Source organism: Nocardiopsis baichengensis YIM 90130 (assembly GCF_000341205.1).
GTDB lineage: Bacteria > Actinomycetota > Actinomycetes > Streptosporangiales > Streptosporangiaceae > Nocardiopsis_A > Nocardiopsis_A halophila.
Genome location: NZ_ANAS01000004.1, coordinates 1 through 56,418 on the forward strand (window position 1 = coordinate 1; position 56,418 = coordinate 56,418).

Annotated in this window: 47 protein-coding genes (1 of these 47 only partly in view); 27 read left to right on the forward strand and 20 right to left on the reverse strand. The window is 74.7% G+C overall.

Annotated elements, in window-relative coordinates:
- The 3 genes from C892_RS28330 to C892_RS0101170 form a co-directional block, all read left to right on the forward strand.
- Window positions 1–1,185: helix-turn-helix domain-containing protein (locus tag C892_RS28330; protein WP_017555674.1), on the forward strand; the 1,185-nt coding region annotated here is incomplete at its 5' end.
- 283 nt (window positions 1,186–1,468) lie between these two features.
- A complete protein-coding gene (locus C892_RS0101165; protein WP_017555675.1) occupies window positions 1,469–2,791 on the forward strand; it encodes an aminotransferase-like domain-containing protein in 1,323 nt (440 codons plus the stop codon).
- Between the two features lie 38 nt (window positions 2,792–2,829).
- Window positions 2,830–3,780, forward strand: coding sequence for a D-alanine--D-alanine ligase family protein (locus tag C892_RS0101170; protein ID WP_026124064.1), 951 nt, complete (start codon window positions 2,830–2,832; stop codon window positions 3,778–3,780).
- Between the two features lie 64 nt (window positions 3,781–3,844).
- Here the strand turns inward: C892_RS0101170 and C892_RS0101175 are convergent, their stop codons facing one another.
- Together C892_RS0101175 and C892_RS0101180 are read right to left on the reverse strand one after the other, a co-directional pair.
- On the reverse strand, window positions 3,845–4,801 hold the full coding sequence (locus C892_RS0101175; protein WP_017555677.1) for an FAD binding domain-containing protein: 957 nt from the start codon (window positions 4,799–4,801) through the stop codon (window positions 3,845–3,847).
- Entirely contained in the window at window positions 4,798–7,395 is a 2,598-nt protein-coding gene (locus tag C892_RS0101180; protein ID WP_017555678.1) for a molybdopterin-dependent oxidoreductase, read from the reverse strand. The genes C892_RS0101175 and C892_RS0101180 overlap by 4 nt, the downstream gene beginning before the upstream one ends.
- Window positions 7,396–7,483: 88 nt before the next feature.
- On the opposite strand from C892_RS0101180, the gene C892_RS0101185 reads away from it, so the two are divergent.
- The 3 genes from C892_RS0101185 (at window position 7,484) to C892_RS0101195 (ending at window position 10,408) form a co-directional block, all read left to right on the forward strand.
- A complete protein-coding gene (locus C892_RS0101185) occupies window positions 7,484–8,101 on the forward strand; it encodes a TetR/AcrR family transcriptional regulator (RefSeq protein WP_017555679.1) in 618 nt (205 codons plus the stop codon).
- A gap of 149 nt (window positions 8,102–8,250) precedes the next feature.
- Window positions 8,251–8,808 carry a helix-turn-helix domain-containing protein gene (locus C892_RS0101190; protein ID WP_017555680.1) on the forward strand — a complete coding sequence of 186 codons (558 nt, stop codon included), beginning with the start codon at window positions 8,251–8,253 and terminating at the stop codon, window positions 8,806–8,808.
- 49 nt (window positions 8,809–8,857) lie between these two features.
- A complete protein-coding gene (locus C892_RS0101195; protein ID WP_017555681.1) occupies window positions 8,858–10,408 on the forward strand; it encodes a serine hydrolase domain-containing protein in 1,551 nt (516 codons plus the stop codon).
- 11 nt (window positions 10,409–10,419) lie between these two features.
- On the opposite strand, the gene C892_RS0101200 is transcribed toward C892_RS0101195, so the two are convergent.
- Entirely contained in the window at window positions 10,420–13,716 is a 3,297-nt protein-coding gene (locus tag C892_RS0101200) for an NACHT domain-containing protein (protein ID WP_017555682.1), read from the reverse strand.
- A 461-nt stretch (window positions 13,717–14,177) separates the two neighbouring features.
- On the opposite strand from C892_RS0101200, the gene C892_RS0101205 reads away from it, so the two are divergent.
- A complete protein-coding gene (locus C892_RS0101205; protein ID WP_017555683.1) occupies window positions 14,178–15,524 on the forward strand; it encodes an HNH endonuclease signature motif containing protein in 1,347 nt (448 codons plus the stop codon).
- 1 nt (window position 15,525) lies between these two features.
- On the opposite strand, the gene C892_RS0101210 is transcribed toward C892_RS0101205, so the two are convergent.
- The 3 genes from C892_RS0101210 to C892_RS0101220 are packed head-to-tail and all read right to left on the reverse strand — an operon-like array spanning window position 15,526 to window position 16,978.
- Entirely contained in the window at window positions 15,526–15,843 is a 318-nt protein-coding gene (locus C892_RS0101210; protein ID WP_017555684.1) for a DMT family transporter, read from the reverse strand.
- The gene (locus C892_RS0101215; RefSeq protein ID WP_017555685.1) at window positions 15,831–16,241 is read right to left on the reverse strand and encodes a DMT family transporter; all 411 of its coding nucleotides are present in this window, start codon (window positions 16,239–16,241) and stop codon (window positions 15,831–15,833) included. The genes C892_RS0101210 and C892_RS0101215 overlap by 13 nt, the downstream gene beginning before the upstream one ends.
- Window positions 16,238–16,978 carry an SDR family NAD(P)-dependent oxidoreductase gene (locus C892_RS0101220; protein WP_017555686.1) on the reverse strand — a complete coding sequence of 247 codons (741 nt, stop codon included), beginning with the start codon at window positions 16,976–16,978 and terminating at the stop codon, window positions 16,238–16,240. Before C892_RS0101220 ends, C892_RS0101215 begins: the two co-directional genes overlap by 4 nt.
- Window positions 16,979–17,059: 81 nt before the next feature.
- Here C892_RS0101220 and C892_RS0101225 point away from each other — a divergent pair, with 81 nt between their 5' ends.
- The 3 genes from C892_RS0101225 to C892_RS0101235 all read left to right on the forward strand — a co-directional run bounded on the left by C892_RS0101225 (window position 17,060) and on the right by C892_RS0101235 (window position 20,192).
- The gene (locus C892_RS0101225) at window positions 17,060–17,659 is read left to right on the forward strand and encodes a TetR/AcrR family transcriptional regulator (protein WP_017555687.1); all 600 of its coding nucleotides are present in this window, start codon (window positions 17,060–17,062) and stop codon (window positions 17,657–17,659) included.
- Window positions 17,660–18,085: 426 nt separating this feature from the next.
- Complete coding sequence (locus tag C892_RS0101230) at window positions 18,086–18,721, forward strand: hypothetical protein (protein WP_017537469.1); 636 nt, start codon at window positions 18,086–18,088, stop codon at window positions 18,719–18,721.
- A gap of 154 nt (window positions 18,722–18,875) precedes the next feature.
- Complete coding sequence (locus tag C892_RS0101235; RefSeq protein ID WP_017555688.1) at window positions 18,876–20,192, forward strand: phosphoribosyltransferase family protein; 1,317 nt, start codon at window positions 18,876–18,878, stop codon at window positions 20,190–20,192.
- Here C892_RS0101235 and C892_RS0101240 read toward each other — a convergent pair.
- The 3 genes from C892_RS0101240 to C892_RS0101250 form a co-directional block, all read right to left on the reverse strand.
- Complete coding sequence (locus C892_RS0101240; protein ID WP_017555689.1) at window positions 20,152–21,681, reverse strand: FAD-dependent monooxygenase; 1,530 nt, start codon at window positions 21,679–21,681, stop codon at window positions 20,152–20,154. The genes C892_RS0101235 and C892_RS0101240 overlap by 41 nt on opposite strands.
- 31 nt (window positions 21,682–21,712) lie before the next feature.
- On the reverse strand, window positions 21,713–22,303 hold the full coding sequence (locus tag C892_RS0101245; RefSeq protein ID WP_017555690.1) for a PadR family transcriptional regulator: 591 nt from the start codon (window positions 22,301–22,303) through the stop codon (window positions 21,713–21,715).
- A 134-nt stretch (window positions 22,304–22,437) separates the two neighbouring features.
- Window positions 22,438–23,202: an SDR family NAD(P)-dependent oxidoreductase gene (locus C892_RS0101250; protein WP_017555691.1), complete on the reverse strand. Its 765-nt coding sequence runs from the start codon at window positions 23,200–23,202 to the stop codon at window positions 22,438–22,440.
- A 118-nt stretch (window positions 23,203–23,320) separates the two neighbouring features.
- Between C892_RS0101250 and C892_RS0101255 the strand changes: the two genes are divergently transcribed.
- Window positions 23,321–24,310, forward strand: coding sequence for an ABC transporter substrate-binding protein (locus C892_RS0101255; protein WP_026124065.1), 990 nt, complete (start codon window positions 23,321–23,323; stop codon window positions 24,308–24,310).
- A 64-nt stretch (window positions 24,311–24,374) separates the two neighbouring features.
- Window positions 24,375–25,301, forward strand: a complete 927-nt coding sequence (locus tag C892_RS0101260; RefSeq protein ID WP_017555693.1) for an RpnC/YadD family protein — start codon at window positions 24,375–24,377, stop codon at window positions 25,299–25,301.
- A gap of 93 nt (window positions 25,302–25,394) precedes the next feature.
- On the opposite strand, the gene C892_RS0101265 is transcribed toward C892_RS0101260, so the two are convergent.
- Window positions 25,395–25,799, reverse strand: a complete 405-nt coding sequence (locus C892_RS0101265) for a winged helix-turn-helix transcriptional regulator (protein ID WP_017555694.1) — start codon at window positions 25,797–25,799, stop codon at window positions 25,395–25,397.
- A gap of 98 nt (window positions 25,800–25,897) precedes the next feature.
- On the opposite strand from C892_RS0101265, the gene C892_RS0101270 reads away from it, so the two are divergent.
- The 4 genes from C892_RS0101270 to C892_RS0101285 all read left to right on the forward strand — a co-directional run bounded on the left by C892_RS0101270 (window position 25,898) and on the right by C892_RS0101285 (window position 29,164).
- A complete protein-coding gene (locus tag C892_RS0101270; protein WP_239647220.1) occupies window positions 25,898–26,590 on the forward strand; it encodes an NAD(P)-dependent oxidoreductase in 693 nt (230 codons plus the stop codon).
- A gap of 62 nt (window positions 26,591–26,652) precedes the next feature.
- Window positions 26,653–27,573 (forward strand): ornithine cyclodeaminase family protein, encoded by a 921-nt coding sequence (locus C892_RS0101275; RefSeq protein ID WP_026124066.1) that lies wholly within the window; start codon window positions 26,653–26,655, stop codon window positions 27,571–27,573.
- Entirely contained in the window at window positions 27,570–28,505 is a 936-nt protein-coding gene (locus C892_RS0101280) for a helix-turn-helix domain-containing protein (protein ID WP_017555697.1), read from the forward strand. The genes C892_RS0101275 and C892_RS0101280 overlap by 4 nt, the downstream gene beginning before the upstream one ends.
- Before the next feature lie 38 nt (window positions 28,506–28,543).
- Complete coding sequence (locus C892_RS0101285; protein WP_017555698.1) at window positions 28,544–29,164, forward strand: dioxygenase family protein; 621 nt, start codon at window positions 28,544–28,546, stop codon at window positions 29,162–29,164.
- 34 nt (window positions 29,165–29,198) lie between these two features.
- On the opposite strand, the gene C892_RS0101290 is transcribed toward C892_RS0101285, so the two are convergent.
- Window positions 29,199–30,398 carry an AGE family epimerase/isomerase gene (locus tag C892_RS0101290; RefSeq protein WP_017555699.1) on the reverse strand — a complete coding sequence of 400 codons (1,200 nt, stop codon included), beginning with the start codon at window positions 30,396–30,398 and terminating at the stop codon, window positions 29,199–29,201.
- A gap of 179 nt (window positions 30,399–30,577) precedes the next feature.
- Between C892_RS0101290 and C892_RS0101295 the strand changes: the two genes are divergently transcribed.
- The gene (locus C892_RS0101295) at window positions 30,578–33,643 is read left to right on the forward strand and encodes an alpha-mannosidase (protein WP_017555700.1); all 3,066 of its coding nucleotides are present in this window, start codon (window positions 30,578–30,580) and stop codon (window positions 33,641–33,643) included.
- 268 nt (window positions 33,644–33,911) lie between these two features.
- A complete protein-coding gene (locus tag C892_RS0101300; protein WP_026124067.1) occupies window positions 33,912–34,385 on the forward strand; it encodes a nuclear transport factor 2 family protein in 474 nt (157 codons plus the stop codon).
- 78 nt (window positions 34,386–34,463) lie between these two features.
- Here the strand turns inward: C892_RS0101300 and C892_RS0101305 are convergent, their stop codons facing one another.
- From C892_RS0101305 to C892_RS0101325, 5 genes are all read right to left on the reverse strand, one after another.
- Window positions 34,464–35,912: an NCS2 family permease gene (locus C892_RS0101305; protein WP_017555702.1), complete on the reverse strand. Its 1,449-nt coding sequence runs from the start codon at window positions 35,910–35,912 to the stop codon at window positions 34,464–34,466.
- Between the two features lie 210 nt (window positions 35,913–36,122).
- A complete protein-coding gene (gene pucD / locus C892_RS0101310; protein WP_017555703.1) occupies window positions 36,123–38,519 on the reverse strand; it encodes a xanthine dehydrogenase subunit D in 2,397 nt (798 codons plus the stop codon).
- Window positions 38,519–39,877 carry an 8-oxoguanine deaminase gene (locus tag C892_RS0101315; protein ID WP_017537491.1) on the reverse strand — a complete coding sequence of 453 codons (1,359 nt, stop codon included), beginning with the start codon at window positions 39,875–39,877 and terminating at the stop codon, window positions 38,519–38,521. Before C892_RS0101315 ends, pucD begins: the two co-directional genes overlap by 1 nt.
- Window positions 39,874–40,392 (reverse strand): (2Fe-2S)-binding protein, encoded by a 519-nt coding sequence (locus C892_RS0101320; protein ID WP_017555704.1) that lies wholly within the window; start codon window positions 40,390–40,392, stop codon window positions 39,874–39,876. The genes C892_RS0101315 and C892_RS0101320 overlap by 4 nt, the downstream gene beginning before the upstream one ends.
- Complete coding sequence (locus tag C892_RS0101325) at window positions 40,383–41,270, reverse strand: FAD binding domain-containing protein (RefSeq protein ID WP_017555705.1); 888 nt, start codon at window positions 41,268–41,270, stop codon at window positions 40,383–40,385. Before C892_RS0101325 ends, C892_RS0101320 begins: the two co-directional genes overlap by 10 nt.
- A gap of 223 nt (window positions 41,271–41,493) precedes the next feature.
- Here C892_RS0101325 and C892_RS0101330 point away from each other — a divergent pair, with 223 nt between their 5' ends.
- The 3 genes from C892_RS0101330 to C892_RS0101340 all read left to right on the forward strand — a co-directional run bounded on the left by C892_RS0101330 (window position 41,494) and on the right by C892_RS0101340 (window position 44,270).
- On the forward strand, window positions 41,494–43,053 hold the full coding sequence (locus tag C892_RS0101330) for a PucR family transcriptional regulator (RefSeq protein ID WP_017555706.1): 1,560 nt from the start codon (window positions 41,494–41,496) through the stop codon (window positions 43,051–43,053).
- A gap of 399 nt (window positions 43,054–43,452) precedes the next feature.
- Window positions 43,453–43,860 carry a four-helix bundle copper-binding protein gene (locus tag C892_RS0101335; protein WP_017555708.1) on the forward strand — a complete coding sequence of 136 codons (408 nt, stop codon included), beginning with the start codon at window positions 43,453–43,455 and terminating at the stop codon, window positions 43,858–43,860.
- A gap of 38 nt (window positions 43,861–43,898) precedes the next feature.
- Window positions 43,899–44,270, forward strand: a complete 372-nt coding sequence (locus C892_RS0101340; RefSeq protein WP_017555709.1) for a ChaB family protein — start codon at window positions 43,899–43,901, stop codon at window positions 44,268–44,270.
- A 91-nt stretch (window positions 44,271–44,361) separates the two neighbouring features.
- On the opposite strand, the gene C892_RS0101345 is transcribed toward C892_RS0101340, so the two are convergent.
- Complete coding sequence (locus C892_RS0101345; RefSeq protein WP_017537497.1) at window positions 44,362–44,784, reverse strand: CBS domain-containing protein; 423 nt, start codon at window positions 44,782–44,784, stop codon at window positions 44,362–44,364.
- A gap of 261 nt (window positions 44,785–45,045) precedes the next feature.
- Here C892_RS0101345 and ctaD point away from each other — a divergent pair, with 261 nt between their 5' ends.
- From ctaD to C892_RS0101370, 5 genes are all read left to right on the forward strand, one after another.
- Window positions 45,046–46,656 (forward strand): aa3-type cytochrome oxidase subunit I, encoded by a 1,611-nt coding sequence (gene ctaD / locus C892_RS28335; RefSeq protein WP_275041806.1) that lies wholly within the window; start codon window positions 45,046–45,048, stop codon window positions 46,654–46,656.
- A 966-nt stretch (window positions 46,657–47,622) separates the two neighbouring features.
- Window positions 47,623–48,879: a glycosyltransferase gene (locus C892_RS0101355; protein WP_017555711.1), complete on the forward strand. Its 1,257-nt coding sequence runs from the start codon at window positions 47,623–47,625 to the stop codon at window positions 48,877–48,879.
- Window positions 48,880–48,977: 98 nt separating this feature from the next.
- The gene (locus C892_RS0101360) at window positions 48,978–50,768 is read left to right on the forward strand and encodes a thiamine pyrophosphate-requiring protein (RefSeq protein ID WP_017555712.1); all 1,791 of its coding nucleotides are present in this window, start codon (window positions 48,978–48,980) and stop codon (window positions 50,766–50,768) included.
- A 218-nt stretch (window positions 50,769–50,986) separates the two neighbouring features.
- On the forward strand, window positions 50,987–51,790 hold the full coding sequence (locus tag C892_RS0101365; protein WP_017555713.1) for a SigB/SigF/SigG family RNA polymerase sigma factor: 804 nt from the start codon (window positions 50,987–50,989) through the stop codon (window positions 51,788–51,790).
- A 130-nt stretch (window positions 51,791–51,920) separates the two neighbouring features.
- Entirely contained in the window at window positions 51,921–52,229 is a 309-nt protein-coding gene (locus C892_RS0101370; protein ID WP_239647221.1) for a hypothetical protein, read from the forward strand.
- Between the two features lie 20 nt (window positions 52,230–52,249).
- Here C892_RS0101370 and C892_RS0101375 read toward each other — a convergent pair whose 3' ends face one another.
- Together C892_RS0101375 and C892_RS0101380 are read right to left on the reverse strand one after the other, a co-directional pair.
- Window positions 52,250–53,041 carry a SigB/SigF/SigG family RNA polymerase sigma factor gene (locus tag C892_RS0101375; RefSeq protein ID WP_017555715.1) on the reverse strand — a complete coding sequence of 264 codons (792 nt, stop codon included), beginning with the start codon at window positions 53,039–53,041 and terminating at the stop codon, window positions 52,250–52,252.
- A gap of 109 nt (window positions 53,042–53,150) precedes the next feature.
- Window positions 53,151–53,621: an NUDIX domain-containing protein gene (locus C892_RS0101380; protein WP_017555716.1), complete on the reverse strand. Its 471-nt coding sequence runs from the start codon at window positions 53,619–53,621 to the stop codon at window positions 53,151–53,153.
- A 140-nt stretch (window positions 53,622–53,761) separates the two neighbouring features.
- Between C892_RS0101380 and C892_RS0101385 the strand changes: the two genes are divergently transcribed.
- On the forward strand, window positions 53,762–55,534 hold the full coding sequence (locus C892_RS0101385) for a serine/threonine protein kinase (RefSeq protein ID WP_026124068.1): 1,773 nt from the start codon (window positions 53,762–53,764) through the stop codon (window positions 55,532–55,534).
- On the opposite strand, the gene C892_RS0101390 is transcribed toward C892_RS0101385, so the two are convergent.
- Window positions 55,531–56,418: the 3' portion of a helix-turn-helix transcriptional regulator gene (locus C892_RS0101390; protein WP_017555717.1), read on the reverse strand. 114 nt of this gene lie beyond the right edge of the window; only the last 888 of its 1,002 coding nucleotides appear in the window; its start codon lies off the right edge, out of view; its stop codon occupies window positions 55,531–55,533. The two genes, C892_RS0101385 and C892_RS0101390, sit on opposite strands and share 4 nt — an antisense overlap.

Sequence of the window (56,418 nt, forward strand, 5' to 3'; positions counted from 1 at the left end):
CCGCGCCCGGTCATCGAGGAGTCCTGGGAGCGGGTCCGGCGCTACGGCGTCGACCCCGACGGCAGGTGCCCCGCACCGGCCCTGCGCACCGAGGACGTCGGACGCGAACGCGGCGACAGCCCGCTGGAGGAGGTCCTGCCGCTGATCGGCTCGGCGCTGCTGGGCGCCGGGGAGCAGGCCGGGCACGTCATGCTCGTCACCGACCCGCGCGGCGTCATCCTGTGGCGGGACGGGGCCCGGGACATGCGCCGCCTGGCCGACGGCGCGGGGCTGGTGGAGGGCGCGGCCTGGGACGAGGGGTCCACCGGCACCAACGCCATCGGCACCGCGCTGGCGGTGGGGCGCCCGGTGCAGGTGTACTCGGCCGAGCACTACGTGCGCGGTCTGCACCGGCTCACCTGCGCCTGCGCGCCGGTGCACGACCCGCGCGACGGCCGGGTGATCGGCGCCATCGACGTCACCGGCCCCGCGGCCACCGCGCACGCCTCCACCCTGGCCCTGGTCAACGCGGTGGCCCGGCTCGCCGAGTCGCACCTGCGGGGCCGCCACGACGCCAACCTGGAGCGGCTGCGCGCGGTGGCGGCGCCGCTGCTGGCCGGGATGGCCGGCCCCGCCCTGGTCGTCGACGAGAACGGGTGGACGGCCGCCGCGGTCGGCACCGGGCCGGTGCGCCGGGTCCTGCTGCCCCGCAGGGTGGACGGCTCCTCGGCGTGGATCCCGAGCCTGGGCGAGTGCCGGCTGGAGCCGTTGCCGGGCGGCTGGCTGGTACGCCCCAGCGGCCGCGAGGCGGCGCCCGGCTCCCAGGTCGTGCTCGACCTCCGGGGGCCGGAGGTGTCGGTCAGCGGCCCCAGCGGGAGCTGGTCGCACCGGCTGACCGTCCGCCACGCCGAGGTGCTGCTGGTACTGGCCCGCCACCGCCGGGGGCGCACCGCCGCGCAGCTGTCCCAGGCCCTGTTCGGCGCGCCCGACCGGCTGGTGACCGTGCGTGCGGAGGTGTCCCGGCTCCGCCGCCACCTGGGCGGGCTCCTGGAGAGCCGGCCCTACCGGTTCAGCGACCGGGTCGAGGTCCGGGTGCGCGGCGCCGACGACCCGTGCGCCCTGCCCGCCTCCCAGGCCCCCGAGGTCCGCGCGGCGCGGGCCGAGGCGGCGCAGGGCACCGCGGCTTCGCAACACTCGGTCACATGAGTGCAACCCGCTGCAACGTTTGCGAGGTGGGGGAAGCGGTTGATGGACTATGACCCGTCGGCGCGCGGGAGCGCCGCCGACGACGGACCACGTCCGCCCGCGCCCGTGCCTTGAGGGGGGTTTCGGGAGTGTGCACGCGGGAGGACCTCCCACACGGCGACGGTCCGGGGCTTGGGGGAGCCCCCGGGCCGTCGCCGTCCTGCACGGGTCCCCTCCGCGCGAGTCCCTCCCGCACCGCACGTACACTGGGCCCTTCAGAGCTCGCAGCACGCGGAGGTGGATCGTGTCCTCGGATGATCCCCGGCAGCAGGAGCCCCGCAGGGGCTCGCGCATCGACCCCTACGTCGGCGCCTACGCCGCACGGGCCCAGGGGATGGTCGCCTCCGAGGTGCGCGCCCTGTTCGCCGTGGCCTCCCGCCCCGAGGTCGTCTCCCTCGCCGGGGGCATGCCCAACGTGAGCGCGCTCCCGCTGGAGCGCGTCGGCGACATCGTCCGCCGGGTCGCCACCGAGCAGGGCGCCACCGCCCTGCAGTACGGCTCCGCCCAGGGCGATGACGACCTGCGCGAGCGCATCTGCGAGGTCATGTCCCTGGAGGGCATCGAGGCCGCCCCCGACGACGTGATCGTCACCGTCGGCTCCCAGCAGGCCCTGGACCTGGTCACCCGGGTCTTCGTCGACCCCGGCGACGTCGTGCTGGCCGAGGCCCCCACCTACGTCACCGCCATCAACACCTTCGCCGCCTTCCAGGCCGAGATCCGCCACGTGGCCATGGACGACCTCGGCGTGGTCCCCGAGGCCCTGGAAGAGCACCTGGAGGCGCTGGCCGCCGCCGGGCGCCGCGCCAAGTTCTTCTACACCGTCCCCAACTTCCAGAACCCGGCCGGGGTCACCCTCACCGCCGAGCGCCGCCGCCGCGTGCTGGACATCTGCCACCGGCACGGCCTGCTGGTCCTGGAGGACAACCCCTACGGCCTGCTGCGCTACGAGGGCGAGGCCGAGCGCGCCCTGCGCGCCGACGCCCCCGACAACGTCATCTACCTCGGCTCCTTCTCCAAGACCCTGTCCCCGGGGTTCCGCATCGGCTGGGCGCTGGCGCCCCCGGCCGTGCGCGCCAAGCTGGTGCTGGCCGCCGAGTCGGCGATGCTCAGCCACTCCACCTTCAACCAGATGGTGGTGGGCCGCTACCTGGCCGAGCACCCCTGGCGGGAGCAGATCAAGGAGTTCAACGAGATGTACCGGGAGCGCCGCGACGCCATGCTCGCGTCGCTGGAGGCGCTCATGCCGCCGGGCACGTCCTGGACCCGCCCCGAGGGCGGGTTCTTCGTCTGGCTGACCCTGCCCGAGGGGCTGGACTCCAAGGCGATGCTCCCGCGCGCCGTCTCCGAGCGCGTCGCCTACGTCCCCGGGACCGGCTTCTTCGCCGACGACGAAGGACACCGCAACATGCGGCTGTCGTTCTGCTACCCCAGCCCGGACCAGATCCGCGAGGGCGTGCGCCGGCTGGTCGGCGTCATCGAGAACGAGACGTCCCTGCGCGACACCTTCGGCACCGCCCCCGCCGCGCCCCGCGGCGAGGGCGAGGCCCCGACCCCCGACCTCCCCTAGTGCGCGGGCGGGACGACGAACGGAAAGAGGACGCGACCGTGGCCGATCTGGACCGGGTGCTGGTGCTCGCCGGCGGGCTCTCCCCGGAGCACGAGGTCAGCGTGCGCTCCGGGCGCCGCGTGGCCGAATCGCTGCGCCGCCTGGACATCGAGGTGCAGACCGCGGACGTGGACGCGGCGCTGCTGGGTCGGCTGTCAGCCGACCCGCCCCAGGCGGTCTTCCCGGTGCTGCACGGCGCCCCCGGCGAGGACGGGGTGGTGCGTGAGGTCCTGGAGGTCAGCGGGGTGCCCTACGTGGGCGCCCGCCCCGACGCCTGCCGCCACGCCTACGCCAAGCCCGTCGCCAAGGCGCTGGTGGCGGCCCAGGGGGTCGCGGTGCCGCGCGGGGTGGCGCTGCCCAAGGCCGCCTTCCGCGACCTGGGCGCGCGCGAGCTGGTCGAGCGGATCGCCGCCGCCCTGGGCCTGCCGCTGTTCGTCAAACCCGACCAGGGCGGGTCGGCGTTCGGCGCCGCCTCGGTCGCGACCACCGACGCGCTGTCCTCGGCGCTGGTGAACTGCTTCGCCTACGGCGACACCGCCATGGTCGAGGCGCGCGTCGAGGGCACCGAGGTGGCGGTGTCGGTGGTCGACACCGGCGAGGGCCCCGCGGCCCTGCCCCCGGTGGAGATCGTCCCCGACGGCGGAGTCTACGACTACGCCGCCCGCTACACCGCCGGGCGCACCGAGTTCTTCGCCCCGGCCCGCCTTGAGGCCCCGGTCATGGAGGCCGCCAAGGAGGCGGCCCTGACCGCGCACCGCGCGCTGGGCCTGCGCGACGTGTCCCGCACCGACATGATCGTCGAGGAGTCGGGCCGCGTCGTCTTCCTGGAGGCCAACGTCGCCCCGGGGATGATGGAGACGTCCCTGTTCCCGATGGCCGTGGAGGCCGCCGGGATGGACTTCGCCGTCGTCTGCCGCGAACTGGCCCACCGCGCGATGCTGCGGGGCTGAGCCCGTAGGGCCGACCGTGCGGGGGTGCGCGGCCCCCGGACCGGAGGTCCGCGCACCCCCTGCCTCACGTCAGCGCGCGCTCCAGGGCGTCGCGGACCGTGTCCCTCAGCAGTGTCGCCTTGTACCGGGTGCCCGGCAGCGGCGAGCACCGGCCCGGCACCCCTTCCACGGCCTTCGCCGCCTCGGCCGGGTCGGCGGGCGCCCCCTCAAGGGCCGCCTCCACCTCCTTCAGCCGGACCGGGGCGCGGGCCACCGCCCCCGCCGCGACCGCAGCCCGGGTCACCCGGCCGTCCTCGTGCACCACCCGGACCACCGCCTCCACCAGCGGCCACTCCGCGCGCGAGCGCGCCGTCGCCCTGCGGTAGGCGGACCGCTCCCCGGGCTCGGGCGGCGGCAGCTCCACCGCCGTCAGTACCTGGCCGGGCTCCAGCACGTGGTCGCGGGTGCCGTCGGAGGCGTCGTAGAGCCCGCCCACCGGACGGGACCCCGGCTCGCCCCGGCCGTCGGCGACCTCGGCCCGCGCGTCGTGGGCCAGCAGCGCCACCGCCAGCGACGACGCGTGCGGCGCCACGCACGGCGCGGTGTCGAAGACCGTGCCGCCCCGGTGGTCGCCCCGGCGCGCCGGGCAGGTGTCGCCCCCGTCCTGGTGGCAGGAGAAGGCCGGGTTGCGGAAGTACCAGCACCGGTTGCGCTGGAGCAGGTTGCCGCCCAGCGTGGCCGCGTGGCGGATCTGCGGGGTGGCCAGCGCCCGCGCGGTCGCCGCCAGCCCCGGGTAGGCCGCCTCCAGCACCGGGTCGGCGGCGATCTCGGCGACCGTGGTCAGCGCCCCGATGCGGGCCCCGCCCTCCGGTCCCCAGGCCGTCCCGCGCAGCCCCTCCAGGGCTCCCAGGTCGGCGAAGGGCCCGGCCGCCAGCCCGGCGCGCAGCCGGGCCATGGCGTCGGTGCCGCCGGCCCGGGGCTCGGCGCCCGAGCGCAGCCGCTCGGTGATGCGGGTGAAGGCCTCGGTGCTCATGGTGCTCATCGGCGCAGTCCCTCCAGCAGTCGGTCCGGGCGCACGGGCAGGTCCAGGGGGCGGCGGCCGACGGCGTCGCGCACCGCGTTGGCCACCGAGGCGGCCACCCCGACGGTGGAGACCTCGCCCAGGCCCACCCCGCCGCCGGGCACGTGCTCCCAGCCCTCCTCGTGGAAGTACACCTCGATCTCCGGGGTGTCGGCGATCCCCGGGATCCGGTAGTCCTCCAGGTTGTCGCTGAGCACCCGGCCGGTGGCCGGGTCGGTCACCCGCTGCTCGTACAGCGCGTAGCCGATGCCCTGGATCACCCCGCCCTGCGCCTGGTTGCGGGCGGGACCCTCGGCGTAGATGCGCCCGGCGGCGATCCCCGCCCAGCAGCGCAGCGGCCGCACCTGCCCCAGCAGGGTGTCGACCTCCACCTCCATCAGGTGCAGCGCCCCGGCCAGGCCGCGGCCCAGCGCCATCTCGGAGGCGCGGCGGACGGGGGTGAGGAACCCGCGGCGGTCCCGGGCGCGCACGCCCGTGGCGCGCAGCCCCTCGGCCGCCTTCAGGTTCTCCCGCGAGGTGGCCGGTCCGCCGTCGGCGGCGGCGCGCAGCCGCGCGCCCAGGCGGCGGGCGGCGTCGGCCGCCGCCGGCGCCACCGAGGTGGTCGTGCGGCTGCCGAACGAGCCGGGGCCGGGCACCGGTCCGCTCTCCCCGGTCTCCACCCGCACCTGGTCGGCCTCGAGGTCCAGCTCCTCGCGCACCACCCGGGCCAGCACCGTGCGCACGCCGGTGCCGATGTCCTGGGTGGCGGTGCGCACCACCACGCACCCGTCCTCCACCACCAGCTCCACCTGCGCGCTGGGGTCCAGCAGGTAGGGCCAGTTGGAGGCGGCCGCGCCCACGCCGCGCCGGAACCGGCCGGTGCGCGGCCCGCGCGGGCGGTCCCGCCACAGGGGCAGCGCGGCGGCGCGGTCGTAGAGGGCGTGCCGCTTGGGGTTGCCGTCCCAGCGGCGGCGCAGCGCGATCGGGTCCTCGCTCAGGCGCAGCGCCATCTCGTCCACGGCCTGTTCCAGCGCCCAGGCCAGCGGTGCGCCGCCAGGGCCGCGGAACGGGGCGCCGGGCGGGCGGTTGGTGATGACGTCGTAGTCGCGCACGCGGCGCGGGGCCCGGCCGTAGACGAGCATGCCCATCGCGGCCACGGCCGACCCGGTGGACACCCCGCCGTCGCCCCAGGAGTCGATGGACAGCGCGGACAGCCGCCCCCGGTCGTCGGCGAGCATCGCCAGCCGGGTGCGGGTCCCCGGGCGGGAGCCGGCGTCGGTGAGCTCCTCGGCGCGGTCGTAGACCAGCCGCACCGGCGCCCCGCTGAGCCGGGCCAGCTCCACCGCGGCGACGGCCTCGGTGCCCAGGCCGCCCTTGGCCCCGAACCCGCCGCCGACGTGCTCGGCGCGCACGTGCACCCGCTCGGGGTCCAGGTCCCAGCGCTCGGCCGCCTCACGGGCCACCCCGCGCACGTACTGGGTGGACACGTGCAGGTACAGGTCGCCGCCCTCCCAGTAGGCGACGCAGGCGTGCGGCTCCAGAGGGGTGTGCACCTGGACGGCGGTGGTGAACTCGGCCGAGTACAGCAGCCGGTCGCCGCGTGCGTGGGCGTCGTTGAGGCGCTTGACGGCGGTGCCGCGGCGCAGGCCGAGCGTCGCCGGTCCCCGGACGTTGCCGTGCCAGGGCGCCGGAAGGGTGGCCCCCTCGTTGCTGGAGGGGGCGGCGGACCGCTCCTCGCGGGTCGGGTAGACCACCGGCGAGCCCGGCGTCTCGGCCGCGGCGGCGTCCACGGTGGCCGGGTGGTCGCGGTACTCGACCCGGACCTGCGCGGCGGCCCGCCGCGCCTCGGCCCGGGTGGGCGCGGCCACCGCCGCCACCGGCTGCCCGGCGTAGCGCACGGTCCGGTCCTGCGGGAGCAGGTCCACGTGGACGGCCCCGCCGGCGTCGAGGCGCGCCACCCGGGCGTGGGGGCGGTCGGAGCGCACGACCACCGCCTCCCAGTGGCCCTCGGGGTAGACGTCGGTGGTGTAGCGGGCGCGTCCGGTCACCTTCTCGGCCGCGTCGGCGCGGGGCGGCGCGGCGGCCTCGTCCTGCTCCTGGTCCTGCTCCTGGTCGAAGCGCCCGGCGCACGCGGAGGCGACGGCCGCGAAGATCCCCTCGTAGGCCCCGCACCGGCACAGGTGGCCGGCCAGGGCCTCGGCGATGTCGGACCGGTCCGGCGCCGCGGCGCCGTGCTCGGCCCGCCAGCGGTCGTGGAAGGCGGCGGCCTCCACGACGAAGCCGGGCGTGCAGTAGCCGCACTGCAGGGCGTCGTGGGCGGCGAAGGCGCGCTGCACGGGGTGGCGCCCCTCCAGGCCCTCCACGGTGGTGACCGAGCGGCCCTCCAGCGCGGTGGCGGGCAGCAGGCAGGAGGCGGTGGGGGCGCCGTCGACCAGGACCGTGCAGGCGCCGCAGACCCCCTGTCCGCAGGCGATCTTGGCCCCCGTCAGGCCGAGCCCCTCGCGCAGGGTCTCGGCGGCGCTGTCGTCGGGTGCGGGGCCGATGCTGGTGTGCGCGCCGTTGACTGTGGTGTCCAAGGCGTTGCTCCCCGGTGAGATCGAGTTGACGTCGTCAACGTACGAGGGCGAGTTGACGCTGTCAACGGCCGTCGCCTACGGTTCTGGCATGGTCCCCGGTCAGCCGCCCGATACCCGTGAGCGGCTCGTCCGCGCCGCCTGGGACCTGCTGGGCGAGGGCGGCCCGGGGGCGGTCACCCTGCGCGGCGTGGGCGCCCGGGTGGGCCTGTCGCGCTCGGCGCCCTACCGCCACTTCACCGACAAGGACGCCCTGCTGCGCGCCGTCGCCGCCCGGGCGTTCCTGGTCATGCGCGACCGTATGCGGGCGGCCGCCGACGGCGCCCGCGACACGCCCTCGGCGCTGCGGGCCGTTCTGCTGGCCTACATCGACTTCGCGGGCGAGGCGCCCGAGCACTACCGGCTCATGTTCGGCGAGTGGGTGGTCACCCAGAAGAAGGCGGAGGGTGCCACAGGCGGGCCGCTGCACGAGGCCGCGGTCGCCCTGTTCGACGAGTGCGCCGGGATGGTGGCCTCCGGCCAGCGCGAGGGGGCGTTCCGCGCGGGCGACCCGGGCGACCTGGCGCTGCTGACCTGGTCGACCGTGCACGGCCTGGTGACCTTCGCCGGAACCGGCCACCTCGACGCCAAGGACCGCGCCGCCCGGGCCGAGGTGGAGCGCCTGGTCGGCGAGGTCGTCAAGGGGCTGCTGGCGCGCTCGGCCGGTTGACCTTCGATGATCTCGGGGAAGTCGGCCTTAAGCGCGTCCTTATAAGGCCGACTTCCCCGAGATCACCATGGAACGGCGCGCCTGGGGTGGGCCGTGACCCGCGCACGCCGTTGTTTGTACGGAATTACGTAAGTACGTATCATCGAGGCGTGGAGAACCGCGAGGAGCGTGTCGAGGAGCGCCTGGCCGAGCTGGAGGAGCGGGTCGGGCGGCTTGAGCGCGATCGGAACGACGCCGGGGAGCGGCGGCCCGAGCCGGCCGCGGAGCGCCCGGGGGAGGGCACCGACGGCCCTGGAGACGCGGACGTCTTCTGGGCGCTGAACCGGATCAAGCGGATGGCCGACCCCGAGCGCGGGGCCGTGCTGTTCACCGGCCAGGTGCCGCTTCCCACGGGGGAGCGCTACGAGTGGCAGGAGGCGGCCGAGGCGGCGGAGCTGATCGAGGCGGACTGGAGCGAGGTCGCCGGGGCCATCGAGGCGCTCGGGCACCCCGTACGGCTGACCCTGCTGCAGCGGGTGCTGACCGGGACCGCCGACACCGCCGCCCTGAAGCAGGACCCGTCCCTGGGGACCACCGGCCAGCTCTACCACCACCTGCGGCGGCTCACCGCCGACGGGTGGCTGCGCTCGGCCGGGCGCGGGCGCTACCGGGTGCCGCCCGAACGCATCGTCCCGCTCCTGGTGGTGCTGATGGCCGCGCGCCGGTGAGCGTGCGGCGGACGAGGAGGCCGCGGTGCAGCGGACGGGCAGGGAACGAGTGACGGAACGCAAGACGGTGGCCCTCGCCGCCGCGCTGGGGGCCGTGGTGGCGGTCGGCGCCTACCTGGTCTTCCCCGTGACCCCGCCGGTGGACCGGCACGTCTCGGGCGACGAGGAGATCGCCGGGCAGGTGCTGGACGAGCTGCCGTACGGCTCGGCGGTCGGGGTGTCGGTGCTGCTGGAGGAGGACAGGCGGACCCGCACCGCGCAGCTGGGCACCCGCGGGGACGGTGAGCCGGTGGCGGAGGGGACGCGGTTCGAGACCGGGTCCCTGCAGAAGGTGGTGACCGCCCGGCTGCTCGCGGAGATGGTGGAGTCGGGCGAGGTCGAACTGGACACCACGCTCGGCGAGATCTGGTCCGAGGTCGACTTCGCGGACCCCGCGGTCGCGGACACCACCCTGGAGAGCCTGGCCACGCACACCTCCGGGCTTCCGGGCCTGCCCTTCGGCGCCGACGCAGGGCTCGTCCAAGGAATCCTGCCGTACCAGTTCTTCCGGGCCGACCCCTACCGGGCGGCAGGGGACCCCGTCGAGGTGGCCGCGTCCATGGAGGACAGCGGCGCGGCGCCGGATTCGCCGCACACCTACTCCAATTTCGGCTTCGCGCTGCTGGGGCACAGCCTCGGGCACGCGGCGGGCAGCGACTACCGGACGGCGGTGACCGAGCGGGTGCTGGAGCCGCTGGGCATGGGCGCCACCGTCGTACCCGGCCCGGGCGACGGGCCCGAGCCGCCGCAGGACGCGGCGCTGCCCTTCCGGGCCCCCTCGTCCCCGGCCGTGCAGTGGAAGCCGGGGCAGTACATCCCGTCGGGATCGGGGACGTGGAGCACACCGGAGGACCTGAGCCGCCTCCTGGAGGCCGCCCAGGACACCGAGTCCCCGGTCACGCGGTTGACGCACGAGCCGCGGGAGGCCGAGGGCATCTCCGGCGCCGAGGAGTACGATGCGCGCTCCGGCCTGGCGTGGGTGCTGTGGAACGTCGACGGCACTGAGCTGTCCTGGCACAACGGTGGGACGAGCGGGACGCTGACGTTCATGGGGCACACCGACGACGGCCGGTCGGTGGTCGTCATGGCCGACTCGTCGAAGGTGCCCGCCGAGCGGATCGGCCTCACCCTCCTGGGCCTGGACTCCTCAGCGTTCTCGGGGGGCGGGGGGATCCTCGCCTACTGGGGCGCCGGGGTCGCGGTGTTCCTGGCCGTGCTGGTCCCGGGGATCACCCTGCTGCGCGTCGCCCGCGGCAGCCTCCAGCGGGGGCCGCTGCCCAGGGCGAACACGGTCGCCGAAGTGGCGGCGTCGGCGGCGGCCTGGGTGTGGGCGTTCGTCCTCGGCGACTGGGGAGCGGTGCCTCCGGTGGTGTGGGCGGTCGGTGGAGGCCTGGTCACGGCGACCGTGGTCGCGGTGGTGCACCGGTGGAACACGATGGGCGCAACGGTCACGATTGGAGCGCGGACGCGCTGGCATTCGTGGATCATGCCGGTGCTGAACATCGTGTTCGCGGTTCTGGTGCTGTGGGGAACGGCCACGGCGATCAGCCAGATGCCGTAGCGGTTGACACGTCAGTACTTGGGCCGGGGAGCGCGGACCACCGTGCTTCCCGGCCCGAGCTTGTCCGCGCCGATGATCTTTTTCGGGGCGAACCAGCGCACTTCAATCGTCAGGTTCTCGACCCCGGCGAGTTCTCGTAGATCAAGGATGGGCCGCCCCAGTACGGAGACCCTTTTGAGTGAAGGGTGGTCAGCCAACCAGCGTGGCAGTGGAATAGGCGAACTCCGGCCCGCCTGTGGATAGATTTCTATCGTTGACAGGCTGTCCAGCTTTGTGATCGCCTTCTCGTTGTCCAGGAAAATCTGATGTTCAAGTGATATCTCTGTGAGATCGAGGAAATGTGTAAGGGGTGTCAGGTCGATATTTCGAATAGTCTCCCCGATGATGGAGAACCCTTCGAGGTCGGCGCCGCAGTCTTGAAGTCCGTCCAGGGTGTGGATGCTCGGTGTCATGGCGAGCGTGATGTGGGTTATGGGGCTTGCGTCGAGGGGAAATAAATCGCTCACATGTTCAAGGGAAGGGTTCTCGCGGATCGCCAGATGCTTCAAGTTGGGGGGGAGTACGTCGCAAAGCGGAGGTTCGGGGAGGTCTGCTCCTAGCGTCAGGGTGTGAAGGGAATCGATTTCTGAAATGGCTTCGACTTCATGAGTGCTGCCTGTGTTTTTGAGGCTGAGGGAATCAAGGGCTGAGGTTCGCAGCGGACTGGCGTCGGTAAGGACTGTGGATGTTCGGGCGATCATCGCCCTCAGGGATGGTATGTCGCTCAGGGGGAGTGCCGAGAATTCCCATGGGTCTGCGCGCCGGTCTCCGTTTAGAAAGAGAGTTCTCAATTCTTGCAGGTCGGCCAGGGGGGCGAGGTTGGTTTGTTGGTCGCCTATTATGTTCAGATGGCGCAGGTGCGGCGCGTGCTCGCAGAGCATGCCCAAGGCGTCGCCGCGAGTCCGGAAAGTGTATTCCTTTGGGAGAAGGGGAAGTGCAGTCCGGGCCATGTCGTGCGTCGGGGAGGTCGACCATGCGATCTGAACTTCGGAGAGAACGCCTCTGGTGGGCTTCGTGCGGGCTCTGAGGGCCCTGGCGACGATCTCCGCGTGTCGGTCACCCCCGATCTCCACGGCCGTACGGATGGTCGTTGCGGCCGCCCGCGGATCCGAGAGGTCAGCATCCTCCAGGAAGGGCATCGCCGCCTCGCCCGCTGTGATGAGCGCACTGACCTGAGCCTCCGTTCGAGGTGGCAGCAGAGCGCGTACCCGGGCCTCGATATCGGCCCGGAGGCCGGCGGAAAGCGTCGTCGACGTCTCCAGACACGCCAGTGCGACGATCTGCAATCGGTCGTGGTGTTTCTTCACTCCGTCCGCCCGTTCCAGCAGGCCGCGGATCAGGTCCTCCCGCTGCCGCTGCCCGGCTTGGCCGGCCGCCATCACCACGACCTCGTGCCACTGGTCGTCGTGAGCGTGTTTGATCAGCAGCGGTAGGCTATCCTCCTCCACGAGCGCCCGCGCCGCCAGATACTCCTCGAACGTCCGGTGGACGAAGGCCACCCTGTCCACGGCGGGGCTCATCAGCACACCGCTCCGGAGCATCAGGTGGTCGAAGACCTCCTCGGCGCTCCCGTCCACCCGGTGCATGACGGCAAGTAGGCGCCCGATCTGCCGCTGGGCGGTGTCCGTCGGGGCGTCGGAGCTGCCGTTGAGGATCAACCACTTCGCCAGCTCCTGCAACAGCTGTGTCTTCTCCGTCAGCGACATGCTCGGCCCATCGGCCGGGATGCCGCGCTGCTCGTCGCGGTCAGCCAGCAGCATGGCCAGGGCCGCCTGGTAGACCTCGATGCGGTCCCGGGGAAGCGCGGTCCGCCGGTCCCGGTACAGGGCGCACAGCAGCGCGCAGAGCAGGGGAGTGGAGGCGATGCTCCGCAGGTGGCGCTGGCCCAGGACCTTCGAGGTCAGCTCCGCCTCGTACCGCTCCAGCCGGCCCTGCTCCTCCTCGTCCGCCACCTCGCTGCGCACCGCCCGGTGCCAGTACCGGATGAAGGCGCGCACGTCGTCGTCCCGCAGAGGTTGCACCTCGGCGCTGGTGAAGTCCTGGCGGGACAGCCAGTCCTCGGCCACCGCCGCCGGGCGCGAGGTGATGACGAAGCGGCAGCGCGGGAACTCGGAGATCAGCTCACGGAGCCAGCGGCGGGCGGCCTCCCGCTCGTCCCTGGGCAGCTCGTCGACGCCGTCGACGAGCAGCAGGGCCCTGCCGTCTTCGAGGAGCCGGTGCACCCACCCGCCCGGCGCCGCCTGCTGGAGGTGGCTCCCTGTCGGCCGGATGAACTCCTCCGGCTCCGGCAGCCGCTCACCGACGTAGCGCCTGAGCGGTAGGAAGAACGGCACAGACCCGTTCCATTCGGCGAGTGCGGGCGGAAAGTCGCTGCGGCTGGCCCGCACCGCGATCCAATGGAGCAGCGTCGTCTTCCCCGATCCGGCCGCGCCGCGCAGGAACAGACGCCGATTGCCCGCGAGCGCCGCTTCGGCGGACTGGAGCCCCCCGCTGCTCCTGTCCGAGCCCCACTCGAACAGGTCACTCTGGCCGTGCACGTCGCTCATCCGGTCCGGCAAGGCGACGTTCAGGCTCAGATAGGCCAGGCTCAGCGGGTACGTGCGGGTGCGGGTGTCGGTCCCGAACAGTTCCAGGCGGTCCCACCGCTCGGCCGCCTTGCGCCGGTAGGCGGTCGCGAACTCCGCCTCCTTGCCCTGGCCGTCCGACGCCGAGTGCTTCGGCAGGTGGCGGAGAATCTGGTCGAGGCGGTCCAGGATCACCGTGTCCCGTCGCAGCAGCTCGGTGAGAGCGCCGGCGTTGAAGTCGGGGAGGGACGTGGCGGTCGCGATCGTGTACGCGCAGCACTCGGGAAAGAGCCGGTTGTAGACGGCGGTCGCCGCCTCGCCGAGGTCGCGGGTGGCCCTGGGGGCCCGGGACCGGATGTGCCGTTCCAGCCGCAGGGGGTCGAGGTCCTGGTCGAAGAGCACCTCGCCGGTGAGCCTGGCGTGCTCGAAGGAGTCGGTGAGGGCGAGGACGGCCGCCTCGCGCTCGTTGTCGGGCAGACCGGAGAACTCCTGGCCCAGCTGGTCGATGATCCGCTGCGCGATGGTGTCGCCGAAGTCGTCGAAGCGCCGCTGGAGCCTGCGCCGGTCCATGGCGTTCCCGACCCGGTTTCCGAGCAGGTCGGTGGCGGTGGCGCCGATGTCCGAGGCGAAGGGGATGTCGCCCAGCCAGAGCTTGAGCGCGGTCTTGACGACGGTGGTGCCCAGCTTGAGCGCAGGGTCGAACATCGGTCTCCTTTGCGGTGCTCCGGCGGTCGCTCCGGTTCGTTGCTCCTGGGTTCCGATTATCGCGGGTATGTCCGGTATAGGGGACCCGAATGGGTGAAGCGGGTCCTTTCTCTGTGGGGCGGGAAGACGCTTGCGGGTTGACCTGCGGCGATGAGTGCTCCTGCTTAGGCGGGTGAGTCGTTCGGTGTGCAAGGCACCCTAGGGAGGCGATCGGTCCGTGCTTCCACCCCCCCTTTGAGTGCGACGCTTTCGGTTCCTAAGCGCTCTGGCGAACGTGATCGATCCATTTTCAAGGTGTCGTTGGAGTTTGTATTCGGCGTTGTTGTAACCGTCTTGAGTGGAAGGGGGTCGGGCGGCAGTTAAGGCGTCGTATGACCTGCAAGAATATGAGGTGATGAGAAAGGTTGGGAAATCTCGAAAAGGGGCTGTGAAATGCCGGTGGCGTTGCTTATATTGGAAACATGGACGACCAGCAGCGCCCGGGTGCTCCCGCCGGATCTCCCGCGTGGGAGATCGAGCAGGGCATTTCCGGGGTGCTGCGCGGAATCGGCCGGGCCGTCGAGGCGGAGGTGGCCCCCGGCCACCGGGAGGGCCTGATCCGGGCCATGGGGGCCCTGGCCGCCGGGCAGGACGCCCTGGACCTGGCCGCGGCCCGGCTGGCGGCGCGGATGCGCGACACCGGTGCCCTGGCCGGCTCGGACTTCTCCACGGTGACCGGGCTGCTCCGGGACCACGGGCGCACCCTGGCCCAGGCCAAGGCGGTCGTCCAGGTGGCCGACCGCCTGGACGAGTACGCGGCCTCGGTCAAGGCCGCCGAGTCCGGTGAGATCGGCTTCTCCCACCTGGCCAAGGTGGTCGGCGAGTGCGAGAAGGCCGTCGAGAGGCGCCCGGTCGGGGAGTTCCCGGACCCTGACGACTTCCGCGCCCGCGCCGAGCCGATCCTTCTGGAGGCGGCCCGCACCGGCGCCGACCCCTCCGGTCTCGGGCGCATCGGCCGCACCCTTCTCCAGCGCATCTGCCCGGAGGAGGACGAGCGGGAGAACCGCCGCTCCTTCGCCGAGCGGAAGGCGCGCTACCTCCGGAACCGCTTCGGCTTCACGATGGAGGTCCAGGGCGACATCGCCTCCGACCACATCGTCTCCTCCGCGCTGGACCTGCACACCGCCCCTCCCGGGGAGGGCGACGAGCGGACCGCCGACGAGCGCCGGTTCGACGCCCTGGTGCAGCTCTGCGAGAACCGGCTCTCCGCCGAGGGCGCCCCCGTGCCGGTCCCCGAGGCCGGGTCGGACGCGGCCAAGGCCCTGGCGGCCCCGCGCGGGAGCACGCGCCGCCGGGGCGCGGGGCGGGCCTTCGTGAACGTGACCGTCCCCCTGGACACGCTCCGGCTCCAGGAGGGCGCCGCACCGGCCGTGACGGACCGGGGCCGGGCGCTTCCGCACTCGGCCGCCCGGGCCTTCGCCTCGGACTGCATCCTGCAGCGGATGGTCACCGAGCCCGTCACCGGCAAGGTGCTGGACGTGGGCACCGCCAGGAGGACCTTCCCGGACAAGATGCGCCACGCCCTGGCCGCCCGCACCGCCACCTGCCAGTGGGAGGAAGGGTGCACGGTGCCGGTCCGGTGGTGCGAGGGCGACCACCGCACCGAGTGGTGGGAGGGCGGCGCCACCACCGCCGAGAACGGGCAGCTCCTGTGCGGTCGGCACAACCGGGAGAAGCACCGGCGCCGCACCGAGGCCCACTACCGGGCCCGCCGGGGAGGGGCCGGGGGAGAGGCGGGGCCCGACCCGCCTTCCCCCGGGGCCCGCTGAATCAGCCTCCGATCAGGTTGAGGCCGACCACCCCTGCGGTGATCGCCGCCAGTCCCGCGAGGCGGCGGCGGGAGACGGGTTCTCCGAGGAGGAGCACCCCGACGGCCGCGACGCCGATGGTTCCGATGCCGACCCAAGCGGCGTAGGCGGTGCCCATGGGCAGGTCCCTGAGGGCGTAGGTGAGCAGTCCGAGGCTGAGCAGGGCCGTGCCGATGCCCAGGGCGCCCCAGCCCGGCCGGGTGAGCCCCCCGGCCTTCTTCAGTGCCAGGGACCAGACGATCTCCAGCAGGCCGGCGACGGCCAGGATCAGCCATGCCATGTGGGCCTCCTCGGGGGGTCCGCGGGTGTGCGCTCGGATGTGTGATCGGAGAGGCTGAGCGTGACGACGCCGCCGATGATGAGGCCGAGAAGGGCCAGGCGCGCCGCGGTGACCGGCTCGCCGTGGGCGATGATCCCCGCGGCCGCGACGCCGATGGTTCCGATGCCGACCCAAGCGGCGTAGGCGGTGCCCATGGGCAGGTCCTTCAGGGCGGTGGAGAGCAGTCCGAGGCTGAGCAGGGCCGTGCCGATGCCCAGGGCGCCCCAGCCCGGCCGGGTCAGCCCCTCGGCCTCCTTGAGCGCCAGGGACCAGACGATCTCCAGCAGGCCGGCGACGGCCAGGACGGTCCAGGAGACGGCCGGGGACCGGCGTGTGTCCGCCGCGGTGCCGGTGCTCACGCCGTCACGCCGCCGTCGACCGTGACGGACGTGCCGGTGATGTAGGCGCCGCCCGGCCCCGCGAGGTGGGCGACGGTGGCGGCGACCTCCTCCGGCCTGCCGTAGCGGCCGAGCGCGATCAGGGCGCGCTCGTCGTCGGCGCCCTCGCCGTCGGCGGGGTTCATGTCGGTGTCGGTGGAGCCGGGGTGCACGACGGTCGCGGTGATGCCGCGCGGCCCCACGTCGCGGGCCAGGCCCTTGGTGAAGCCGGTCAGCGCCGACTTGCTCATCGCGTACAGGCTGATGCCCGGGCCGGGAACGCGCTCGGCGAGGCTGCTGCCGATGCTGATGATCCGCCCGCCCTCGCCCATGTGCCGCAGCGCCGCCCTGCTCGCCACGAACACCGCGCGGACGTGCACCGCCATGGTCGCCTCGTAGTCCTCCAGGGTGAGGTCGCCGATGTCGCCGTAGGGGAAGACCCCGGCGTTGTTCACCAGGATGTCCAGGGATCCCAGGGCGGAGGCGGCCCCGTCGACCGCGGCCTCCACCGCCGCCGGGTCCGCGGCGTCGGCGCGCAGGGCCAGGGCCCGGCCCCCGGCCTCCTCGATCCCGCGGACCGTCTTCTCCGCGCGGTCCCGCGAGGCGGCGTAGGTCAGCGCGACCGCGCAGCCCTCCGCGGCGAGCCGGGCGGCGACCGCCGCGCCGATGCCCCTGCCGCCGCCGGTGACCAGTGCGGTCCTGCCGTCGAGTGTGCCCATGGGAGGCCTCCTTCGATTTATGTAGTGTTCGCTACATAATTGCTAGCATCGGCGGAGGCGTCAAGGGAAGGCGGGGAGGCGATGGCGGGGCGCGGACGGCCGCGGCGGTTCGACCGGCAGGCCGCCCTCAGGACGGCCATGCGGCTCTTCTGGGAGCACGGGTACGAGGGGACCTCGCTGACCGTGCTCACCTCGGCGATGGGCATCACCCCGACCAGCCTGTACGCCGCCTTCGGGTCCAAGGACGGGCTCTTCCGCGAGGCCGTGGAGCTGTACAACGCCCCCGAGGCCTCGCCCACCGACCGGGCGATGGGCGCCCCGACGGCCCGGGAGGCCGTCGAGCGGATGCTCCGCGGCAACGCCGACGCCTATGCCGACCCCGACACCCCGCCGGGCTGCATGGTGGTCCTGTCCGGCATCAACCTGGCCGAGGGGCACGAGCACGTCGGGCGGTACCTGGCCGGGCTCCGGCGCGCCGACCTGGACAAGGTCCGCGCCCGCATCCGGCGCGGCGTGGAGGAGGGCGACCTGCCCGCCGGGGCCGACCCCGACGTGCTGGCGTCCTTCGCCGTGACGGTCCTGCACGGGCTGTCGGTCCAGGCCCGCGACGGCGCCGGCCGGGAGCGCCTCCGGGCCGTCGTCGACGGCGCAATGGCGGGGTGGGACCGGATCGCGCGGTGATCCCTGCGCCCGGTCAGGAGGGGGCGCGCCCGTCCAGGAACTCGGCCAGGTGGAGCGCCCTGCGGTCGGTGCCGTGGGCCCTCCTCACCCAGTAGGCCGGTCGCGTTCCGCTGCCCGCGGGACGGGGCGCTACGCACTGTAGCGCGCTATGGACTCTCGGCCCTTTCCGGTCTCCGAGCCCCTGATTACGGTCGCGGGAGATCGGGGGATTGTCCGTGCGGGTCGAGCGGGAAGCCGGAAGCGATGACGACAGGGCCGATGAGCGCAAGGTCGATTCGGGCGGGGGAGAACACCCGCCCCGGTGGTCGGCACAGAGCGGCCGGGAACGGCGGCTTGAGCGGAATTCTGAAAGGGCTCAGACGCGGGGCGGAGCCGCCCCCCGCCCCGGAGGGAGAGAGGAGCGGGGAGAGGAGCGGGGAGAGGAGCATGGACGACGCGGGCGGAGGCGAGCGCCGCAAGGCCTGGGCGGGAGGGGAGTGGTGGGCCCCGCTGCTGTTCCGCCTCGCCGGCGTGCAGCGGGCCGGTGCCGCGCACGGCCTGCTGCTCCACACCCTCGACCTCGCCGGGGAGCGGCCCGCCGTGGTCGCCTCCTGGCCCGGCGGGAGGGAGCGGCGCACCCGGGTCGACCCCGGCGCCGGGACCGCGGCGCTGGTGGAGGCGCTGCGGCCGGGCGGCCCGGTGGCGGTGCCGCCCCGGGACGCCGGCGAGCCCTACTGGGACCCCGGGGCGGACGCGCCCGTCCCGCTCCGCCACGCGTTCCTGCTGGAGGAGCTCAGCGGCTCCTCGCAGGCCTGGTCGGCGCGGGCCGGGGAGCGGTTCGCGCTGCTGCGCATCGAGGTGCGCACCGGAGGGGGCCGGGCCGGGGACGCGGTCACCTACCTGGCGGCCGAGCGCCCCGTCCGCGGCGACGCGGTGGTCCTGCGGGTGCCCCCGGCGGCGCCCGCCGAGATCGTCGGGATCGCCTACCGGGCGGTGGACCGGCTGCGCTGGACCCGGACCACCGGGCTGCCGGCGCTGGGCCGCATCGCCGGGCGGGAGGCGTTCCTGGACTTCCTGCACTGAACCTCCGCGATCGCGCCTTTTGTGAATCTATGACGTAAAGGTGGCGGTTCCGGCGCCTCGCCTCCTCCGGCCGGCGCACGTCCCACCGCCCTCCCCGCCGCGTTCAGCCCCCGCCCCCGCCGGGCAGGAGTGCGGATGAAGGGGGATGCGAGCAATGGCTGACCTGGAGCGCGCATTCGAGGACCGCGCCGAGGCGGGCCGGCTGCTGGGGCGGCGGCTCGTGCACGGAGGCGAGGCCGAGAAGGAGCCGGTCGTGCTGGCGCTGCCGCGCGGCGGCGTGCCGGTGGGGTACAGGGTCGCCGAGGAGCTCGGCGCGCCGCTGGACGTGATCGGCGTCCGCAAGCTGGGCCTTCCCGACCACCCGGAGCTGGCCATGGGCGCCATCGGCGAGGGCGGGGTGCGCATCCTCAACGAGGCGGTGGTCCGGGGCCACGGCGTCACCGAGGAGGAGCTGGAGGCGGTCGAGCGGCAGGAGCGCGCGGAGCTGGAGCGCCGCGCCGAGCTGTTCCGCGAGGGCCGCCCGCGCACCTCGCCGGCCGGGCGCACCGCCGTGGTGGTCGACGACGGCGTGGCCACCGGCTCCACCGCCCGCGCCGCCTGCCGGGTGGCCCGGGCCCAGGGGGCCGTGCGGGTGGTGCTGGCGGTGCCGGTGGGCTCCCCCTCCGCCCTGGACCGCCTGGCCGCCGAGGCCGACGCGGTGGTGGCCCTGTCGGCACCGGAGTGGTTCCAGTCGGTCGGGGAGTGGTACGCCGACTTCGGCCAGACCGGCGAGGGGGAGGTGGTCGGCCTGCTGCGGGAGGCGGCGCGGCGCCCGGGCGCCGCCGGCGGGGAGGTGGAACTGGAGGCGGCGGGCGTGGTCCTCAAGGGGCGCCTGACCGTGCCCGAGGGGGCCCAGGCCGTGGTCGTGTTCGCGCACGGCAGCGGGAGCGGCCGCGACAGCCCGCGCAACGTGCACGTGGCCGGCCGGCTGCACGGCGCCGGGCTGGGCACGCTGCTGTTCGACCTGCTCACTCCGGAGGAGGAGGCCGACCGCGAGCTGGTCTTCGACATCCGGCTGCTGTCCGAGCGGCTGCGCGGCGCGGTGTCCTGGCTGCGCGGGCGCCCGGAGGCGGTGCGGCTGCCCGCGGGCTGCTTCGGTGCCAGCACCGGTGCGGCGGCCGCGCTGGTGGCGGCCGCCGAAGAGCCGTCCGCGATCGGCGCGGTGGTCTCCCGCGGGGGCCGGCCGGACCTGGCCGGGGCCTCCTTGGCGGCGGTGCGGGCGCCCACCCTGCTCATCGTCGGCGGCGCCGACGAGGCGGTGCTGGACCTGAACCGCCGGGCGCGGGAGGAGATGGCGTGCGAGAGCGGCCTGGAGGTGGTGCCGGGCGCGGGCCACCTCTTCGAGGAGCCGGGCGCCCTGGACCGCGTGGCGGACCTGGCGGCGGAGTGGTTCACCGCCCGCCTGGCACCGGACCTGTCGCCGGAGCGCTGAGCCGCCCCCCGGCCGTCCCGCACCAGCGCGCCAGGGCGTCCTCCAGCTCCCCGGTGGCGCGCCCGCCGCGGGCGCGCACCCAGGCGGTGTGCCCGTCGGGGCGCAGGAGGACCGCCTCGGCCCCCTGCGGGTCGCCGCACTGGGCCCGGACGACCGCGGCCCCGGCGGCCTCCGCCCGCTCGGGCAGGGGCAGGTCGGCGCCGTTGAAGGCGAGCAGCAGCGGACGGCGGCCGGCCACGAGCGCGGACAGGCGCGTGCGGCGGCCGTCGGCGACCAGGTCCAGGTCGGGGGCGAGGCGGCCGAGCCAGGGGTGGGCCCCGGGGTCGGCGGCGCCCATGGGGTGGGCGGTGTCCAGGCCGAGGAGGGACTCGGCGAGCGCGGTCGCGGCGGCGGGGCGGTCGAACACCCGGGTGAGCAGGTCCTTGAGCGGTTCCAGGGCCGGGTCGCGGCCGGCGAGGAGCGCTTGGGCCCGGGTCGCGGCCAGCACGCGTTCGGCGGCGGGGCGGCGCTCGGCCTCGTAGCTGTCGAGGAGGCCCTCGGGTGCGGACCCGCGCACGGTCCGCGCGAGTTTCCAGCCCAGGTTGTGCGCGTCCTCGATGGCGACGTTGACACCGACCGCCCCGGCGGGCGGGTGGACGTGCGCGGCGTCGCCGGCGAGGAGGACGCGGCCGGCGCGGTAGCGGTCGGCCAGGCGGGCGGCGTCGCCGAAGCGGGTGAGCCAGAGGTGTTCGGCCAGGGGGACGGGCCGTCCGAGGGCGTGTTCCAGGGCGCGGGCGAAGCCCTCCGGGGTGACGGGGGCGTCCCGGTCGGCGGGCGGGTCGGGGTCGGCGAGCAGGACGCGCACGTAGCCGGTGCGGGGCAGGACGAGGACGTCGCCGCCCGGCCCGGCGGCCGGGCCCGGCGGCAGTGCGTCGGTGTCGGCGGGGACGACGTCGCCGAGCAGGGTCCAGGAGGAGGCCTCGGTTCCGGGGAAGCCGACCCCGGCCTGCTTGCGTACGGTGCTGCGGCCGCCGTCGCAGCCGACGGTGTGCCCGGCGGTGATCTCCACGGGCCCGTCGGGGCCGTCGGCGCGGGCGGTGGTGCCCTCGGGGCCCTGGTCGAGGGCGGTGAGGCGGTGGCCGCGCAGGAGGCGGGCGCCGTGCCCGAGGGCGTGCTCCTCCAGGATCTGCTCGATGCGCAGCTGCGGGATGCCCAGGGTGAACGGGTGGTCGGTGGCGGCGCCGGGCATGGGCAGGGCGACCGGGAGCCCGGTGAAGGGGCCGTGCGGGGTGGGCCACCCCTCGGCGAGGAAGGGGGCGGCCAGGCCGCGGCGGGCGAGCAGGTCCAGGCTGCGGGCGTTGAGGTTGAACCCGCGGGAGCGCTGGGGGCGTTCGGCGTCGCGTTCGATGACGGTGGTGTCGATGCCTTCGGCGGCGAGCTCGCAGGCCAGGAGGAGCCCGGCGGGCCCGGCCCCGGTGATGAGGACGTCGGTGGTCAGGGAAGGGGACACGGTGGCCTCCGTGGTCGGGTTCGGGCCGGGGTCAGCGCGCGTCGGCGGGCCAGGGCAGGGAGCCGGTGCGGATCTCCTCTGCGGTGGCCAGGGCCCAGGAGCGCTCGGCTTCCGCCATGTGCACGGCGTACTCGACCTCGATCATGAACAGGCGGGGCAGGGCGGAACCGTCGAGCGCGCGGTGCAGGTCGGCCTTGAGGCGCTCGGCCCGTTCGGCCAGGCGCCCGGCGCGCTCGGTGAGGGCGTCCCGGGCGCGGTCGGGCCCCAGGGCGCCGAGGTAGGCGACGGCCGAGAGGAAGACGGGGTACTCGTCGTCGGCGGGGGTGCGGACGAGTGCGTCCAGGCGTTCGGAGAAGGCCGTGCGGCCGGCGTCGGTGAGGGCGTAGACGGTGCGTCGGGGGCGGTCGCCGTCGCTGCCGGTGTCCTCTTCGCGGATCCACTCGCGTTCGAGCAGGGCGCGGACGGTGTCGTAGAGGGTGCCCGTGCCGAGCTTGAAGGCGGTGTCCAGGCCGCGGTCGCGCAGGGTGGCCCGCATCTCGTAGGGGTGCATGGGCTTCTCCAGGAGCAGCCCCATGACGGCCAGGGCGAGCGGGTTGCCGGCGGCGCGGCGGCGGGCGGCCATGCGCACTCTCCTTGTTCGGTTCCGAATATTCGGTTCCGAATATAGCACCCGGAACCGCCCCCGTCGTCGGCGGCGCGTGCGGGTCGGTTCCGGCGGGTCGGTCCCGGCGGTCCAGGCGCCGGGGGCGGGCGTGGTCAGGCCGAGCGGTGGATGCGCAGGGGGCCCGTGCTCTGGACGGTCGGCATCAGTTCCACGGTGTTGATGTTGACCCGGGCGGGCTGGGACACCGCCCAGGCCACGGCCTCGGCGACGTCCTCGGGGGTGAGCGGGTCGGTGTCGCGGTAGGGGGCGCTCGCGCGCTCGGTGTCGCCGGAGAAGCGGACCTCCGAGAACTCGGTGCCCGCGGTGAGGCCGGGCTCGATGCAGGTCACCCGCACGCCGGTGCCGTGCAGGTCGGCGCGCAGGTTGCGGCTGAACTGGTGGACGAACGCCTTGGTCGCCCCGTAGACGTTGCCGCCCGGGTAGGCGTGGTGGGCGGCGACCGAGCCGATGTTGACGACGTGGCCGCCGCCGCGCTCGACCATGCCGGGCAGCAGCGCGTGCGTGCAGTACATGAGGCCCGCGCAGTTGGTGTCGACCATGCGCCGCCACTCGTCGGGGTCGGCCTCCTGTGCCGGTCCCAGGCCCAGGGCCAGGCCCGCGTTGTTGACCAGGACGTCGACGCGGGCGAACTCCTCGGGCAGACGGGCGGCGACCCGCTCGACCTCGGCGCGCTCGCGCACGTCCAGGGTGAGGGGGTGCAGCAGCGGGCCCAGCTCCTTCTCCAGCTCGGCCAGGCGATCGGCGCGCCGGGCGGCGGCCACCACCCGGTGGCCCTGTCCGGTGAACCTGCGGGCGATGGCGGCGCCGAAGCCGGAGCTGGCGCCGGTGACGAAGACGGTGCGGCGGTCGGTGCTCATGGGGTGATTGTCCCTCCCGTCCCCGGGAGGCCGTGCGGTGAGTGCCGGAATTCCCCGGCGCGGCCCACAGAGCGCAGGGAGATTGAATGAGGTTAGGCTAACCGAATAGCATGGGGGGATGCGTCTCCCCCCGGTTCCGCGTGCCGCCCCCGTGACCGTCGCCGCCGTCCTCGCCCTGGCCGGGTGCTCCTCGGGGGCCGGGCCCGATCCGGCGGGGGAGACCCGGACGGTCGAAGGGGCCGGCGGGGCCGTGGAGGTGCCCGCCGACCCCGAGCGGGTCGCCGTGCTCTGGCGGCCCACGCTCTCGGCCGCCACCCGCGTGGGCGCCGATGTGGTCGGCACCCTGGGCGACCCCACCGCCGCCGACGGCGCTCTGGCGCCCTTCCTCCCCGACGGGGCCGAGGCCCCGCCGGTGGTCTCCGGGTCCCCGGCCGAGGGCGACGTGGACCTGGAGCGCCTGGCCGAGGCCGAACCCGACCTGATCATCGGCGTCTCCACCGCCCACGGCGCCCAGGCCGAGGCCCTGCCGGAGCTGGAGGCGATCGCCCCCACCGTCCTGCTGGAGTGGACCGGAACCGAGTCCTGGCGCGGGCACCTGTCCGAGGTCGCCGAGGTGCTGGGCGTCCCGGAGGAGGCGGAGGCGGCCGAGGAGGAGTACCGGCGGGCGGTCGGGGACGCCCGCACCCGCATCGAGGACGCGGTCGGCGACCCCGCCTCCGTCGAGGTGTCCCTGCTGCGGCTGCAGAGCCCCCAGGAGATCCGCATCGAGACCCCGGCCTCCTTCCCCGGCCAGATCGCCGACGACCTGGGCCTGGCCCGCCCCGAGGGCCACCGGGAGCCCGACGCCGAACGCGACTTCGTCTCCGAGAGCTACGAGAACCTGGACCGGGCCGACGCCGACGTGCTGTTCGTGCTCTCGGGCAGCGGGTACGAGGACGCCCCCGACTCCTTCGGCTCGGGGGTGTGGGCCGAGCTGGGCGCGGTCCGCGACGAGCGGGTCTACGCCGCCGACTACGACCACTGGGGCGCTTCGAACCACTACGCCGCCCTCCGCGTGGCCCGGGACCTGGCCGACGGGGTCACCGGGGAGGCCGAACCGGCGCTGTGACGGACGAGCGGGGATTTTCGCGAACTCAGGGTGTTCGCCCGCCCTCGCGCAGTAGTGTCCCTCCATGCCTGTCTCCCCCGAACACCAAACCCGGGTCCAACTGTTCATCGACTGCCCGGACTTCGCCCCCCAACTGCTCACGGAATGCCTGGGCGTTCAGCTGCCCGAGTACGACCAGGCGGTCCTGCACAGCGCCGATCTCGGCGAGGCCGTCGCGGTGGAACGCCGTGCGGACTCGGTCGTGGCGCTGCTCAACAACGTGATGATCACCGAGCTGGAACACCACGGCCGCACCGAGATGGTCATCGTCGTCGAGGTCCAGAACGAATTCGTCAAGGGCAAGTTCCGCAGGTGGGCCGAGTACGCTGCGGTCGCCGGCGACAGGAGCGACTGCGACGCCGCCGTCCTCGCCGTCTGTCCGGAGCAGCGGGTCGCCGACCAGTACGACAAGCGTTTCCGGGTCGGCCCCGAGCACTGGTTCAAGCCCCTCGTCATCGGCCCGTCCACGCTGCCGATGATCACCGACCCCGCCCGGGTGGCCCGCTCCCCGGAGATGGCCGTCCTGGCGGCGGCCTGTCACTCCTCCGCCCCTGGAGTACTGAAAGCCCTGCTCGAAGGGTTCGAAGGCATCGATCCCGAGGTTGCGGCCGAATACACTGAGTACACCCTGACACTGCTCGACGAGGAAGCCCGTAACGAGGTGGAGGAGATCATGTCCACGAGCACCCTGCGGTACCACAGTGCCTACACGGATCGATTCGTCAGGCAGGGCCTTGAGCAGGGCCTTGAGCAGGGCCTTGAGCAGGGCCTTGAGCAGGGCATCGCGAAAGGCAAGGCGGAATCGCTGCTCCGGGTCCTGGCGGCGCTCGGACTGGCCGTCTCCGAGGCCGAGCGGGAGCGCATCACCGCGTGCACGGACCCGGATCAGCTCGACTCCTGGCTCGATCGCGCCGTGACCGCGACCTCCGTCGCCGAGCTGCTGGAAGGCTGATACCGCAGGGGGACCACTCTCCCACCGCTCCCACTGAGGCGCCCGCCGCCGACACGGCCCCGCTCACGTCGGGGCCCTGTCGGCGCGGGCGCCTTACTGCGCTTCCGGCATTCCGGCGGCCGCGTTCCCGTCGCGGCGGTCGTGGTCGGCGCGCGCCTGCACGACCTCGTCCATGCGCTCCTCCAGGAAGCCGACCAGGGCCATCAGGTGCACGGCGGTGTCCCGGCCCAGGGGGGTCAGGGAGTACTCCACGTGCGGGGGGATGGGGCGGTGCACCTCGCGGTGGACGAAGCCGTCGCGCTCCAGGGTCTGCAGGGTCTGGGAGAGCATCTTTTCGCTGACGCCGTCCACACGCCGGCGCAGCGCGCCGAAGCGCGCCGGCCCCTGGGCGAGTGCGCCCAGGATCAGCACCGCCCACTTGCCGGTGACGTGCTCCAGCGCCGACCGTGACGGGCAGCGCTTCTGGAACACGTCATAGGCCAGATCCTCGAAGCTCACCCGTGCACGATACCGCCCGCCGCCCGAGCGGCGCCGTGATCCATATCGCATGTACTGTGCTTTCGTAAGTACTAACCAATGGTTAGTGTTGGCGGTGGATGCACACCGCATCGGAACACCGGATCGAAGGGGACACGGACATGGCCGACATCGCCGTCATCGGAGCCAACGGGACCATCGGATCGCGCATCGTCGACGAGGCGCTGCGGCGCGGGCACACCGTCACCGCCGTCGTGCGCGACCCCGCCAAGGTCGAGCGCCGCGACGCCGGGCTGAGCACGGCCGTGGGCGACGTCCGGGACGCCGCCTCGGTCGCCGAGGCCGCCAAGGGCAAGGACGTTCTGGTCAGCGCCGTCGGCGGCGGCGACGGCCCGGGGCACGTCGACCTCATCGAGCCCGCAGCCCGCACCCTGGTCGAGGCCCTGCGCACCCTCGGCGACCGGGCCCCGCGGCTGATCATGGTCGGCGGCGCCGGGAGCCTGGCCACCGCCGACGGCTCCCTCGTCTGGGACGCCCCGGGCCTGCCCGAGTGGCTGCTGCAGATCATGCACGCCCACGGCGACGCGCTGGAGTTCCTGCGCGGCGTGCAAGACGTGCGCTGGACCAGCCTGAGCCCGGCCGCGAGCATCGCCCCCGGCGAGCGCACGGGCTCCTACCGCACCGCCGGCGACACCCTGGTCACCGACGAGGCGGGAGAGAGCCGTATCAGCGCCGAGGACTACGCCGTCGCCCTGATCGACGAGGTCGAGCGCCCGGCCCGCATCGGCGAGCGCTTCACCGTCGGCTACTGAGCCGGCCGTCCGGGCCTGCGGGGGTCTTGCGGGCGGGCGCGGTGCGCGGCAGCATGCCCCGCATGGGCACGGTGGTGGTCACGGACGAACAGGTGCGCCGGGCGGTGCCGATGGCCGAGGCCGTCGACGCCGTCCGCCGGGCCTTCACCGACCTGGCGGCGGGCGCCTTCGAGATCCCCGTGCGCACCGTCCTGGGCGACGGGGCCCACCTGGCCATGCCGGTGCACCACCGGCCCACCGGGACGGCCATCGTCAAGACGCTGGGCCTGAACTTCGACCGCGCCCCCGCCATCACCGGCACCGTCGTGTGGAGCGACCCGCGTCGGGCCCACACCCTGGCCGCCGACGCCGGGACGCTGACCACCCTGCGCACCGGCGCCGCCAGCGGCGCGGCCACCGACCTGCTCGCCCCGCCCGGGGCCCGCCGCATGGCGCTGATCGGCGCCGGCGGTCAGGCCGCCGACCAGGTCAGGGCCGTGCACACGGTGCGCCCCCTGGCCGAGCTGACCATCGCCTCGCGCACCCGGGAGCGGGCCGAGGCACTGGTCGCCGCCCTGGCCGCCGAGATGCCCGGGGTGCCGATGCGCACCGCGCCCGACCCCGCCTCCGCGGCCGCCGGGGCCGACATCGTCGCCTGCGCCACCACCGCCGTCGAACCGGTGCTGCGCGCCGCGGACCTGCCCGGGCGGGTGCACGTCAACGCCGTCGGCTCCTTCCGCCCCGCCATGCGCGAGCTCGACGACGACGTGCTGGCCTCCTCGGCCGTGGTGGTCGACGACCTCGGCGCGATCATGGAGGAGGCCGGCGAGGTGCTGCACGCCCTGGAAACGGGGGCGATCACACGTGCGGACCTGGTAGAGCTGGGGCACGCGCTGAGGCGTGGCCCGCCCGCGGGGCGGTGCGGGCGCACGGTGTTCAAGAGCGTGGGCGTCGCGGTCCAGGACTGGGCGGTGGCGCGGCTGCTCGCCGACCGCTTCCTGTGAGCCCCCCGCCCGCCCGCGGGGCGCTGGAGCTGCACCGGCTGGAGGTCCCCGCACCGCACCGGCTCCCCTTCGCCGCCGGGACCTTCGACTCCATCGGCCCCCTCTCCCGCGCCGACTACCCCCACCGCCACGCCTTCCACGAGATCCTGCTGGTCACCGCCGGCACCGGACGGCACGTGGTCGACACCCGGCCGCTGCCCATCACCCCGCCCAACCTGGGCGTGCTGGCCGCCGGGCAGGTCCACCACTGGCAGGCCCGCGGCCTGGACGGGTACGTGCTGCTGCTGGAGGACGCCTTCCTGGCCGACCGCCCCGGCGACCGGGAGCTGCTGCGCCGCCTGGCCGCCCGGAGCCCCTGGACCGCCCTGGGCCCGCGCGAGCACGCCGAGGCCGCGGGGGTGGTCACCGAGATCGCCCGCGAGTTCGGCGAGCGGCGCCCCGGAATGGCGGGCGTCGTCCGCGCGCTGCTACACGTCCTGCTGGTGCGGGCCTGGCGGACGACCGACGGCGGCCCCGCCCCGGCCCCCGAGGCCGCCGCCGGCCTGGCCGCCCGGTTCCTGCAGGTGCTGGAGGGGCCGGAGGCCCTGGAGCCCGGGGCCGGGGTCGAGCGGATCGCCGACGGCCTCGGCGTCAGCCCCGGCCACCTGGGCGAGGCCGTCAAGCGCGCCACCGGCCGCACCCCCGGCGCGCTCCTGCGCCAGGCCCGCCTGCTGGAGGCCGAGCGCCTGCTGGCCTGCACCCGGCTGACCGTCGCCGCCGTCGCCCGCGCCAGCGGGTTCGCCGACCCCGCCTACTTCTGCCGCTTCTTCCGCCGCGAGACCGGGACCACCCCGGGGGAGTTCCGCGCGCACGCCCGCGCCGAGGTGGGCCCCGCGCCGAGCACAACGGCGCCCGGGGAACGTCCATCGCGCACGGGCGGTGACACGGCGTAGCGTCCGTGTTCCCCGCACCCCAACGCGAGGAGCCCACCGTGGCCGACGAGACCCCCACCCGCAAGACGCTGCTCAAGGCGGCCCTGGCCACCGGCGCCCTGCTGGGCGCCGCGGGCGCCGCCCCCGCCCTGGCCCGGGACCGGGCCGACGGCCGGTCGCTGGAGCCCACCCCGGCCTGCGACGACGGCGACGACCCCACCCCGCCGCAGATGGAGGGCCCCTATTTCACGCCGGGCTCCCCGCGCACCGGCGACCTGGTGGTCCCCGGCGACCCGGGCACGCCGCTGGCGGTGGCGGGGTACGTCTTCACCCGCGACTGCCGCCCGGTCGCCGGGGCCCTGCTCGACTTCTGGCAGGCCGACCACCACGGCGCCTACGACAACGTCGGTTACCGCTACCGGGGCCACCAGTTCACCGGCCCCGACGGGGCGTTCGCCTTGACCACCATCGTCCCCGGGCTGTACCCGGGCCGCACCCGCCACCTGCACGTCAAGGTGCAGGCGCCGTCCCGGCGGGTGCTCACCACGCAGCTGTACTTCCCGGGCGAGCCGCGCAACGGCTCCGACCGGATCTTCGACCCGCGCCTGCTGATGGAGGTGCGCCGGGACGGGGCGGGCCGGGCCGCCGCCTTCGACTTCGTCCTGGACCACACGGCCTGACCGCACCGTCTGACCGCACCGCCTGACCGGGATCTCAGGCCTCCTCCGCCGCCACCGCCCCGGCCACCGAGCCGGACAGGGGCAGGCGGGGGATGAGGACCGCCTGGTAGGCGTGGTAGGCGTCGGGCTTGCCCCGCCACACCGTCGACGAGGGGGAGCCGTCCGGGGCCACCTCGTGGTGCCAGCCGCCCTTGCCGGGGTCGACGTGGCGCTCGCGGATGTAGTCCCACCAGCGCGTGGACCACTGCGCGTACCCCTCGTCGCCGGTGCGCCGGTGCAGCACCGCGGCCGCCGCCGTCGCCTCGGCCGCCACCCAGTGCATGCGCTCGCGCACCACCGGCCGGTCCTGCCAGTCCAGGGTGTACACGAACCCGTCGGCCCCGTCGGCCGCCCACCCGTGCTCGCAGGACAGGGCGAACAGCCGCCGCGCGGCCTCCACCAGCCACGGCGGCCCGCCCGCCCCCAGGGCGGACTCCAGGCTCACCAGCAGGCGCGCCCACTCCAGCCAGTGCCCCACGGTCGTGCCGTAGGGGCGGAAGGGGTCGGCCGGGGCGTCGGCGTTGTAGTCCAGCAGCGTCTCCCACTGCGGGGTGAAGTGCTCGGGCAGGCGCCAGCCGTTGGCCGCGGTCTTGTCGCGGATGAGCCGGTCGGCGATGCCCAGCGCGCGCTGGCGCCAGATCTCCCGGCCGGTGGCGTCCGCGGCGGCCAGGAACGCCTCCACCATGTGCATGTTGCTGTTGGCGCCGCGGTAGGCCTCGCATCTGCGCCAGGTGCGGTCCCAGCCCTCCACGCACAGTCCTTCGACGGCGTGGAAGAAGCGCCGCTCGACCGTCTCCAGCGCCTCGTCCAGCAGTTCCGCGCCGCCGGGCCGGCGGGCCTGCGCGGCGCTGGAGGCGGCCAGCACCACGAACGCGTGCTCATAGCCGGCCTTGGCGCCGTCGCCGGGGGCGCTGGAGGAGTACCAGCCGCCGTGCTCGGCGTCGCGCAGCCGCCCGCGCAGCGCCTCCAGGCCGTGGTCGGCCAGGGCCGCCGCCTCCTCATCGCCGCGCAGGTGCGCCAGGGAGAACACGTGCGTCATCCGGCAGGTGATCCAGGTGTGGGCCACGCCGTCGGGGACGGGGCGGCCCTCCTCGTCCAGCCAGCCGAAGCCGCCCTCGGGCAGCGCGGCCGCGCGGGCGAAGGCGACCGTGCGCTCTTCCTCGGCCTGGAGCCATTCGGTGGGGGGTTCCATCATCCTCCGTTCAGCCGCGCTCGGCACCGGGCGGATCACCCGGCACCGGTCCGAATCCTCCCATGCCGCCACCGGCGGCGACCCGCTATGCACGGCTGGAGTCCGCCGCCGTCGGGCATGACCCTGGTGGCCGGCGCACACGCGATGTCCCCGACCGGCCCCGGGCCCGAGAGAGAGGCAGCATGCACGACGACCGGAAACTGGTGGAGGACCGGGTCTCGCGGGTCCTGGAGGAGCGCATCCGCCCCGCCGTGTACCCCGAGACCGCGCCCATGGAGACCGCCCGGTGGGACGCCCCCGGCGAGCCCGTCCCCGTCGCCGAGGGCCTGGCCGCGCCCTACCGGCCGGCCGGTCCCGGGGAGCCGTGGGGGCCGCCCTGGGGCACCACCTGGTTCCGCATCCGCGGGCGCGTCCCCGAGGCCTGGGCGGGGCGCACCGTGGAGGCCGTGGTCGACCTGGGCTTCGACGGGCACATGCCCGGCTTCCAGTGCGAGGGGCTGGCCTACACCGCCGACGGCGCGGTGGTGAAAGGGCTCAGCCCGCGCAACCGGTGGCTGCGCGTCGCCTCCTCGGCTCAGGCGGGGCAGCCGGTGGAGTACTTCGTGGAGGCCGCCGCCAACCCCGTGGTGCTGGGGGCGCCCCCGTTCCGGCCCACGGAGCTGGGCGACCGGCGCACCGCCCCCGACCGGCCGCTGTACCGGGTGCGCTCGGTGGACCTGGCCGTCTTCGACCCGGGGGTGTGGCACCTGGTGCACGACATCGAGGTGCTCGACCAGATGATGCGCGAGCTGCCCGAGGGCGCGCCGCGCCGGTGGGAGGTGCTGCGGGCCCTGGAGCGCGCCCTGGACGCCCTCGACCTGCAGGACGTGCCCGGCACCGCGGAGGGGGCCCGCCGCGTGCTCGCCCCGGTGCTGGCCTCCCCGGCCGAGGCGGGGGCGCACCGGATCTCGGCGGTGGGCCACGCCCACATCGACTCGGCGTGGCTGTGGCCGCTGCGCGAGACGGTGCGCAAGGTGGCGCGCACCGCCGCCAACGTCACGGCGCTGATGGACGACCACCCCGGCCTGGTCTTCGCCATGTCGCAGGCCCAGCAGCTGGCGTGGATCAAGGAGCACCGGCCCGAGGTGTACGCCCGGGTCGAGGAGAAGGCGGCCGAGGGGCGGTTCGTCCCGGTGGGCGGCATGTGGGTGGAGGCCGACACCAACATGCCCGGAGGGGAGGCCATGGCCCGCCAGTTCGTCTTCGGCAAGCGCTTCTTCTCCGAGGAGTTCGGGGTGGACACCAAGGAGGTGTGGCTGCCCGACTCCTTCGGGTACTCGGCGGCGCTGCCGCAGATCGTGCGCCTGGCCGGGGCCGAGTGGTTCCTGACCCAGAAGATCTCCTGGAACCGCACCAACCCCTTCCCGCACCACACCTTCCTATGGGAGGGCATCGACGGCACCCGCGTGTTCACCCACTTCCCGCCGGTGGACACCTACAACTCCGAGCTGTCGGGCGCGGAGCTGGCGCACGCGGTGCGCAACTTCCGCGACAAGGGGGCGGCGACGCGGTCGCTGGTGCCCTTCGGGTGGGGCGACGGCGGCGGCGGGCCCACCCGGGAGATGCTGGGCCGCGCCGACCGGCTGGCCGGCCTCGAGGGCTCACCCCGGGTGCGCGTGGAGCGGCCCGACGCCTTCTTCGCCGCCGCGCGCGCGGAGTACCCCGACCCGCCGGTGTGGCTGGGCGAGCTCTACCTGGAGCTGCACCGGGCCACCTACACCAGCCAGGCCCGCACCAAGCAGGGGAACCGGCGCAGCGAGCACCTGCTGCGCGAGGCCGAGCTGTGGGCGGCCACCGCGGCGGTGCGCACGGGGGCCGGCTACCCCTACGAGCGCTTGGAGCGGGTCTGGCGCACGGTGCTGCTGCACCAGTTCCACGACATCCTGCCGGGCACCTCCATCGCCTGGGTGCACCGGGAGGCGGCCGAGGCCTACGAGGGGATCGCCCGCGAGCTGGAGGAGGTCATCGGCGGTGCCCAGGCGGCCCTGCTCGACGCCGTCCCCGGCCCCGAGGGCCCCGGCGCCCCCGCGGTCTTCAACGCCTGCCCGCACGAGCGCGACGGCGTCCCCGCCCTGGGCGCGGGCCCGGCCACCCGTGCCGGGGACACCGGCGGGGCCGTGCGGCACACCCTCGACGGGGATGCGCACGTGCTCGACAACGGGTCGGTGCGGGCCGTCATCGGCCCGGACGGGCTGCTGCGCTCGGTCGTCGACCTGCGGGCGGACGGCGGGCGGGGGCGCGAGGCCCTGGCACCGGGCGGGCGCGGCAACCTGCTGCAGATCCATCCCGACCTCCCGAACATGTGGGACGCCTGGGACGTGGACTCCTTCTACCGCAACACCGTCACCGACCTGGACGGCGCCGATGACGTGTCCGCCGAGCCGCTGGAGGGCGGGGCGTGGGCGGTGACCGCCCGGCGGAGCTTCGGCTCGTCCACGGCCGTCCAGCGCACGGTGCTGCGCCCGGGGGCGGCGCGGGTGGACATGGACACGGAGGTGGACTGGCGCGAGACCGAGAAGTTCCTCAAGGCGGCCTTCCCCCTGGACGTGCGCGCCGACGAGGCGGCCTCGGAGATCCAGTTCGGGCACGTGCGCCGTCCCACGCACACCAACACCTCCTGGGACGCGGCCCGGTTCGAGACCTGCGCGCACCGGTGGATCCGGGTGGCCGACCCCGACTACGGGCACGCGCTGGTCAACGACTCCACCTACGGCCACGACGTGACGCGGGACGTGCGCGGCGACGGCGGCACCACGACGGCGGTGCGGCTGTCGCTGCTACGGGCGCCGCGCTTCCCCGACCCGCGCACCGACCACGGGCCCCACCGGTTCGGCTACGCGCTGGTGCCCGGCGCGGCCGTGGCCGACGCGGTCCGTGAGGGGTACCGCATCAACCTGCCCGAGCGCACCGCCGAGCGGGGCGGGTCGGTCGCGCCGCTGGTGCGTGTGGAGGAGGACGGGGTGGTGGTGGAGGCGGTCAAGCTCGCAGACGACCGCTCCGGCGACGTGGTGGTGCGCTTGTACGAGGCCCGCGGGGCGCGGGCGTCCACCCGGGTGGGGTTCGGCTTCGACGCGGGCAGGCCCGCCCGGGTCGACCTGCTCGAACGCCCGCTGGAGGGCGCCGCCGGGCCGGTGCCCGACGGCGACGGGTACCGGCTGGAGCTGCGCCCCTTCGAGATCGCCACCCTGCGGGTGCCGCGCAACCGGTGAGCCCCGACACGCGTGTCTGTACCCCCTGAGGGGGGTGTCGTTCCGCTTCGGTGCGGTGCCGGTTCACCCGGGACAGGAGGCCGGGCCGAGCTCGGCTGCGGCGGTGAGCAGCGCGGAGTGGTGGGTGCGGTACCCCCGAGGCCTATCGGCCACCAGGCGCTGGATCCGGGCGGCCGTCCGGGGGAGCAGGGCGCCGGGCAGGCGGCGGTCATGCGGGCAGGAGTGCCAACTGTTGGCAGCGCCAACGAATTGGTGTACCGTCGCCGCCATGAATGTTGGCGCAACCAATGAAAGAGGCGGCGGGAACGCCGCACAGGACACCGTGGCCCGCCTCGCGGACCGCGCCGCGATCACCGACCTGCTCTCCCGGCACGGTCGGTGGCTGGACGACAGGCGCTTCGACGACGTGCGGAGCGTGTTCACCGACGACGCCGTGGTCGTGGTCGGCTCCGGAGAGGTGCAGGGCGCCGACCGGGTGGCCGAGCTCGCCGCACGCAGCCACGGCCCGTTCGCACGCACCCACCACATGACGGCCAACCCGCTGGTGGAGGTCGACGGCGACCGCGCCGTGCTCGGCGCCCAGCAGATCGCGGTCTTCTGCCGGGAGGGGGAGACCCCCGAGTTCACCGTCGGGGAGGAGTACCGGATGGAGGCGGTCCGCACCCCCGAGGGCTGGCGCCTGTCCCGCGTGGAGGGCGACCGGCTCTGGCGCCTCGACCACGGGAGCGGAGGCGGAGCGTAGGGGGTGGGACAGGCGGCGGCGCCCGTGGCCGGAGGAGCGCTCCGGGCACGGGCGCCGCAGGGGGGAGGGGAGCGGGGGCTACAGGCCCAGCAGCCGTTCGATGCCGGCCATGCCGAAGTCGGCGGCGAAGACCCCGGTCAGGATCCACATCAGCCACCCCACCTCGCGGTACTTGCCGACGGCGGTCTTGATCACGGTGTAGGCCACGATGCCCGCGCCGATGCCGGTGGCGATGTCGTAGGTGAACGGCATCAGGGCGATGGTCAGGAACGCCGGGACCGCGACCGAGATGTCGCTCCACTCGATGGCCCCCACGCCCATCATCATCATGGCCCCCACCAGGACCAGTGCGCACGAGGCCGCCTGTCCGGGCACCATCCCGAACACCGGGGAGAACAGGATCGCCAGCAGGAACAGCGCGCCGGTGACCAGGCTGGCCAGCCCGGTCCGGGCGCCCTCGCTGACGCCCGCGGTGGACTCCACGAACACCAGGGTGGCCGAGGAGCTGGTCACGCCGCCGACCACGGCGCCGGCGCCGTCGGTGCCCAGGATCTGGTTGGTCCGGGGCATCTGGCCCATCTCGTCGGTCAGCCCCGCCTTGTTGCCCACCGCCAGCACGGTGCCCAGCGCGTCGAAGAACCCCGCCAGGATGAGGGTGAACAGGATGACCGCCGCGCTGGCCGGCCCGGCCTGGGTCCAGGCCCCGAACAGGTCGACCTGGAAGAACAGGCTGAAGTCGGGGGCGATGAACAGGGTCTCGGGCAGCCGCGGCGCCGAGCCGCCCCAGGTGCCGTCGCCCAGCTGGAAGACGTAGGTGACGGCGACGGCGATGACCGTGGCGGTGACGATCCCGTAGAAGATCGCCCCGGGCACGTTGCGGGCCAGCAGGATCGCCGAGACCAGCAGCCCGATGACGAACACCACCACCGGCCAGCCCGCCAGGTGCCCGGTGGCGCCCAGCTGCAGCAGGCTCCCGTCGCCGGCGCTGACGAAGCCGGCGTTGGCCAGCCCGATCAGCGCCACGAACATGCCGATGCCCACGCCGATGGCGAGCTTGAGGTTGTGCGGCAGCGCGTTCATCACCGCGGTGCGCACCCCGGTGACCACCATCAGGATGATCGCGATCCCCTGCCAGACCACCAGGCCCATCGCCTGCGGCCAGGTCATCTGGGGGACCGCCTGGTAGGCCACCACCGCCATGACGCCCAGGGCGGCGGCCAGCGCGATGGGCGCCCGGCCCACCACGCCCATCAGGATGGTGACGATGCCCGCCGACAGGGCGGTCATCGTGGTCAGCTGCTCGAAGGTGGGGGCGTATCCGTTGATGTCCTGGGCCCCGCCGAGCACGATGGGGTTCAGGACGATGATGTAGGCCATGGCCATGAAGGTGGTCAGGCCTCCGCGGATCTCCCGCCCGTAGGTGGAGCCGCGTTCGGTCACGAAGAAGAACCGGTCGAGCCAGGATCGATCGGTCCCGGAGGCCGCCGCCGGTTCGGGCGCCGGCCCCTTCGCGTCGAGTCGGGTCATGTCCCCTCCTGGAGGGAAGTCGGGTCCGGGCCTGCCCGGCCCGGTACCGTGTGCGGGGGGTTGATTACACTGCGTGGCCTTCCGTGGGTGCGCCCGGACGAGGCGCGTCCACGGAGGACCGGGGGCCTCCTGGGTCCGGAGGCTGCCCGTCCCGGCACCGAGGGCGCCGGCGGACCGGGACGGGCAGGATCGTGGCGGAACCGCGCCGGGCTACAGCTCGATGCCCACGATGTCCTCGGGGCGCACCGGGGCGTGCGTCAGCGCGCGCCCGGTGGCGTCCCGGACCGCGGCGACGATCGCCGGGGTCGACGAGAGCGTCGGCGGCTCGCCCGCGCCGCGCAGCCCGTAGGGCGCGTTCGGGTCGGCGTGCTCCAGCACGTCGATCCGCATCGGCGGGGTGTCCAGGATGGTGGGGATCAGGTAGTCGGTGAAGGAGGGGTTGCGGATCTGGGAGTCCTGGACCTGGATCTCCTCCATCAGGGCCAGGCCCAGCCCCTGGGTGGAGCCGCCCTGGATCTGCCCGGCCAGCTGCTGGGGGTGCATGACCTTGCCCACGTCCTGCACCGCGTCCAGCGCCACCACCTTGACCAGGCCCAGCTCCACGTCCACGTCGACCACGGCGCGGTGCACGCACATGCCGAACTGGGTGTGGGAGTCGCCCTGGCCCAGCGTGGGGTCGAGCATCCGGGTGGGCCGGTGGTGGAACTCGCGGGTCTCCTCCACCGCGGCGCCCTCCAGCACATCGGCCAGCGGCGCGAGCGGCCCGTCGGTGTCCGAGACCAGCTTGCCGCCCTGCAGCGACAGCCCGGAGTCGGGGCGGCCCGGCGGCACCAGGCCGCGCTCGCGGGCCAGCTCGAACACCCGGGAGCGCACCGCCTCGCAGGCGGTCTTGACCGCGCCGCCGGTCATGTAGGACTGGCGCGAGGCCGAGGAGGACCCGGCCGAGCCGACCTGGGTGTCGGAGGGGTGGATGGTCACCCGCTCCACGCCCAGCTCGGTGCGGGCGATCTGGCCCTTGACGGTGACCAGCCCCTGGCCGACCTCGGCGGCGGCGGTGTGCACCATCGCCGCCGGCTCGCCGCCGATGAGCTCCAGGCGCACCCGGGCGGTGGAGTAGTCGTCGAACCCCTCGGAGAAGCAGAGGTTCTTCAGGCCCACCCCGTAGCCCACGCCGCGCACCACGCCCTCGCCGTGGGTGGTGTTGGCGACCCCGCCGGGCAGGGTGCGCAGGTCGGACGGGTCGGGGAGCTGCTCGCGGGCCGGCGGCAGCGGCATGTCCTTGGCGCGCTGCAGCATGTCGGCCATGGGCAGCGGGGTGTCCATGAGCTGGCCGGTGATGATCCGCGAGCCCTGCTTCATGGCGTTCTTGATCCGCAGGTCCACCGGGTGCATGCCCAGCTCGGCGGCGAGCTTGTCCATCTGCGACTCGTAGCCGAAGCAGGCCTGCACCGCGCCGAACCCGCGCATCGCCCCGCACGGGGGGTTGGTGGTGTACACGCCGTAGGCGTCCACCTTGACGTTGGGCACCTCGTAGGGGCCGATGCCCAGCGAGGAGGCCACGCCCACCACCGCGGGGGTCGCCGAGGCGTAGGCGCCGCCGTCGACGACGATCTCCAGGGTGGCGTAGAGCAGCGTGCCGTCCTCGGCGGCGCCGTGCTCGAAGCGCATCTTGGCCGGGTGCCGGTGCACGTGGCCGTAGAAGGACTCCTCGCGGTTGTAGACGATCTTGACCGGGCGGCCGGTGTGCAGCGCCAGCATGCACGCGTGGATCTGCATGGACAGGTCCTCGCGGGCGCCGAACGCCCCGCCCACCCCGGCCAGGGTCAGCCGCACCCGGTCCTCGGGCAGGCCCAGGGCCGGCGCGATCTGGCGCTGGTCGACGTGCAGCCACTGGGTGGCGATGTACAGGTCCACGCCCCCGTCCTCGGCCGGCACCGCCATGCCCGACTCCGGACCCAGGAAGGCCTGGTCCTGCATGCCCACCTCGTACTCGGTGGAGACCACCGCGGCGGCCTGCGCGCGCAGCCCCTCCACGCCGCCGCCCTCGGTGAAGGCCCCGGTGCGGATGGGCTGGTGGCGCACGACGTTGCCGTGCTGGTTGTACTCGGCGTGCACGGGCAGGGAGCCGTCCTCGTGCACCAGCGGGCAGTCGGGGTCGAAGGCGGCCCGCCGCGAGTCGGAGACCGGGTCGAGCACCTCGTAGTCGACCTTGACGCGCTCCAGGGCGCGGCGCGCGGTCTCGGGGTGGTCGGCGGCCACGATCGCCACCGCCTCGCCCTTGTAGCGCACCTTGTCGAAGGCCAGGACCGGCTGGTCCTGGTACTCCAGCCCGTAGCGCTTCTCCCCGGGCACGTCCTCGTGGGTGAGGACGGCGTGCACGCCGGGGAGCTTGAGCGCCTCGGTGGTGTCGATGCCGAGGATGCGGGCGTGCGGGTGGGGGCTGCGCAGCGTCATCCCCCAGAGCATGTCCTCCATCCACATGTCGGAGGAGTAGGCGAACTCGCCGGTGACCTTGAGCGTTCCGTCGGGGCGGCGGGGGCTGGCGCCCACCCCGTCCCGGGTGGTGCTGGACAGGTCGCCCGGGGCCCGGGTCGCGGTGCCGGACATCACCGGCTCACCTCCTGGGTCAGTCGTCGGTGGGCGGCGCGGCCGGCCTCGGCGGCCTCGCCGTGGGAGACGGTGCGCAGCTCGCCGCGCTCGACCACGGTGCGGCCGCCGACCAGCAGCCGCTCCAGGGGCGGGACCGGGCCGAAGGCCAGGGCCACCACCGGGTCGTCGATCACGTCGTGGCCGAAGCCGTCGATGCGCCAGAGTGCGATGTCGGCGAGCTTGCCCTGCTCCAGGGAGCCCAGCTCGTCCTGGCGGCCGAGCACCCGGGCGCCGCCCAGGGTGGCCATGTGCAGGGCCTGGCGCGCGGTGAGCGCCTGGGGGCCCTTGCGGGCGCGGGCCATCAGCAGCGCCTGGTGCATCTCGCCGGCCAGCAGCGTCAGCTCGCTGGAGGCGGGCCCGTCCACGCCGAGGCCGACGGGGACCCCGGCGGCCAGCAGCTCGGTGGTGCGGCAGATGCCCGCGCCCAGCCGGGCGTTGGAGGTGGGGCAGTGGGCGATGCCGGTGCCGGTCTCGGCGATGCGCGCGATGGCGGCGTCGGACAGGTGGACCGCGTGCGCGAACCACACGTCCTCGCCCAGCCAGCCCAGCTTCTCGGCGTACTCCACCGGGGTGCAGCCGAACTCGGCTGCGCACTTGTCCTCCTCGTCGAGGGTCTCGGCGAGGTGGGTGTGCAGCCGCACCCCCTTGGCGCGCGCCAGCTCGGCGGCGCCGCGCATCAGCTCGCTGCTGACCGAGAACGGCGAGCAGGGCGCCACCGCCACCCGGGTCAGGGAGCCGAAGGAGGCATCGTGGTGGGCGTCGATCGCCGCGGCGGTGCCCTCCAGGGCCCCGTCCAGGGTCTCCACCACCGAGTCCGGCGGCAGCCCGCCCTGCGCGTGCCCGCGGTCCATCGACCCGCGGGCCAGGTCCAGGCGGATGCCGACCCGGCGGGCCGCCTCCACCTCGGCGGCGGCGATGTCGCCGCGCCCGGCGGGGTAGATGTAGTGGTGGTCCGAGGCGGTGGTGCAGCCCGACAGGGCCAGCCAGGCCGTCCCGGCGGTGGTGGTGCCGGCGACGGTCTCGGCGTCCAGCCGGTGCCACATCTCGTAGGAGCCCACCAGCCACTCGAACAGCGTGCCGTCGGCGAACAGCCCCTGGGTGGCCCACTGGTAGAGGTGGTTGTGCGTGTTGACCAGGCCGGGGGTGGCCACGCACCCGCGGCCGTCGATGCGGCGCGCCCCGGGCACGTCCGGGGCCGCGCCCGACCCCACGCGCGTGATGCGCCCGCCCTCGGCCACGATGTGTCCGGCGGCGTACTCGGCGCCGCCGACCGTGGCGATGTAGGCGCCGTCGATGACGACGGTCTCGGCGCTCATGCGGCACCGCCCGCCTTGGCGGCCTCGCGCTCGGCGGCCACCCGCACCGCGTCGATGATCTTCTCGTAGCCGGTGCACCGGCACAGGTTGCCGGCCAGGGCCTCGCGGATCTCGGCGTCCTCGGGGACGTCCCGGCCCGCGCCCACGGTGCGCGCGATCAGGTCGTCGGTCTGCACCAGCAGGCCGGGGGTGCAGAAGCCGCACTGCACCGCGCCCATCTCCACGAACGCCTCCTGGACGGTGCCCAGGCGCTTCTCATCGCCCTCGCCGCCCTGGTCGGCCAGGCCCTCCACGGTGCGCACGTCGCGCCCGTGGGCCTGCCCGGCGGCGACCATGCACGAGCAGGCGGTCACCCCGTCCAGGTAGACCGTGCACGAGCCGCACTCGCCCTGCTCGCAGGCGTTCTTGCTGCCGGGCAGGCCCATGCGCTCGCGCAGCACGTACAGCAGGCTCTCGCCGGCCCACACGTCCTCGGCGCTGGCCTCTTCTCCGTTGACGGTGAACGTCACGCGCATCGGGCGTCTCCCCTCGGGTCCTGCAGGCTCTTGCGGTGGTCGGTGACCGACCAGGACAGGGCGCGGCGCGCCATCACGCCCACGGCGTGCCGGCGGTAGTCGGCCGAGCCGCGCTGGTCGTCGATGGGGCGGGCGACCGAGGAGACCAGTTCGCCGAAGCGGCGCACCACGGCCTCGTCCAGTACCGAGCCGCCCTCCCAGTCGAACTCGGCGGCCAGGAACTCCTCGGCCTCGGGGGCGCGGACCGGGGTGGGGGCCACCGAGCCCAGCCCGGTGCCCACGGTGCGCTTCTCGGTGTCCAGGGCCAGGCTGAAGTTGGCCACCGCGATCACCATGGCGTTGCGGGTGCCGATCTTGCAGAAGTGCTGCGGCCCGGCCGGGCGGGGCAGCAGCACCGCGGTGATCAGCTCGTCGTCCTGGCGGGCGGTGCGGCGCAGCCCCAGGTAGAACTCACGGGCCGGGACGGTGCGGGTGCCGCGCACCGAGGCCAGTTCGATCCGGGCGTCGGTGGCCAGCAGCACCGGGTGCGCCTCCCCGGCGGGGGAGGCGCCGCCCAGGTTGCCGCCGACGGTGCCCCGGTTGCGGATCTGCGGGGAGGCCACCGACCGGGAGGCCTGGGCCAGGGCCGGGGCGCGCTCGCCCAGCTCGGCGATGATCCGGGTGTAGGGGACGCCCGCCCCCAGCCGCACCCCGTCGCCGTCGGGGGCCCACCGGGCCAGCTCCGGGACGCCGGTCAGGTCGATCAGCGCCGGCGGGCGGTGCTTGTCGAAGTTCAACTCGACCATCACGTCGGTGCCGCCCGTGATCGGCACCGCGTCGGGGTGCTCGCTCTTGGCGGCCAGCGCTTCCTCCAGCGTGGAAGGGCGCAGGAAGTCCATACTCGTCCTCGTCGTTGCGCGGGCGGACGGTCGGGCCGTCTGCCGTGTGGTCTACGCCGGGTGTGTATGTGAAGTAGAACACCGGCGAACAGGGTGCGGCCACCCGGTGAACCCATGAACCGGAGCGCTGGTCGCGGGCGGTGCTTCGTTGTTTCCTACAACACGTCATGGTGGGTTAACGTGGCCGCCACGCGGCGGCGCCGCGACGAGACGAAGGGACCCCATGCGGCTCGGCGAACTGCTCTCCATCCCCCGGCTGAGGCTGCGCTTCATCAGCGGGGCCGACCAGGCCCACCGCGCCATCCGCTGGGCCTACACCACCGACCTGCTGCGCCCCGCCCGCTACCTGACCGGCGGCGAGCTGGTGCTGACCGGCATGATGTGGCGCAACGGCCCGCAGGACTCGGAGGTCTTCGTGGCCTCGGTGGTCGAGGCGGGCGGGGCCGCGGTGGGCGCCGGGACCGCGCTGGGCGAGATCCCGCGCGACCTGGTGGAGGCCTGTGAGCGGCACGGCGTGCCGCTGCTGGAGGTGCCGGCCGAGACCTCCTTCGGCGCGGTGACCGAGGAGGTGCTGCGGCTGATCAACCGGCACCGCTTCACCACCATCGCCGAGAACCGGGACCGGCACCGCCGGATGATGGCCGAGGTCGCCGCCGGGGCCGACTTCCCGGCGGTCTTCGCGGCCGCCGCCGAGCAGGCCCGGCTGCGCGCCTGGGTGGTCTCCAGCACCGGCCGCGCGGTGGCCGGCGCCGGCCCGGAGCTGGACGGGCGGGCCCGCGCCGAGCTGGCGGCCCGCGCCCTGTCCTGGCCCTCGTTCCCGCGCAGCACCGAGCTGCCGGGGCGGGCGCTGACGGTGATGCCGGTGCAGACCCGCGACTCCCACCCGCTGGCCGGGTGGCTGCTGGTGTGCGAGGGCCGCCACGAGGACTGGGAGGAGGAGGTCCACGAGGCCGTCGCCGAGCTGGCCTCGATCGCGGTGCTGGCCCGCAGCCGGGAGGAGGAGCGGGCGCTCAACGACGCCCGGCACGCCGAGGCGCTGCCCCGGCTGCTGGAGGAGCAGCGCCAGGAGGAGGTCGAGGCGCTGCTGCGGGCCGCGGGCGGCCGGGAGCGGGGCGGGGGCCACGTGGTGGTCAGCGCGGCGCTGGCGCCCGAGCCGCGCCTGGCGGACCTGGCCCGCCGGGTGGCGGGCGAGCTGCTGGCCGAGCGGCCCGGGGCGGTGGTCACCGGGGACGCCGACGTGCTGGCGGTGGTGCCGGTCCCCGACCCGGGGCACGCGGGGGCCCAAGCCGTCGAGGAGCTGCGCGGGGAGCTGGAGCGCGGGGCGCGCGCCCTGGAGCCGGGGCTGGTGGACTACCGCCTGGCGGTGGGCATCGGCTCCACCCCGCGCGAGCTGGGCGACCTGCGCGGGGCGGCGGCCGAGGCGCGGCACGCCCGCCGGCTCGCCGGGCTGCGCCCGGGGCGCGCCCAGGTGATCGCCGGCGCCGAGATCGACTCCCACGAGCTGCTGCTGGCCTCGGTGCCCGAGGAGGTGCGGGCCTCCTACCGGGAGCGGCTGCTGGGGCCGCTGCTGGCCTACGACCGGGACCACCGCTCGGAGCTGGTGGAGACGCTGGAGCGGTTCCTGGAGCACTCGGGGTCCTGGCAGCGCTGCGCCTCGGCGATGCACGTGCACGTCAACACGCTGCGCTACCGGATCGGCCGGGTGGAGGAGCTGACCGGCCGCGACCTGAGTCGCCTGGAGCACCGCGTGGACCTGTTCCTGGCCCTGCGCCTGCGGGGGTGAGGCGGGTCTGCGGGGCTGAGGCGGACGGCCGAAGCCTGCACGACGCCCTCGACGCGCTCCCCGGCACCGGGACCGCCGAGGTCGGGTAGGGGCCGCGAGGGGCGGTCGCGGAAATTCCTCCTTCGCGTGTGCATGCCCCGCCCCCGTCGGGTTAGGGCCCGGGACAAGGCGCGAGGGCGACGACCCGACGCCCCGCGCCGGCGCCCGGACCTCCGCCCGGGCGGGACCGCCTCGAAGGACGGCGCCAGGGTTCTGGGGGGTGCCCCGGTGCCGCCGAGGCGGTCGGGGGGGAATGCAGCGGAGGGCGCTCGGTGCCCGGCCCCGCCGCCGCGGCGGGGCCGGGCACCCGGGGACACGGCAGTGGACCCCTCGAGGACGAGCCCGACCGGAGGAGGGGCGATGCCCACCCAGACCCAGGAGTTCCTGCGCACCCACCCGCGCGGCGTCGGCGGCGACGCCGAGCTGGTCTCCAGCGCCATCGAGCGGCTCGCCGCCTGCGCCCAGGCATGCACGGCCTGCGCCGACGCCTGCCTGGGCGAGCGCGATGCCGCCGACCTGGTGCCGTGCGTGCGGATCAACCAGGACTGCGCCGACGTGTGCGAGGCGGCGCTGCACGTGCTCTCCCGGCGCACCGCGGTCGACCCGCTGCTGCAGCGCGGCCTGCTGTCGGTGTGCGCCGAGTACTGCCGCGCCTGCGCCGAGGAGTGCCGGCGCCACGCCGACCGGCACGAGCACTGCGCCCTGTGCGCCGACACCTGCATGCTGTGCGAGGACGCCTGCACCCGCCTGATGGCCCGGATCGGCTGAACCGCCGGGGCCGACGGCGGCCACCGGAAGGAGGGGACATGCCGGGACGACGGGAACTGCCGGACACCCTGCGCCGCTCGCCGCGCAAGGCCCAGGACACCTGGATCGAGGCGCACGATTCGGCGGTGGAGCAGTACGGGGAGGGGGAACGGGCGCACCGCGTCGCCTACGCCGCGCTCAAGCACGCCTTCGAGAAGGTGGGCGACCACTGGGAGCGCAAGAAGGGCGGCCGCAAGGAGGGGAGCGAGGGCACCGCCGGCGGTGTCGACGCCGCCGCGTCCAAACGGCACCTGTACGAGCGCGCCCGGGAACCGGGCGTCGAGGGCCGCTCGAAGATGGACAAGGACGAACTGGTCGCCGCGCTGGAGAAGGCGAGCCGGACACGGACCCGCCGGGCGAGGGAGCGGTAGGCCGCAGCGGCACGCGAAACGGCACGCGAGGGGCCGCCCCGCACGGGGCGGCCCCTCGCCTCGGTTCGGCCCGGTTCGCCTCGGACCGGCCTCAGACGTTGTTGCCCTCGGCCGCGCTGATGTCGGCCAGGGCCGACCGCGGGTCGCGCTCCACGGCCAGGTCGCCCAGGGACACCACGCCCAGGGGGCGCCCCTCCTCGACCACGGGGAGCCGGCGGACGCTGTGCTCGCGCATCAGCCGCACCGCCTCGCCCACCCGCGTCTGCGGGCCGACCGTCACGGTCTGCCCGGTGAAGGCCCGCTCCACGGTCTCCTGTGCACAGTCCGCCCCCTCGGCCACGCAGCGCACCGCGACGTCGCGGTCGGTGACCAGCCCGCGCAGCCGGCCGTCCTCGGTGATGAGGACGTCGCCGATGTCCTTGTCGCGCATGATCCGGGCCACCTCGCGCAGCGTGGTGCCGGGCGAGGCGGTATAGGGCGGGGTCGTCATGACCTCGCGAACGGTCTCGGCCATGGTGGCCTCCCCTCACAACTCCTCTGCGATTCCTCTGCGATGCGGTCTCCGGGCCGCTACCAGACAGCGGCCGCGTGAAACGCGGCCCGCCCCCGCCTGTCCGCCGCCGTGTTCGCCGCCGGCGGCGCGGGGGTAGTGGGCGCGGGCGGCGGCGTCCGCCGCCGCGCGGATCCGGAACCGAGGAGGCGGGACGTGACCGAGACGCGGGAGGCCGGGGAGCCGGGGGTCGCGCAGGGGAGGGAGTCGCACGCGGGGCGGCGGCTGGCCCGCTGGGTCAGCAGCACCGACCACAAGGTCATCGGGCAGCTGTACGTGGCCACGTCCTTCGGGTTCTTCCTGGTGGCAGGCCTCATGGCGATGGTGGTCCGGGCCGAGCTGATGTGGCCCGGCATGCAGGTGGTCACCAGCGAGGAGTACAACCAGCTGTTCACCATGCACGGCACGGTGATGATGCTGCTGTTCGCCACCCCCCTGTTCGCCGGGTTCGCCAACCTGGTCATGCCGCTGCAGATCGGCGCCCCCGACGTCGCCTTCCCCCGGCTCAACATGTTCAGCTACTGGCTGTTCCTGTTCGGCGGGCTGATCCTGCTCGCCGGCTTCGGCACGCACGGCGGCGCGGCCGACTTCGGCTGGTTCGCCTACACCCCGCTCTCGGACGAGGTCCGCTCCCCGGGCCTGGGCGGGGACCTGTGGGTGATCGGGCTGCTGGTGTCGGGGCTGGGCACCATCCTGGGCGCGGTCAACTTCATCACCACCATCGTGGTGATGCGCGCCCCCGGCATGACCGCCTTCCGGATGCCGCTGTTCACCTGGAACACCCTGTTCACCAGCGTGCTCATCCTGATGGCCTTCCCCGTGCTGACCGCAGCGCTGGCGGCGCTGGGCGCCGACCGCATGATCGGCACCCGGGTCTACGCCCCCGAGCACGGCGGCGCCATCCTGTGGCAGCACCTGTTCTGGTTCTTCGGGCACCCGGAGGTCTACATCATCGCGCTGCCGTTCTTCGGCATCATCACCGAGATCATCCCGGTCTTCAGCCGCAAGCCGCTGTTCGGCTACAAGGGCATGATCGGGGCGACCATGGCCATCGCCGGGCTCTCGATGGTGGTGTGGGCGCACCACATGTTCCCCACGGGCGCGGTGCTGCTGCCCTTCTTCTCCGCCCTGTCGTTCCTGATCGCCGTGCCCACCGGGATCAAGTTCTTCAACTGGATCGGCACGATGTGGCGCGGGCAGCTGGTGATGGCCTCCCCGATGCTGTTCTCCCTGGGGTTCCTGGCCACGTTCCTGTTCGGCGGCCTGACCGGGGTGCTGCTGGCCTCCCCGCCCATCGACTTCCACGTCACCGACACCTACTTCGTGGTGGCCCACTTCCACTACGTCGTCTTCGGCACCGTGGTCTTCGCGATGTTCGCCGGGTTCTACTTCTGGTGGCCCAAGTTCACCGGGATCATGCTCGACGAGAAGCTGGCCAAGCTCCACTTCTGGCTGCTGTTCTTCGGCTTCCACGCCACCTTCCTGGTGCAGCACTGGCTGGGCGCGGCCGGGTTCCCCCGCCGCTACGCCGACTACCTGCCCACCGACGGGTTCACGGTCCTGAACCAGATCTCCTCCGTGGGCGCGTTCGTGCTGGGGGCCTCGACGCTGGTGTTCCTGTGGAACGCCTGGCGCTCCGCCCGCCACGGCGTCCGGGTGACCCGGGACGACCCGTGGGGCCACGGCTGCTCGCTGGAGTGGGCGACCCCGTGCCCGCCGCCGCGGCACAACTTCACCTCGCTGCCGCGCATCCGCTCCGAGCGCCCCGCCTTCGACGTCGCCTTCCCGCCCGACGAACGGGGCCGCCGGCGCATGCGGTCCCGCGGGCACGGGTAGTCGCGCGGGGACGCGACGTTCGGAAGGGGAGAGCCGATGTCCGAGCAGAACACGCCTCCGCCGCCGGGGTACGAGGGCATGCCCATCCCCACGCTGCGCCACCGGGTCCGCTCCCTCGGCGAGGAGGAGCTGCGCCGGGGTCCTGGATCCTGGCCAACCGGCTCGAAGCGCTGGAGGAGGGCGCCGAGCCCTCCGGCGGGGACCAGGGCTTCCGGCCGGAGGAGGCGCCGCCGCCGCCCCACGGGGGCTCCCCGGTGGGCGAGGGGTCGGCCGCCCCGACGTCCAACCCGCCCCCGCACGGGGTGCCCGCCCAGCCCGCCCGCCCCAAGGGCGACCGGCAACCGGGCGGTGGCGGCCGGTGAGCCCCGGGCGCACCCCCGGCACCCCCTGCTCCGACCCGTCACCGCACCCGGGGAGCGGGCGAGTCGGAGGCCCGATGGACGTGTGCCCGGTGGAGTGCGGAGGCCCATGCCCTTTCCGAGGGATTTCCGAACGGATTTCGGCGGAGAGAATCCCCGGGCAGTGGGCGCGGAGCGGCGTTACGGCCCCGGGCGGCGCACCCGAGCCGGTGTTTGGAGCGATGGCTCGTCGGTAGTCGGAGCGGTGCGCACCCGCGGCGGTTCGGGAGGCCACGGACCGAGCGGACGGTAGGGGTCCGGAGGTGCACACCGGGAACGAAGCGGAGGAGCGGGAACGAGGGCGCACGGCCCCGGGCACGGCTCCGAGAGCCTGATGCGGCACGTGCCCCGGGACACCTATCAGCACCGGCGCCGGCCGGCAGCGATTCGGCGGCGATGCCGGACGCCTGCGTGAGGAGCCGCCGGTGCCGGCCTCGGATCCCGCACGCGCACGAGCGAGCGCGAGAGAACGAGAGAAACGGCGGGCCGCCCGGCAGGCGGCCCCGGAACGCTTCCCGCTCAAGCGCTTCAGCGAAGAGTGGGACCGGCTGATCGAGGAGGTAGCACCATGAGGATCGACATGGTCTCCGAGCACGCCTCACCACTGGCGGCGACGGGCGGGGGCGATACCGGGGGACAGAACGTCCACGTCGCGGAACTCGCGCGCGCCCTCGGGGAGCGCGGCCACACCGTCGTCGTGCACACCCGCCGGACCGCGCCGGACCAGCCCGGGCAGAGCGAGGCGGCGCCGGGGGTGACCGTGCGGCACGTCGGCGCCGGACCGCCCCGCCCGATCGGCAGGAACGACCTCCCGCCGTACACGGGGGCCTTCGCCGAGGACCTGGCCCGCCACTGGGCCCACGAGGCACCGGACCTGGTACACGCCCACGACCGGATGAGCGGGCAGGCGGCCCTGTCCGCGGCCGCGGCGGCGGACGTCCCCGTCGTGCAGACCTTCCACGCCCTCCTCTCGCTCAAGCGCATGCGCGAGGGCGCCGACGACACCGGTCCGCCCGAGCGCGAGCAGTCCGAGAGCGAGGTCGCCGAGAGGGCCGACATGGTCCTGGCCACCTCCACCCAGGAGCAGCGGTCCCTGCGCCGGCGCGGCGTGGATCCGGGCCGCATCGCGGTCGTCCCCGGCGGCGTGGACCTGGAGCGCTTCTTCCCGGAGGGGCCGGCGGCCCGGCGGGGCGACGCGCCGCGGGTCCTGTGCCTGGGGCGGCTGGTGCGCCGCAAGGGGGTCGACACCGTGGTGCGGGCCCTGGCCGGGGTGCCCGAGGCCGAGCTGGTCGTGGTGGGCGGCCCCGCGCCGGGCGCCGTCGACGGCGACGAGCAGGTCGGCCGCCTGCGCGGTGTGGCCGAGGAGGCCGGTGTGGCCGAGCGGGTGCGCTTCCTGGGGGCGGTCCCGCGCGAGCAGGTGCCCGCCTACTTGCGGTCGGCCGACCTGGCGGTGAACATGCCCTGGTACGAGCCCTTCGGGATGAGCACCGTGGAGGCGATGGCCTGCGGCGCCCCGGTCGTCGCCTCGGCGGTCGGCGGTCACCTGGACACGGTGGTCAACGACGTCACCGGGCGCCTGCTGCCGCCGGCGCGGCCGCGGGCGCTGGCCTTCCGGATGCGCCGGCTGCTGTCGGACCCGGTGACCCGGGAGAGCTACGGGTTCGCCGCCGCGGACCGGGTGACGGCCCGCTACGGCTGGGACACGGTGGCCGCCCGCATCGAGCGGTGCTACCTGCGGGTGCTCCGGGCGCGCGGGCGCGAACCCGGGGAGGAGACCGGGCGGAGCGGGGCGCTCGCCGCCGCGGCCCCGGAAAGGGGCCGCTGACGCACCGTCGGCCGGTTCGCGGGTCGGCGGCATCATCGGCGCCGGTCGGGGTAGCGGGGCCGGGCACGCCCGCCCGACCGACCGAGGAGTTGTCAACGATGGCGGAGAAGGTCTCCGATCTCCTGCTGAAGCGCCTGCGCGAGTGGGGCGTCGAGCACGTCTTCGGCTACCCCGGCGACGGCATCAACGGACTGCTGGCCGCCTGGGACCGGGCCGGCGACCGGCCGCGGTTCCTCCAGGCCCGGCACGAGGAGCTGGCGGCGTTCGAGGCCGCGGGCTACGCCAAGTTCTCCGGCCGGGTGGGGGTGTGCGCGGCCACCTCCGGGCCCGGCGCGGTCCACCTGCTCAACGGGCTCTACGACGCCAAGCTCGACCACGTCCCCGTGGTGGCGATCGTCGGCCAGACCGACCGCAGCGGCATGGGCGGCTCCATGCAGCAGGAGGTCGACCTGCACGCGCTGTACAAGGACGTGGCGGCCCAGTACCTCACCGAGGTCACCGTGCCCCAGCAGCTGCCCAACGCCCTGGACCGGGCCATGCGCGTGGCGGAGTCCCGCCGCACGGTCACCGCGGTGATCATCCCCGCCGACGTGCAGGAGCTGGACTACGTCGAGCCCGGGCACGCCTTCAAGATGGTGCCCGGCACCCTGGGGACCGCCCGGTCGGTCACCGTGCCCGACCGGGACGCCCTGAACCGCGCCGCCGACGTGCTCAACGCGGGGAACCGGGTGGCCGTCATGGTCGGCCAAGGCGCGCGCGGCGCCCGCGAGCAGATCGCCGAGGCCGCCGACCTGCTCGGCGCGGGGGTGGCCAAGGCGCTGCTGGGCAAGGACGTGATCTCCGACGAGGAGCCCTACGTCACCGGCGCCGCGGGGCTGCTGGGCACCCGGCCGTCCTACGAGATGATGCGCGACTGCGACACCCTGCTCATGGTCGGCTCCGGGTTCCCCTACAGCCAGTACCTGCCCGAGTACGGCCAGGCGCGCGGGGTGCAGATCGACATCGACCCCGCCATGCTCGGCCTGCGCTACCCGTTCGAGGTCCCGCTGCCGGGCGACGCGCGCGAGACCCTGCGCGAGCTGCTGCCGCTACTGGAGCGCAAGCGGCACCGCGGCTGGCGGGAGACGATCGAGCAGAACGTCCGCCGCTGGTGGCAGGTGCAGGACCGGCGCGCCGGGGTGCCGGCCGACCCGGTCAACCCCGAGCTGGTGGCGCACGAGCTCTCGCCCCGGCTGCCCGACGACGCGATCGTCACCGCCGACTCCGGCTCGGCCACCAACTGGTACGCCCGGCACCTGCGCTTCCGCGCCGGCATCCGCGGGTCGGTCTCGGGGAGCCTGGCCACCATGGGCTGCGCCGTGCCCTACGCGGTCGGCGCCAAGTTCGCCCACCCCGACCGGCCGGTGATCGCCATGGCCGGCGACGGGGCGATGCAGATGAACGGGATGAACGAGCTCATCACCGCCGCGCTCCACGCCGAGCAGTGGAGCGACCCGCGCCTGGTGGTGGCGGTGTTCGACAACGGCGACCTCAACCAGGTCACCTGGGAGATGCGGGCGATGGGCGCATCGCCGCAGTTCGTCCCCTCCCAGCGGCTGCCCCGGGCCTCCTCGGCCGCGTTCGCCCGGAGCCTGGGGCTGACCGGCATCCGGGTGGAGGAGCCCGACCGAGTGGGCGAGGCCTGGGACGAGGCACTGGCGGCCCGGGGGCCGGCCGTGGTCGAGTTCGCCACCGACCCGTCGGTGCCGCCGATCCCGCCGACGGCCACCTGGGACCAGATGGAGTCGATGACGGCGGCCCTGGCCAAGGGGGACCCGGAGGCCTGGTCGGTGCTGGCGCAGGGGGTCCGCTCCAAGGCGCAGGAGTTCCTGCCCGGGAGCCGCCGCTGACGGCCCGGTGTTTATCGTCCCGTTACACGGGCACGGTGCACCCTGGAGAGGCGGCGCCTCCCGATCCACGGAGGCGCGCGACGGGGTGACGCTGCGACCGCGGCGCATGATGAGGAACGCCCTTGTGAAGTGGGAACGCCCCTTGTGCAGTGGACGCCGCGGTGGCCGTCGGCTCCCCGTGCCGGTGAACAGCCCACGTCGCAGGGGAGGAATGCGAGATGACCGCTCCGCCCACGAACGACATCCCCGCCGGCCCCCGGAAGCCCGCCCAGGGCGCCACCGCCGAGGAGCTGCTCAAGGCCCGTGCGGACCTGCCGCCCCGCTCGGCGGAGGCCGAGGCGCTCAGCGCGATGGTGGTCGACATGTACGCCCCGGTTGCCCGGCGGGAGGCCCGTCGCTACCGGGGCCGCGGCGAGCCCATGGACGACCTCGAACAGGTCGCCATGCTCGGGCTCACCCGCGCGGTCGCCTACTACGACCCCGACTACGGCAAGCCGTTCCTGTCCTACCTGCTGCCCACCGTGACCGGGGAGCTCAAGCGGCACTTCCGGGACAACACCTGGGACGTGCGGGTGCCCCGCAAGCACCAGGAGAAGAGGGGCGAGCTCAACCGCTTCACCGTCGAGTTCGCCCAGGAGCACGGCAGGTCGCCCACGACCGGGGAGATCGCGACCGCCCTGGACATCGATGAGCGGACCACCGAGGACCTGCTGAACGCCTCGCGGGCTTACTCGGCGCTGTCCCTGGACGCGCCCTGCGGCACCGGCGAGGACGCCCCGTCCCTCGGGGACACCATCGGCGGCGGGGACGGCGGCCAGGACGGAGTGGAGGAGCACCAGGCGGTCCGGGAGGTGCTGGGCCGCCTGCCCGAGCGCGAGCGGCGCATCGTGCTGATGCGGTTCTACGGCAACCGCACCCAGACGCAGATCGCCGAGGTGGTCGGGCTCTCCCAGATGCACGTCTCCCGGCTGCTCAGCGCCACGCTGGAGGATCTGCGCCAGGACCTGGTGGGCGCGGACTGACCCGGGGGCGCGGGCCCGCTCCGCGCGGCGGGCCCGCGCCCATGGCCCGCGCCGCCGAGCCCGACGGGATCGCGCCCTCCTGCGCCTTCTGAGCGGGGCCGGGTTTGCCCCGCGCCCGGGGCGGGTAGCCGTGAGCCGCAGGAACGAGCGGGAGGGCGCCATGGGGACCGGCCGGGACGAGGCGGAACTGCGGGCCATGGAGGCGCGGCTGCGCGCCGAGGACCCCGGCTGCGCCGAGCGGATCGACGCCTGCGCCCACCGGCTGGCCGCGCAGGAGCGCGCGGCCGCCGGGCCGGGCCCGCAGAGTCCGCAGAGCCCGCAGAGCCCGGCGCAGAGCACCGAGCCGGTCCCCCGCACCGGGGTGGCGCTGATCTGCGGGGCGTTCGCGTTCGCGCTGCTCATGCTGGTGCTCGTGCCGCTGCTGGTCCGGTCCGGCTGACGCGGGCCCACCGGCGCGGCTCACCCCTCCTCGGCGCACCGCCGCATCCGGGTCAGCGAGGTCGACAGCAGCCGCGAGACGTGCATCTGCGACAGCCCCACCGACGCGGCGATCTGCGCCTGGGTGCGGTCGCCGGCGAAGCGCTGCAGCACGATCGACCGGTCCCGGGGCGAGAGCCGTTCCAGCAGCGGGGCCAGTGCCACCCGGTCCTCGGCCGCCTCCAGCGCCGGGTCGCTGCCGCCCAGGGTCTCGCCCAGCGTGCGCTCCTCGCCCTCGGCCCCGCAGGGCAGGTCCAGCGAGAGCGCGCTGTAGGCGGCCGAGGCCGCCACCAGCTCGCGCGCCTCGGCCGTGCCCAGCCCCAGCTCCTCGGCCACGTCCGCGACCGTGGGGGAGCGGCCGTGCCGCTGGGTGAACTCGCCTTCCAGCACGATCAGGCGCGAGCGCAGCTCCTTGAGGCGGCGCGGTACCCGCACCGCCCAGGTCCGGTCCCGGAAGTGCCGCTTGACCTCGCCGGTCATCATCGGCAGGGCATAGGACAGGAACTCCTTTCCGCGCCGGGGGTCGAAGTCGCGGATCGCCTGCATCAGCCCGACGCAGGCCACCTGGCGCAGGTCCTCCTCGGGTTCGCCGCGGCCGGAGTAGCGGCGGGCGATCCGCCGCACCACGGGGGCGTGCAGCTCCACCAGGCGGCGGCGCAGCTCCTCGCGGCGCGGGTCGCCCTCCTCCAGCGCGGACAGCCGGACCAGCAGGGCGTGCGCCTGGCTCCGGCGGTCGGCGGCGGTCGGGTCGGTCTCGGGAAGGGGTCGGCTCATCGGCGGAATCCTCCCGGGCGCGGGGGCCGTCGGCTCCCTGTCGCGCCACGAGTCTAGGAGCCCCGCCGGGGCCGCTCCAGGGACCATCGGCACCGTGCCGGGGGACCCCTCAGGCCGCCACGTACACCGCCCGGCCCTCGCGCCTGCCCTCCAGGGCCGCCTTGAGGCGGGGCGCCAGTGCCGGGTGCATGCGCCCCAGCGCGGTGTCGGGGTCGAGGAAGGCGTGGTCGTCCAGCTCCTCGGCCTGCAGGGTGATCCGCGCGTCGGGGGGCACCCGGCCGCAGTCGAAGACGAACGAGCAGAACGGGCGGGGCCGCGGCCCCGCCGGGGCGCTCCACTGCACCGCCAGCAGCGCGCCGGCCGCCACCTCGAGCCCGACCTCCTCGGCGACCTCGCGCTCGCAGGCCACATGCGGGGGCTCGTCCTGCTCGACGACGCCGCCGGGCAGGGTCCAGTGCTCGCGGTAGTTGGGCTCGACCAGCAGCACCCGCCCGGAGGGGTCGGTGATCAGGCCGAAGGAGGCGAGGTAGGAGGTGGGCAGGGTGGCGAACCACTGTTCGGGAGGAAGGAACGCTGACATGGGGCCAGGCTAGATCGCCGTCCGGGCACCGGGCGGCGCGGGTGCTCCCAGCGCCTAGACTGGGCGTCTTCCTACAGTCACGAAACGGTGTCGGCGAGCCGCGGGCACCGGAGCAGCGGCGAGCGACGGAGGTTGGAATCGTGGGCCCACTGGAGCACGGCGACCCGGAGCGCATCGGGCGCTACCGCCTGATCGGGCGGCTGGGCGCGGGAGGCATGGGCCAGGTCTACTTCGGCCGGTCCGCCGGGGGCCGTGCCGTGGCGGTCAAGCGCATCCACCCGCACATGGCGGCCGACCCCTCCTTCCGCGAGCGCTTCGCCCGGGAGGTCACCGCCGCCCGCCAGGTCAGCGGCGCCTTCACCGCCCCGGTGATCGACGCCGACCCCGAGGGCGAGGTGCCCTGGCTGGTGACCTCCTACGTGCCGTCGCTGCCGCTGGACGAGGGCGTGCAGGCGCACGGCCCGCTGCCGGAGGCCTCGCTGCGGGTGCTGGCCACCGGCCTGGCCGAGGCGCTGGCCGAGATCCACCGGGTGGGGCTGATCCACCGCGACCTCAAGCCGGGCAACGTGCTGCTGGCCGAGGACGGGCCGCGGGTGATCGACTTCGGCATCGCCCGCGCCACCGAGGGCGCCGCCGCCACCCAGTCCATCATCGGCACCCCCGGGTTCATGTCGCCCGAGCAGGTGCAGGGCGAGCACATGACCCCGGCCAGCGACCTGTTCGCCTACGGCGCGGTGCTGGTCTACGCCGCCTCGGGCACCGGCCCCTTCGGCGAGGGGGCCATGCCCACCATGGTCATGCGCATCATCCAGGAGCGGCCCGACTTCAGCGCCGTCCCGCCGTCGCTGCAGCGGGTGGCCGCCGCCTGCCTGGAGAAGGATCCGCGCAACCGGCCGGGCACCGGCCAGATCCTGGACCACTTGGGGGACGTGCCGGCCGGGGCCTCCTGGCTTCCGCCCGCCTTCCGGCAGGGGGTGCACGAGCAGGTGGAGAAGGTCAACACGGCGCTGAACGCGGCGCCGGGGACCTCCCCGGCCTCCGCCGCCGGCGACGACGCGCGGACCTCGGCCATGGGGGCCGCGGCGGCGGGGGGCGCCGCCGGGGCGCTGGGCGGCGCGGCCGCCGGGTACGCGGCCGGGAGCGGCGCCGCGGGCACCGGCGGCCACGACGGCGCGACGGCGCGCTACGAGCCCCAGGCCCAGCCCACGGCGCAGTACCAGCCGACCGCCCAGTACCAGCAGACCGCGCAGTACCCGCAGGGCACCCCGCCGCCCTACCGTCCCGACGGTGCGGGGGCGACCGCCGCCATGCCCCCCGCCGCGCCGCAGGGCGGGGACGCCTACGCGGACCTGTACCGCGACTCGGCCGCCGGGCGGCAGCACGCCGCCCGGCCCGTGCAGGACGAGCGGCGCGCCCACCAGGAGCAGCGCCGGCGCCAGGAGGAGCAGGAGGAGCAGCGGCGCCGCCAGGAGGCCGAGCGCGCCCACCGCGAGCGGCTGCGGGCCGAGGAGCGGGCCGCCCAGCGGGCCCAGGACGAGGCGCGCAAGGCCGCCCGGCCCGGCCTGTGGAGCTTCCTCAAGCTGGTGCCGCTGCTGATCATCCCCATCCTGCAGATCCCGCTGGGCTGGGGCGCCGCCCACGCCTGGCAGTGGTTCACCGCGACCGAGGTGTGGTGGGGCGCGCCGTGGTACTACCGGGGCATGTGGGGCGAGTCCCTGCTCAGCGGCTTCGACTACGCGGGCTTCGTGCTGGCCATGCAGCTGGGGTACTTCCTGCTCAACAACGTGGTGTCGCTGGAGTACCTGGTCCGGTCGCTGCGGACCGGCTTCGTGGCGGGGATCCTGCTGTCGGGGGTGGCGCTGGCGGCCACCAACATCGCCCTGGCCTCCTTCGGCTTCTTCGGCGCCTTCTAGGGCTCCCGGCCGCCCGCCCGGTAGCGGGCGGCCGCCTCCTCCAGGTGCCGGGACAGGGCCGTGCGCAGCTCCGGGGGCTCGAGCACCTCGATGTCGGGGCCGAACGGGGAGAACTCGTGCACCGCGACCGGCACCGACTCGGTGGTCAGGTGCGCCTCCCGGCGCCCGTCGCGGCGGAGGGGCCCGTACTCGGCCTGCGCGGCGGTGCGGGGCGAGCACAGCACCGGCACCAGGGCGGCGCCCCTCTCGGTGAGCAGCACGCGGGCGCGCAGGGTGTGGCGGGAGGCCTCGAACTCCTCGGCCCAGGCCTGCCAGACCGCGGGCAGGTCGAAGTCCTGGGGGCGGGTGAAGGGGCGGCCGGTGTCCTCCAGCGCGCCGATGCGCTCGACGCGGTAGGTGCGCGGCGGCCGCTCCGCCTCTCCGGGCGCGGGGGTGGGCCGGGCCAGGACGTACCAGGTGTCGCCCTTGAGGACCAGGCCCAGCGGGTCGAGGGTGCGCTCGACGCGGGTGTCGTCGAAGCGGCGGTAGGAGACGCGGACGGTGCGCGCGTCCCAGACCGCCTGCGCCAGCGGCGCCAGGAACGGGGTGGCGGCGGGGCGGCGCCACCAGGCGGTGGTGTCCAGGTGGAAGCGGGAGGCGGCGCGCTCGGCCCGCTCGCGCAGCGCCCCGGGCATCGCGGCCAGCAGCTTGAGCCGGCCCAGCGCCAGGTCCGAGCCGAGCCCCAGCGCGTCGGCCGGGCCGGGCATTCCGGTGAAGGCCAGGGAGTGGGCCTGGCCCTCGGTCAGGCCGGTCAGGCGGGTGCGGTAGCCCTCCACCAGCCGGTAGCCGCCGCCGGTGCCGCGCTCGGCGAGGATCGGCACGCCGGCGGCGCCCAGGGCCTCGGT

Excerpts from the sequence above, each read along its gene's own strand:
- C892_RS0101175 (WP_017555677.1), bottom strand. The coding sequence starts at position 4,801 with ATGAGCACCATGAGCACCGAGGCCTTCACCCGCATCACCGAGCGGCTG.
- C892_RS0101185 (WP_017555679.1), top strand. The coding sequence starts at position 7,484 with ATGGTCCCCGGTCAGCCGCCCGATACCCGTGAGCGGCTCGTCCGCGCC.
- C892_RS0101200 (WP_017555682.1), bottom strand. The coding sequence starts at position 13,716 with ATGTTCGACCCTGCGCTCAAGCTGGGCACCACCGTCGTCAAGACCGCG.
- C892_RS0101205 (WP_017555683.1), top strand. The coding sequence starts at position 14,178 with ATGGACGACCAGCAGCGCCCGGGTGCTCCCGCCGGATCTCCCGCGTGG.
- C892_RS0101210 (WP_017555684.1), bottom strand. The coding sequence starts at position 15,843 with ATGGCATGGCTGATCCTGGCCGTCGCCGGCCTGCTGGAGATCGTCTGG.
- C892_RS0101220 (WP_017555686.1), bottom strand. The coding sequence starts at position 16,978 with ATGGGCACACTCGACGGCAGGACCGCACTGGTCACCGGCGGCGGCAGG.
- C892_RS0101225 (WP_017555687.1), top strand. The coding sequence starts at position 17,060 with ATGGCGGGGCGCGGACGGCCGCGGCGGTTCGACCGGCAGGCCGCCCTC.
- C892_RS0101230 (WP_017537469.1), top strand. The coding sequence starts at position 18,086 with ATGGACGACGCGGGCGGAGGCGAGCGCCGCAAGGCCTGGGCGGGAGGG.
- C892_RS0101235 (WP_017555688.1), top strand. The coding sequence starts at position 18,876 with ATGGCTGACCTGGAGCGCGCATTCGAGGACCGCGCCGAGGCGGGCCGG.
- C892_RS0101245 (WP_017555690.1), bottom strand. The coding sequence starts at position 22,303 with ATGGCCGCCCGCCGCCGCGCCGCCGGCAACCCGCTCGCCCTGGCCGTC.
- C892_RS0101250 (WP_017555691.1), bottom strand. The coding sequence starts at position 23,202 with ATGAGCACCGACCGCCGCACCGTCTTCGTCACCGGCGCCAGCTCCGGC.
- C892_RS0101255 (WP_026124065.1), top strand. The coding sequence starts at position 23,321 with ATGCGTCTCCCCCCGGTTCCGCGTGCCGCCCCCGTGACCGTCGCCGCC.
- C892_RS0101260 (WP_017555693.1), top strand. The coding sequence starts at position 24,375 with ATGCCTGTCTCCCCCGAACACCAAACCCGGGTCCAACTGTTCATCGAC.
- C892_RS0101270 (WP_239647220.1), top strand. The coding sequence starts at position 25,898 with ATGCACACCGCATCGGAACACCGGATCGAAGGGGACACGGACATGGCC.
- C892_RS0101275 (WP_026124066.1), top strand. The coding sequence starts at position 26,653 with ATGGGCACGGTGGTGGTCACGGACGAACAGGTGCGCCGGGCGGTGCCG.
- C892_RS0101290 (WP_017555699.1), bottom strand. The coding sequence starts at position 30,398 with ATGATGGAACCCCCCACCGAATGGCTCCAGGCCGAGGAAGAGCGCACG.
- C892_RS0101295 (WP_017555700.1), top strand. The coding sequence starts at position 30,578 with ATGCACGACGACCGGAAACTGGTGGAGGACCGGGTCTCGCGGGTCCTG.
- C892_RS0101300 (WP_026124067.1), top strand. The coding sequence starts at position 33,912 with ATGAATGTTGGCGCAACCAATGAAAGAGGCGGCGGGAACGCCGCACAG.
- C892_RS0101305 (WP_017555702.1), bottom strand. The coding sequence starts at position 35,912 with ATGACCCGACTCGACGCGAAGGGGCCGGCGCCCGAACCGGCGGCGGCC.
- pucD (WP_017555703.1), bottom strand. The coding sequence starts at position 38,519 with ATGTCCGGCACCGCGACCCGGGCCCCGGGCGACCTGTCCAGCACCACC.
- C892_RS0101315 (WP_017537491.1), bottom strand. The coding sequence starts at position 39,877 with ATGAGCGCCGAGACCGTCGTCATCGACGGCGCCTACATCGCCACGGTC.
- C892_RS0101320 (WP_017555704.1), bottom strand. The coding sequence starts at position 40,392 with ATGCGCGTGACGTTCACCGTCAACGGAGAAGAGGCCAGCGCCGAGGAC.
- C892_RS0101325 (WP_017555705.1), bottom strand. The coding sequence starts at position 41,270 with ATGGACTTCCTGCGCCCTTCCACGCTGGAGGAAGCGCTGGCCGCCAAG.
- C892_RS0101330 (WP_017555706.1), top strand. The coding sequence starts at position 41,494 with ATGCGGCTCGGCGAACTGCTCTCCATCCCCCGGCTGAGGCTGCGCTTC.
- C892_RS0101335 (WP_017555708.1), top strand. The coding sequence starts at position 43,453 with ATGCCCACCCAGACCCAGGAGTTCCTGCGCACCCACCCGCGCGGCGTC.
- C892_RS0101340 (WP_017555709.1), top strand. The coding sequence starts at position 43,899 with ATGCCGGGACGACGGGAACTGCCGGACACCCTGCGCCGCTCGCCGCGC.
- C892_RS0101345 (WP_017537497.1), bottom strand. The coding sequence starts at position 44,784 with ATGGCCGAGACCGTTCGCGAGGTCATGACGACCCCGCCCTATACCGCC.
- C892_RS0101355 (WP_017555711.1), top strand. The coding sequence starts at position 47,623 with ATGAGGATCGACATGGTCTCCGAGCACGCCTCACCACTGGCGGCGACG.
- C892_RS0101360 (WP_017555712.1), top strand. The coding sequence starts at position 48,978 with ATGGCGGAGAAGGTCTCCGATCTCCTGCTGAAGCGCCTGCGCGAGTGG.
- C892_RS0101365 (WP_017555713.1), top strand. The coding sequence starts at position 50,987 with ATGACCGCTCCGCCCACGAACGACATCCCCGCCGGCCCCCGGAAGCCC.
- C892_RS0101375 (WP_017555715.1), bottom strand. The coding sequence starts at position 53,041 with ATGAGCCGACCCCTTCCCGAGACCGACCCGACCGCCGCCGACCGCCGG.
- C892_RS0101380 (WP_017555716.1), bottom strand. The coding sequence starts at position 53,621 with ATGTCAGCGTTCCTTCCTCCCGAACAGTGGTTCGCCACCCTGCCCACC.